We start from the raw sequence: 54,837 nt of genomic DNA, 5'->3' as shown, positions 1-54,837 counted from the left end.
GGTGGCGCGGTTGACGGGGCTCGAACCCGCGACCCCCGGCGTGACAGGCCGGTACTCTAACCAACTGAGCTACAACCGCGCAGGGCCTCTAAAAGGCGACACCCGAAAGGGTGCTATATGGGACAGCGTGGCGCGGTTGACGGGGCTCGAACCCGCGACCCCCGGCGTGACAGGCCGGTACTCTAACCAACTGAGCTACAACCGCTCGCTGCCCGTTCAAGGACCGTGCCCTGAACGTGAGGGGCGTTCTATGGCGAGTGCGCGACCTCGTCAAGCGTGGAATCGTCGAAAAATGAACGCGGGCGGAAAAAACTTTTCCGACCGGTTCGCAACAGATGAAAGCTGCTTTCGCAGAGCCGCGCACAGCAGCGAACAGGCGGCACAACATTCCCCATCAAAACTGCCGGATATGGCGAAGTTGGAGGCGAAAATGCAAAAATAGATTGCATTACAAACTATTTTTATTCACATGCATTTCATGACCACTGATGACACCTCTCCCAAAACGAAATTCGGCTTCCAACTCGTCATGCTGACGCGTCGTTGGCGCAAAGCGATTCACACCGAACTGGCAGCCTCCGGCCTCACAGACGCAACGTGGGCCCCACTCGTGCACCTCGACGCGGAACGGGACGGTCTGAGCCAAACGGCCTTGGCGGATCGACTGGCTCTCGACAGCTCGACCGTGGTGCGTCTCATCGACCTGCTGGCAGAGCGCGAATTGATCGAGCGGCAAGTGGACCCCGACGACCGACGCGCGCGACGCTTGGTGCTCACCGATAAAGGCGACGTCGAAGTGGCACGGATCAAACACCACCTCGCGGAATTCGAGGCGGAATTGCTCAAGGACCTGACCGACGACGAAGTCAGAGACGTGATCAGAGTGCTCGAAAAGATCAGCACCGCATTGGATATATCGCAGGAGACGCGCGGATGACCTTGGACTGGTTCACAGCACGCGGGTTCTCTCCCGCTCGTCTCGCCTTCGCCGCAAGAACGGCCATCGCAGTGTGGATTGCCATCGCAATCGCCTGGACCATCGGGCTGGAGCACCCGCAATGGTCGGGGATGTCGGTCTGGGCGGCCACTCTTCCGACCCGCGGGCAGCTCCTCGAAAAAGGGTTATTTCGTGTCCTCGGATCGATCAGTGGCACTATCGCCGGTGTCCTCCTCGTCCACGCGATGCAAATCCACCCTGCGCTCCTCGTCGTCGGTCTCGCGGTGTGGGTCAGCGCCTGCACCTATGCCGGCAACCTTCTCAGAGGATTTGCAGCCTACGGCACCGTCCTCGCCGGCTATACCGCCGCGATGGTCGCCTTGCTCGACACAGGTCATCCGGAAAATGTCCTGAACCTCGGCGCAGACCGCCTCGCGACCGTTTTGGTCGGGGTCGCCGTCGCGACACTCGCCGGGTTTCTCTTTAGCAAATCAGAGGACGCGCCCCTCATCAAAGAGCGCGTCCTCGCCGTGCTCTCGGAAATTCTCACACTCGCCGCCGCGCACGCGCCGTCGGATGACGAGCGCAGTGCCCTCCTGTCTCACCTCGCCATGGTAGAAGACAGCCTCGATCCGCACAGCGCCGGCTCCATGCGCAATCATCAATCCATTCGCAGCACACGTGCCCTCCTGATTTCTGCGACACCGCTCCTCCTCTGGGATCACGGCACGCGCCCTCCGGAGGGGTTTGAAGAGCACCTCACCGATGCCGCTCAGAAGCTGACCGCCGGCGACATCGCTTCCGCGCGTCTGGCACTCACAGCGGCGGCCGAACTCGGCACCGTGTCCCCGCAGTTGCGCGAGACGCTCACCACCTTCGAACGCAGCCTCGCAAGCTGGCGCCTCCAACCCGAGCCGCCGATCAAATCTACCGTTGACCCGATTTTGCACCGCGATTGGGTCGGCGCGCGCGAGGCGGGTTTGCGCGCATTCGCAGCGCTGATTTTCTTTGGCGCAATTTGGCTTGCGAGTGGCTGGCACGTTGGCGGCTTCATGCTCCTGGGCCTCTCGATCATGCTGTCGATCTTCTCGACCTTCGAGAACCCGGAGAAAATGATGCGCATGGTTTTCAGTGGCCAGTTCCTCGGCGCACTGGGCGCGATTGCACTCAGATGGCTTCTCTGGCCCCACGCGGGCGACGAATGGCACTTGATTATACTTATGCTCCCAATGATTTTCATTGGCCCCTTCATTACTGCGCACAACAAGACGCAGATGATGAGCTTCGACTACAACATGGTCCTCTTGCTGATGTCGCAACCACACCTGCCCCTTACCGGCACGCTTGGTGCATCAGTCGAAATGGGCATTGCCGTGATCGTGGCCCCATTGCTCGCCATGATCATATATCGGGTCGTCTACCCGCCGAGTCTTAAACGCAAAGCGGATACGCTCGTCACGACCATGATCCACGATCTGCGAGATATGGCAAAAGATCCCAAACTGCTCGACACCCAAACTCATTGGCAAGCGCGTCTCTACCACCGGACCCTGCGCCTCATCCGCTTGTCCGGAAGCTCCCACCCGGCACAAAAAGAGGCCAGAGCGACAGCTCTCGCGGTGCTAAATCTCGGCCAATCTGCGACATGGTGCCACCGTATCACCCGCGACCCGGACAGCAGCGACTCGGCCCGCCGCATCGTACGCGCAATTCTGGCACGTCTGTCACAAATCTCGGACAACCCGTCCGCGCTCAACGCGACCCTTGCACAACAATCCAACCGCCTTACCGGCGCAGACGCCGCTCTCCTCCAAGACGCACGCCATGGCCTAGAAGCTCTCATGCCACGCCTTCAAAGAGCCCCGTAGGGGACCGCGACTTCAAGCGAGCGATGCATGAGACGCAAAATGCAACGTGAATGTGGGGGGATGGTGGGTCGTGAGAGGCTCGAACTCCCGACATCTTCGGTGTAAACGAAGCGCTCTACCAACTGAGCTAACGACCCGATGCGCAGCCATTTAGGCGATCTAATTCCGGGGCGCAAGTGGGTTCTGAAAATTCTGTCGTCGCTTTTGACATTTTTCTGTCATTTGGGAACACGAGGCCTCAGAGTCCCTGCCACGAAAAGAGGGCACGCCCCTCAACAGGAAACGTGCCCTCATCATCCCGGGGGGGGGAATTTCAGTGACTTTATGCTGGCGTGGTCAGCATCTTGTAGATTTCATCTTTCAGATGCATGCGTTTTTTGCGGAGCTCTGCGGCCGCCAAATCTTCCATCGGGTGAACATCGGTTTCGACGAGATGGACCTCTTCGTTCAGGGCATCATAATCAGAGACCAGTCGGGCGAAATGCGGATCGTTTGCTTTGAGAGCTGCGATCTGTTCGCTCAGTTCCGGGAAATCGACAACCAATCTGTGCGGTGTGTCTGACATGTGCGCCTCCTGTAATTCATGTCCTGTTTTCAGGAACAGTTTGGACGCGCCTCGCGGTGCTTCGCTTTGACAGGGATCAAGAAAACCGAGCAATCACGAAACTGCTTCGGCCATTCTCTTCCTGCGTGTTTCACGCCATGTGATGTAGGAGATCGAGAGAATAATCATGGCACCGCCGAGCATCACAAACGGGTCGAATGCCTCTCCGAAAAGCACCATGCCGAGGAGCATTGCCCAGACGAGTTGAACGAAGGTCACGGGCTGAACGACCGACTGCGGCGCGCAGGCAAAGGCCCGCATCATGGAGTAGTGTGCGAATGTTGCGAAAGCCGCCGTCAAAAAGAGCAGCGCGACCTCCAGAAGTGTGGGCGTCTGCCAGTGCATGATCGCGATAGGCGCAATCACAATGGGAACCATCGCCGACATCAGAAAAACAACGACTGTCGCCGGGAGGCGTTTGGTCAACGCATTGGCGAGAAGGTAGCTTCCCGCGAAGGCCATCGCGGAAAAGATCATCGCGACATGGCCAGGATCGAGGCTCCGAAAGCCGGGGCGCAGAATGATCAGGCCGCCGAGGAACGCCACAGCCATCGCGGCGATACGCGGCGGGGAGATACGTTCACCGAAAATGAGCACAGCCCCGATCGAAATGTAGAGGGGGTTCATGAAGTTCATCGCGGTCACTTCTGCCATCGGGATGCGGGTCATGGCATAGAACCACAAAGACATCGCAACCGCGTGGAACAAGGCACGGGCGACTGAAAGCTTCCAAACTTCCGCCGTGAGATTCGCATTGCGCACCGTTTTGATCATCGGGAGGAGGAAAACGAGACCGAGAGCGAAACGGAGAAATGCCGTCTCGATCACGGGTAGGCCACTACCCACGTATTTCACTAAGACGTTCACCATCACAAAATTGATCGTGACGACGAGCATCCAGAGGATGCCTTGGACTGTGGCGGGCATTGCTTTCATTCCGAGATATCTATCGCACTGACGCAGAGTTGCAATTCACGCGCCACGCACAAGGCCTAGCGCGATGCTCCACATCACCACGGCGATACCGCCATCGAGAACCCGCCACGCCGTCGGGCGCGCGAACACGGGCGCGAGGTAGCGTGCGCCGTATCCCAGCGAAAAGAAGAAAGAAAAGGATGCCAGAACTGCGCCGACCGCGAAGGCGGGGCGTGCCGTCGGGAAATCGGCAGAGATGGCGCCGAGCAGGACCACCGTATCGAGATAGACATGAGGATTGAGCCAGGTGAGCGCAAGACAGGTGAAGAGAGCCGCCCTGAGGCTCTGCGCGCCCGCCTGAGCAGCCTCTAGATGCCCCTGCCCTCTCCACGCGGCCACAGCGGCTCTGAGTCCATAGACTGTGAGGAAAGCCGCACCACCCCAGCGCATAACGGGGAGAAGGGACGGGAAAACCTCCGTGATCCGTGCGGACCCGAAGACACCTAGACCGATCAGGATCGCATCTGAGAGGGCACAGGTGAGCGCCACGGCAAAAACATGCGACCGCCGGAGCCCTTGACGCAGGACAAAGGCGTTTTGCGCTCCGATTGCGACAATCAAAGACAGGCCGGACATGAAACCGATTAGTGTGGCATGGATCATAGAAACGCTCCTGTGGCACATGTCTCAGGGAAAGAGACGTCCTTCGCAAGACACCCATGAACGAAAAACCCCGCCTCGATGGGCGGGGTTCTCAATTTTGGGTCTGAAGCAGCCTCAGAGTTGCGCTGCGACATCTTCCGGCACATCGAAGTTGGCCGTAACGGATTGAACGTCGTCATCATCTTCAAGAGCTTCAACGAGACGCATCAGCTTCTGAGCCGTCTCGAGGTCCACCTCGGTCCGATTCTGCGGCTTCCAGATCAGTTTGGATTCCTTGGATTCACCCAGTTCAGCCTCAAGCGCGTCAGACACGGCTGCGAGGTCGGTGTCAGCGGTGTAGATCCAGTGACCGCCCTCTTCTCCCTCTTCGCTCTCAACGTCCTCTGCGCCAGCCTCGATGGCGGCCATCATGACGGTGTCGGCGTCGCCCACTTCGGGACCATAGGAGATCTCACCCACACGGTCGAACATGAACGCCACAGAACCGGAGGTGCCGAGGTTGCCGCCCGCTTTGGTGAAGATGGAGCGCACATTGGACGCGGTGCGGTTCACGTTGTCGGTCATGGTTTCGACGATGAACGCGATGCCTTCCGGACCATAGCCCTCATAGCGGATTTCGTCGTAGTTCTCGGCGTCGCCGCCCATCGCCTTTTTGATTGCGCGATCAATCACGTCCTTCGGAACAGATTGGGTCTTCGCGGTTTTCACCGCCAAACGCAGACGCGGGTTCTTCTCAGGATCGGGGTCGCCCATTTTCGCCGCCACGGTAATCTCCTTGGCGAGTTTCGAAAACAGCTTCGAGCGAACGGCGTCCTGACGCCCTTTGCGGTGCTGAATGTTTGCCCATTTAGAATGGCCTGCCATGTGGCGCCTCCACAACGTAGAATAGCTTAGTCAATCGACTGGTTCGCGCTTCTATAGGCCATGCCCGCCCTGCCCTGCAAGGCCACCCGCGCCGGGATTGTTGCGAAACAGGGGAATTAGAGGGGCCAAATCAGGGGGATGACCGCCGCAGAGAGCAATCCGATCGTGAGATTGAGCGGAATCCCGACTTTCATGTAGTCCGTGAACTTATAACCGCCGGGGCCGTAGACCATGGTGTTGGTCTGGTACCCGATGGGCGTCGCAAAGGATGCCGAAGCCGCGATCATGACCGCCACCACGAGACCGCGCGGATCGATCCCCATGCTTTCAGCCAAACCGATGGCAATCGGCGTCACAACAACAGCCACAGCGTTGTTGGACACGAGCTCTGTCAAAACCGATGTCAGCAGGAAAATGGCCCAAACGACAAAGAACAGCGGAAGCCCGTCCAGAAGCGGCGCGATTGCCTTGACGATCAACTCCACGGCGCCCGAGGCTTGCAAAGCCGCACCAATGGCGAGCATGGCAAAAATAAGCGCGAGAAGCCGCCCTTCGACAAAGTCGAACGCTTCGTCCGCATCGATACAGCGTGTCACGAGGACAATCGCGACCGCCAAGACCGATAGCATCAGGATCGGCGCGACGCCGAAAGCGGCCAGAACAACAATCGATAGCATCGCAATGATCGCAATCGGAGCATGTGACCGGTGATAAGCACGTTCGGTCGGTTTGGACACGTCGCCCATATCCATGTCATTCGCCAGACGCTGAATGTCGGAGGGTGCCCCTTCGAGCAGGAGCGTGTCGCCCACCCGCACAACGAGGTCCTGAATTTTGTTCCCAACGTTCTGGTTCCGGCGGTGCACCGCGAGCACGTAGATACCGTATCGACGACGCAAACGCATGGAGCCGAGCGAGCGTCCGACCATCTTACAGCCGGGTGTGATCAGCACTTCCATGGTGGTGGTTTCAACCGCGGACACCTGGTCGACGCGCTTGAGAGATTTGTCGCGCTGAAGGCTCAAAAGCTCGGTAATCTTGGAGCGCATCACCACGCGATCCCCGACCTCGAGAACGAAGCCCTGAAGCTCATGCCGGTAGGATTTGTCGCCGCGAATAACGTCGATCAGACGCACACCGTCACGTTTGAACAGCTGAACGCCCGTGACTTCGCGACCGATAAGGTTGGAGTCCGGTGGGATCACAGCCTCCGTGAAGAACTTCATCTTTGAGCGGTTGGTCGAGAGCATCGCGGCAAGCGAATCCCGCTCTGGCAACAGGCGGCGACCGAACAAGAGGAGATAAAGCATCCCCCACGCAGTGACGACCAAACCAAGTGGCGCCACCTCGAAAATGGTGAACGGCTCAAGTCCCTGATCACGTGCCACACCATCGACGAGCAGGTTCGTAGAGGTCCCAAGGAGCGTGATCGTGCCCCCGAGAATAGCCGAGTAAGACAGGGGAATGAGGAGCTTGGACGGAACGGTCCCGAGTTTGCCTGCGAGTTGGACAAAGACAGGGATCATCACAACGACGACGGGCGTATTGGCCACAAAGGCAGAGAGAACCACAACGACGAGCAGTAGCATCGCAATCGCCACCGACGGATGCGTTTCCGCATAATTGCCGGCCTGACGGGTAAACCACTCGAGCGCCCCCGTCCGAACGAGCGCCCCCATCACGATGAACATCGCGCCAATTGTCCAAGGCGCAGGGTTTGAGAGAACCGCAAGCCCCGCCTCATACGGCAAAATGCCGAGCACAATCATCAACGCGACGCCTGCAATTGCGACAACTTCCGTCGGGAACATCTCTCGCACGAAGAGCACGAACATGATCCCCACGACGACGAGCGCGGTCATCGCTTCCGCCATCGGACTTAGGTCTATGAGATCCATGCAACCTCGCGCTCAAACACTACTTCGGCGGAACTATGGCCTGCGCGCGATACCTTAGACAAGCCGCAAAAGAATTTGGAATTTCGACTTTTTTGGCAAGTGCGGATGTTAAGGCGTGCTTTGTTCAAGTCGCCCGCCCACCCGAATTTGTTTGACACGCGACGCGCGCCCGGTCCGGTCATCGGTTTCCACATAGACGCCGGAGAGGGTGACATCCCCCTTCGCAGGTTCAAAGCGGCCTTTTGCCATCCCCGTCACAAAACGGCGCAGTGGTTCCGCTTTGTCCATCCCGATGACGGAGTTGTAATCGCCGCACATCCCTGCGTCCGTGAGATAGGCCGTGCCGCCTGGCAGAACTTGCGCATCGCCCGTGCAGACGTGCGTGTGCGTCCCGACAACGACCGAGGCCTTGCCATCACAGAAGTGCCCGATCGCCATTTTCTCGGACGTCGCCTCGCAGTGCACATCAATGAGCGCCGCCTGAATCGCACCGCCGAGCTTGTGAGTCATGAACACCTGATCGAGTGCCGAGAACGGATCATCAAACGCCCGTTTCATAAACACCTGACCGAGAATTTGCGCGACGAGAATGCGACGTCCCCGCGCATCTTCAAAGATGCGAACACCGCGGCCGGGTGCGACCTTTGAGAAATTGATCGGACGCACAATTCGCGTCTCTTTCTCGCAGAACTGCATCATGTCTTTCTGATCGAAAGCGTGATCCCCAAGCGTGAGACAATCCACCCCCGCGTCCAGTAGCGACTTTGCATGATCGCCGGAAAGGCCCATCCCGTTGGTCGCGTTCTCGCCATTCACGACGACGAAATCGAGACCCCACTCGCTGCGGAGCGACGGAATCCGCTCGATCACAGCTTTGCGTCCGGCCGAGCCGACGATATCTCCGAGAAACAGTATTTTCATGCGCCAAGCCTTAGTTGCCCGTCGCACTGATGGCAAGAAGTCCCGACGCATTGCGCGCGACAACCACTGTTTGCGACGTCAAAATGTGACGATTCCGCGCTCTGTCACAATGGCATCGAGAGGTGCGTCGGTGGGTTCGACAACGAGGTCCTCCACCTCTTGCGCACTGTAGGCAAAGCCAACGGCATAGACCTCACCCGACTTGCGGAGCTTCTCCAAGGTGCGGTCATAGAACCCGCCGCCATACCCCAAACGCTGCCCCTCACGGCTAAAGCCCAAAAGCGGAACGATGATCACATCGGGGCGAACAGGTTCTGAATGCGCTGGGATCATCGCGCCGAACGCGCCCTCGACCAAATCAGATTGCGGCGTCCAGAGATCGAAGCGCAGCGGCTGCGCCCGCGCTTCGACGATGGGCACACAAACAGGACCGAGCTTGGCCATTTTGTGCATCAGCGGGCGCGGATCGATCTCGCTCCCGAGTGGCATATAGCCCGCAATCACTTTGCCCCGAAAAGGCTTCAGAAACCCATAGAGGAGATCGGTCGCCACGGCATTGGCAGTGCCACCCTCAGCATGCGCCGCATCCCTCTTGAGACGAGCCTCGCGCCGGAGCGCTGCCTTCTGTTCAGCCTGATTTGTCAATGGAGTAACCTCATAAGAGGATGATGCCAGCGAGGCCGAGGAAGGCGAAGAAGCCCACGACATCCGTCACCGTTGTCACGAAGGCACCAGATGCGAGTGCGGGATCGACGCCTATGCGTTCGAGCACGACTGGGATACCGATCCCGGCGAGACCAGCGACCACCAAGTTGATCACCATCGCCGCCGCGATCACCCCGCCCAAGGCAGGAGAGCCGAACCAGACCATACCGACGATGGCCATGAGAATGGCAAAGACGATCCCGTTGGCCAGCCCCACGAGCACCTCACGACGGATCACCCGCCAGACGTTCGCGCCGGTAAGATCGCGCGTTGCAATGGCTCGCACAGCCACGGTGAGCGCCTGTGTCCCTGCGTTGCCGCCCATGGAGGCCACAATCGGCATGAGCACAGCGAGGGCGACGAATTGCGAAATCGTATCTTCGAACTGAGCGATCACGAGCGAGGCGAGAATGGCCGTCACAAGGTTTACACCGAGCCACGGAATACGCTGTTTCACCGTCTCGTAAACTCGGTCGGCGAGAGAGCCCTCACCGACACCAGCAAGACGCATGATGTCTTCTTCATGTTCTTCATCGAGGACGTTCATCGCGTCATCGATCGTGATCACGCCAACCACGCGCTCGTCCTCGTCCACCACAGGCGCGGAAATCATATGATACTGGTTGAACGCGTACGCCACATCGGATTCGCTCTCTTCCACGTGGAAGGTGCGGAAACCGGGTTCGAGCAATTCCTTGAGCGGCTGGCTCCGCGGGGCGCCGAGAATCTTGCCCAATGTCACATGACCGATCGGATGCATTTTAGGATCGATCAGCACCATGTGATAAAAATCTTCCGGAAGCTCCTCTGCCCCGCGCATGAAGTCGATTGCCTGACCGACAGTCCAGTGCTCCGGCCCCATCACGACCTCGCGCTGCATCAAACGACCGGCGGAGAACTCAGGGTAGCTCAGCGACTGTTCGACCGCGACACGATCCGCGTCTTCGAGCGTGGAGAGAATCGCCTCCTGCGCATCGTCTTCGAGGTCTTCAACGAGATCCACCACGTCATCCGAGTCGAGCTCGCGAACAGCCTCCGCAAGAACCTCCGGACGTAGAACGTGAATGACCTCTTCGCGGATGCCTTCGTCAAGTTCCGAGAGAATTTCACCGTCGAATTCAGCGCCATAGAGCAGGATCAAACGACGGCGATCAAAGGCATTCACCTGTTCGAGCAAGTCGGCGATGTCGGCCGCGTGGAGCGGCTCCATCAGCTCGACGAGCTTGTCCCGGTCGCCCGTATCGACAGCATAAAGGATCGCAGTGAGCTGCTTGCTGCTCAGCGAATAACCGTCTTCCTCATCTTCTTCGATGTCGGCTTCGTGTTCGACTTGGGTGTCTTCTTCGACCATGCTCTGCCTATTCGATTTGCTGCGCCGACCTTATGATAGGATCTCTCTGAGAAACAGGGGGAAGATTGATTTACCTCGCTGTTTGAACGTCATAGTCTGCCAGACGAAAGTGCAAACCAGAAGGGCAGCAGATGGAAAAGCTGATCGCCGGCCAAGTCGTCACCTACACAGGCGATCCGTTTGAAATTCCGCCAGAAGAGGCCGTTCAGGTGCTCTCGGATGCTGCCATTCTGATCCGAGACGGGCGGGTGGTGTCCATCGGCGGGCGCGAACATATGCGCGTCAAACACCCGGAGGCAGAGTTTCACGACCATGGCCCGGCGCTCATTGTCCCCGGCTTCATTGATGCGCACGCCCACTACCCCCAGACCGCGATGATCGCGAGTTGGGGAAAACGACTGATCGATTGGCTCAACAGCTACACCTTCCCCGAGGAGGCCAAATTCGCGGATCGGGCCTACGCCGACGACATCGCGGCGCGCTATCTCGACCTGCTTCTGGCCAATGGCACAACGACTGTCACGTCCTTCTGCACCATCCACCCCGGCTCTGTCGACGCGCTCTTTGAAGCCGCCGAACAGCGGAACATGCGTGTCATTGCGGGCAAGACCTGTATGGACCGTGACACAGCGCCGGAGATGCTCCGCGACACTGCGAAAGCCGCCTATGACGAGAGCAAAGCGCTCATTGAGCGCTGGCACGGCAAAGGGCGTGCGGTCTATGCCATCACCCCCCGCTTCTCCCCCACATCGACGCCGGCACAGCTTGATGCACTCGGGAAGCTTTGGGCGGAACACCCGAGCTGCCTCATGCAAACGCACCTCTCCGAGCAAACGGATGAGATCGACTGGGTGAAGGGGCTTTACCCGACGGCGCGGGACTACCTCGACACCTATGAGCAGTTTGGCCTTGTCCGTGAAGGGGCTCTTTTCGGCCATGCGATCCACCTTGAGCCGCGGGAAATTGCGCACCTGAAGGCGATGGATTGCTCGCTGATCCACTGCCCGACCTCGAACACGTTCATCGGCTCCGGCCTTTTTGACATGGGTGCGCGGAAGTCCGAGGGACACCGCGTTGGCCTCGCCACCGATACGGGCGGCGGGTCGTCGTTCTCGATGCTGCGCACCATGGCGGCGGCCTATGAAATCGGGCAACTGACCCATACGGCGCTGCACCCTGCGCAACTGCTGTGGCTCGCCACTTACGGCTCGGCGCAGGCGCTCCGCATGGAGGATCGGCTCGGGTCCATTGCGCCGGGCATGGAAGCGGATTTGACAGTCATTGACCTTGCCTCGACCTCCGCCATCGCGCAGCGGGCGATCCGCGCTGAGACCATCTGGGAAGAGATTTTCCCAACGGTCATGATGGGCGACGACCGCGCAATTTCCGCGACCTATGTGATGGGCGAACGTGCCGTCGTTTAACAGCGACGCCCAAACACCGCCACACGCAGCCCTTCGGGCGCGAGACCGATCCCGATGTCCCGAAATTCCGGGGTGAGGATATTGGCACTGTGCCCCTCCGAGTTCATCCAGCCCTGAACCGCCAGTTCCGGTGTTGGATAACCCTTGGACAGGTTTTCTGCGACGAGACAGTAGGTGTAGCCCTCTGCCTTCACACGATCCCCGACGGAAGAGCCACCTTTCCCCCTATGCGCGAAGTACCCCTTTGCCGCCATATCGTTCGCATGGTCCTGCGCGGCACGGGAGAGTGGGCCATTGTCGCTCAGCATGGGAAGGCCGCGCCGCTGGCGTTCGGAGTTGATCAGCGCGATGACCTGTGTCGCTTCCTTGAGGGAAGCAGAGGGAGGAACGGGCGCGCGCTCCCCCACGCCAAGCGCGGGGTTACAGGCCGTAAGTAGAGCAAGTCCCATAATTCCTGCCAAAACAGAGAAGGATCTGCGATGTTTCGATGCAGATTTGGACATCCACGCCCCCTCCCGCCGCGATCAACCCTGCATCAACTCCGTCGCGAGACGGCGCTGGGTGTTGAGAATAGTGGTCATATCAACGGTCGTCATGCGACCATCGGCAACGACCTGACGCCCTTCTACGAACAGGTCCTGCACGGCCATCGGCCCCGCGAGCAGGAGCGCGGCTGGGTCCCAGCTCCCGGCGGCCTCAATCCCCGACATGTCCCAAATCGCGATATCCGCGCGCATACCGGGAGCGAGGTAGCCGATATCAGTGCGCCCCAGAACCTGCGCGCCGCCCCGCGTTGCTATCTCGAGCATCTCGCGCGGGCTCATCTTATCCGCTCCGTTCACGACCCGCTGAAGCAACATGCCGGTGCGAGCCTCTGCGATCAGGTTGCCGGAATCATTCGACGCCGATCCATCGACACCCAAGCCAACCGGCACACCCGCATCCCGCATCTGACGCACGGGGGCGATGCCGGAGCCAAGGCGGCAGTTGGAACATGGACAATGCGCGACGCCCGTTTTGGTGCGGGCAAAGAGCGAGATTTCCTGATCGTCAAGCTTCACACAATGGGCGTGCCACACATCGTCGCCGGTCCAGCCGAGCTCTTCGGCATATTGGCCCGGACGGCAGCCGAACTTTTCGAGCGAATAGCTGATATCCTCGTCATTCTCGGCGAGGTGGGTGTGCATCATCACGCCCTTGTCACGGGCGAGGATGGCGGCGTCGCGCATGAGTTCGCGCGACACGGAAAACGGCGAACAGGGTGCCACCGCAACGCGGATCATCGCGCCGGGGTTCGGATCGTGGAACGTATCGATAACGCGGATACAGTCGTTCAGGATGTCCTCTTCGCGCTCGACGAGGCTATCCGGCGGCAAGCCACCGGAGGATTCGCCAATGGACATGGAGCCGCGCGTGGCGTGCAGACGCACGCCGATAGACTGCGCGGCCTCAATCGTGTCATCAAGCCGCGCACCGTTCGGGAAGAGATAGAGGTGATCGGACGTGGTCGAGCATCCCGACAAAGCGAGTTCTGCGAGACCCGTCAACGCGGAAATGCGCATGTGATCCGGCCCAAAGCGCGCCCAGATCGGATAGAGGGTTTTGAGCCAGCCAAACAGGAGCGCGTCCTGACCACCGGGAACGGCACGGGTTAGCGTTTGAAACAGATGGTGGTGCGTATTAACGAGACCAGGCGTCACGAGACGTCCGCGCGCGTCGATGATGTGGGCGTCGTCGTCATAGAGCCCGTGTCCGACCGCTTCGATGACCCCATCGCGCACGAGGATATCCCCGCCCCGTATCTCCTGCCGCGTGTCGTCCATCGTGAGGATTACGTCCGCATTGCGAATGAGGAAACAGCGCTGCATCTGGGGGCCTCCGGAGCTATCTCGAGGTGAATAAGGTCAGTAGGTTGAGAGTATCGACACCGCCTGTGCGTGCAACTCTTTGCTGGCGGCGGCAAGCACGCGCCCGCCTTCGAGGACTGGACCGCCGTGCCAGTCAGTCACGATACCCCCTGCAGCCTCAATGACCGCAATCGGCGCGAGAATGTCGTAGGCCTGCAAACCGGCTTCAACAACGAGATCAATCTGTCCCGCCGCCAAAAGCGCATAGGCGTAACAGTCCATTCCATAGCGGGTGAGTTTGCAGCGGTGTGCGAGATCGTGGAAGGCCTCGCCCTCTTCTTCGCTCCCAACCTCGGGGAAAGTCGAGAAGATGATCGCGTTCTCAAGTGTCACATCCGTGCGGACCGCAAGGGCACGCTCGCCGTGCGGACCTGTGACCTTCGCCTGACCGAAGCCGCCAACGAACCGTTCGCCAATGTAGGGCTGGTCAATCACACCGTAAAGGCATTCATCCGCCGAGCGCACAGCGATAAGGACACCCCATGTCGGCGTGCCAGAAATAAAACCGCGCGTGCCGTCAATCGGGTCGAGCACCCAAGTGAGCCCCGATGTGCCGGGTTTTGGCGGAAACTCTTCGCCGAGGATCGCGTCATCCGGACGGCGGGCGGCGATCACGGCGCGCATCGCTTCCTCGGAGCCGCGATCCGCAACGGTGACGGGATCGAAGCCTTCGGTCAGTTTGGATTCTGTGTTGAGCGCCTGCCCGCGGAAATATTTGAGCGTGATCTCGCGCGCCGCTTCTGCGGCAGCCTCTGCGGTCGCGATGATGTCCGCGCGGTCCTGCTCACTCAATTGCATCCCACTCATAGCTTCCGCCTCGCTCTCAAATTCGTCTTGCCCCTTCGCGCCTAGACCCTCGGGCAGGCGGGGTCAAGAAATCCCCTGCTCTGCGCGGTAACGCGAAGTGGGCAATCGACTGACTGCACAAAAAAGCCCCCGCCATTCCTAGACTAGGGGCATTTTCATTCTGCTACACAGCGCGGGCCGTGACGCCGCCGGATCACGCAACGTCGGACAGCACGCGGGCAAGTTCGAACAGGCGGCGGCGCTGGTTTTCCGGAATTGCGTAGTAGGAACGCACCAGTTCGAGTGCTTCTTTGTCGGCGAGAATGTCGGAAGGCACTTTCGCGTCGGTTGGCTGTTGTTCAGCCGAGGCCGAGGCATCCATTCCCTCGAAGAAGAAAGCGACGGGTACATCGACAGCTTCGGCAATGTCCCAGAGACGAGAGGCCGACACTCGGTTCATGCCAGTTTCGTATTTCTGGATCTGCTGAAACTTGATCCCGACCTTTTCGGCGAGCTGCTGCTGAGTCATACCGATCATCCAACGACGATGACGGATCCGTTTGCCGACGTGAACATCCACGGGATGCTTCATTCTAACCGCTCCTTGTGCTCAGTCGCACTTTCTAACCTTTAACGTGTATCCCACAATCTGCGACCAAAGGCTTCTGACTCAACCTGTCTTTTTGGATAGGACTTGATTGATTTAGATCAAGACATTGAAATAAATGCAAATTATTGAATTAAAAAGATCATGAAAATTGATTCGTGGCTTAATATTGGCATTTTTTCGACTAAACCTGTGCGTGTTAATTGACCAATTGATGTTTTTTTATAATTGCACCGCAGCATGCCGGAGCTCGCCTCTCGAGGGGAATCACGAAAACCGCATTCATCCACTGCGCGATGATATCGCAAACATGTTCGGCCTTTTTCGTGGACAGACGATCGACAAAAAGAGAGAACGAATGCCATGACACAGACCAAGACCATTCGCGCCTGTCGCGTGACCTCTTTCGAGACGCCGCCCGCCCTTGAAACGATTGCACTAGAGCCGCCCCATGCCGGGGAGGTTCAGGTGGCCATCCGGGCCAGCGCGCTGAATTTCGCGGACACGTTGCTCTGCGTCGGGAAATATCAGGAGACCCCTGAGCTGCCCTTCACGCTCGGTCTCGAACTCGCGGGGGAGATTACAGCCGTCGGCGACGGAGTGTCCGGTCTCGAAATCGGGCAACGCGTCGCGGTCTATTCTGGTCAGGGCGGCCTCGCAGATGCCGGGAATTTCCCTGCAGAGCGTTGCATCCCCATTCCGGACGCGCTTGGATATGCAGAGGCCGCGAGCTTGCAGATCGCCTATTGCACCTCTCACATGGCACTGGATTACAAAGCCCGTCTTCAGCCCGGTGAGCGCCTCGTCGTTACTGGCGCGGCGGGTGGCGTTGGTCTCACCGCAGTCGAAATCGGCAAGATCATGGGCGCAGAGGTGATCGCGATTGCGCGCGGGGCAGACAAACTCGCCATTGCGAAAGCTGCCGGGGCTGATCACGTCATCGACGCGCAGGACGAGGATATTCGCGAGCAGATCAAGGCGCTTGGGGGGGCCGATGTGGTCTACGAAGCCGTTGGTGAGCCGCTCTATGAGGCCTGTTTCCGCGCCACCAATCCGGACGGGCGCATTCTGCTCATCGGTTTCGCGGGTGGAAATCTGCCGAAGATGAAGCCGAACCATATGCTTGTGAAAAACATCACAGCGATCGGCTTCTACTGGGCAGGATATCTCGCGTTCAATCCGGCGCCTCTGCAGCACTCGCTCAAAACGCTTTTCGAGTGGGCCGCCGAAGGCAAGATCAAGCCTCACATCTCGAACACGCTCCCCCTCGAGGAGTGGGAGAGCGCGCTGGATTTGATCCGGACGCGGAAAGCGACGGGAAAGGTTGTCGTAACGCCCTGATTACTGGGCCGCGAGACGGGCTGCTCGTCCCTGCGCAAATGCCCGGCGGATCAAATCAACCAAGTGGTCCGTTGCCTCAGTGCGACCTAACTCTGACCGATAAAAGGTGATCTGCTTCGTCGGAAGTTCCGGCAAGGCACCCCCATGCTGGATCGGTTCGCACAGGGGCGGCGTCGCTCCTTCGAGCATGGCGTGGACCCCGAGATCTGCGGAGACCGACGCCTCAATTGTGCGCGACTGGGTGCTCTCGATGGCCATTTCCCAGGGGATACCGGCTTTATCGAGTGCTTCCTGCACGCTTTTGCGGAAGAGGCACTGATTTTCGAACGCGAGCCGCAGAGGACGTTGTCGCCACGCCGCGCCGCCAATGGCCCCGACCCAGACGAGCGCCAGTTCCGCGAGCACTTCACCGCCCGCGTCAACTGTATCCTCGGTTCCAAGAATGATGTCAGCGTCACCGCGCGCGAAGTCTTCTTTAAGTTTGCGCGTGAACGATGAATGCAGAGTGACTTTCATCCGCGGATAGGCAGCATGGAATTGCTGTAGCACCTGCGGGATGGCCGGATAGACGATGTCATGGGGCACGCCGAGGATGATCTCCCCCTCATATTCCGTAGCTGTAAGGCGCGCATAGACCTCGTCGTTGAGTTCAAGCATCCGGCGCGCATAGGACAGAAGCTGTTCCCCCGCCGCCGTGAGCGCGATCTGCCGCGAGGAGCGGTCGAGAAGTTTGACGTCCATGCCTTCCTCGAGGCGCTTGAGCTGCATCGACACAGCCGACTGCGTGAGGTTAAGGGCCCCAGCGGCACGGGTCACACCACCGCAGTCGGCCACAGCCACAAAAGAACGCAAAGCGGTCAGATCAAGATTTCTCGGCATATCACACTCCGTGATGAAACTCTAAACAATCATTCATTTTACTTATGTGATCATTCCGCCAATATCTATCACAGGAAATGATGCATTTCCACACCAACTTCACAATTCGTTAAACCAACTCAAAAAGGAAGACCCGATGCAAACTCTGTCCCTCTCTCTTCGCTCCGGCGCGCGTCGTGCGCCCTCCCTGTTTTCCCGTTTCCTGAATTCTCTGGAACTCCGCCGTCAGCGCAAAGCGCTTGCCGCGCTTGATGATGCCTTGCTTGAAGACATCGGTCTGACCCGCGAAGACGCCATCCGCGAAGCACAGCGCCCATCCTGGGACGCCCCCTGCCACTGGATGAAATGAGCTGCGCCCACGCATGATGCAGTTTCGATCCCCACTCACGCAATGTGAGACCTAACCGCGCCCTTTTCCCGAAGGACGCGGTTTTTTTTATGCGTTTGCTTTTCTGATAAAATACGCGTGGGAAACGTCATTATCGACCCCGCATCATCTTGAAATCCTGCCTATCTCTGCCAATATCCCACATAACTCCCCGCATTCCGCGAGGGGGACGCCTATTTGACGCACAGGAGAAAGTTTTCAATGGCTGACTACAGAACGATCAACGCTGGTGTCGGCGCACGCTCGGCCGAGATCGACGCCGGCCTTCGCGCCCACATGAACAAGGTTTACGGCACCATGTCCGCAGGCCTCCTCATCACGGGGCTCGCCGCTTGGGCGATTTCCAACCTTGCTGTCACACCGGAAGGTATGCTGACCGGTCTCGGTCAGGCGATTTACATGTCCCCTCTGAAATGGGTGATCATGTTTGCACCGCTGGTTATGGTGTTCATGTTTAGCGCCGCAATCACGCGCCTGTCCGCCGCCGCTGCGCAGCTTTTCTTCTATGTCTACGCTGCGATGATGGGCCTGTCTCTGAGCTCCATCTTCCTCGTGTTCACCGGCATGTCCATCGCGCAGACGTTCTTCGTGACCGCTGGCGCGTTCGCTGGTCTGTCCCTCTGGGGCTACACCACGAAGAAAGATCTTTCCGGCTTCGGCTCTTTCCTCATCATGGGCCTGATCGGCATCGTGATCGCCTCCATCGTGAATATCTTCCTCGCCTCCTCGATGATGGCGTTCGTGATTTCCGTGCTCGGCGTTCTGATCTTTGCTGGCCTCACCGCCTACGACACGCAGCGCATCAAAACCGACTACATCGCCCACGCCCACGCGATGGATAGCGAGTGGCTCGCGAAATCGGCGATCATGGGTGCGCTGAACCTTTACCTCGACTTCATCAACCTGTTCATGTTCCTCCTGCAGTTCCTCGGCAACCGCGAGTGATCAGAATAGGTTTCTAAAATGACTAAGGCCGCCCCTCGGGGCGGCCTTTTTCGTTGTCTGGATCGTCGCGCCTCAGAGCGCTCTGGCCATCTGCACGGCGGGCAGGTGGACACCGGGCTTCAACGCAAGATCGACATCACCCGATGCTTTGAACCCGTGTGCCTCGTAGAACGCCAGCGCGGTGAGCGTGGAGAGGCAGCACATCGTCGTCACGCCCGTGAGCCGTGCGTTGTCGAGGATGTGGCCGAGGAGCACAGAGCCCACGCCGCGCCGCGTGTGGTCGGGATGAACCGCAACGCGCCGCATGTGACCGATCTCGCGCGGACCGACGCCACCGAAAGGTGTCGCCTGCGTCCAACCACCAGCGGCGATGATCTCTCCGCCACCGGTCTCCGCGACGAAGAAGGTACCGGAGTTCAGCAGACGGGGGGACGTATGCAAGAGCGCCGGAAGCGCTGCATTCAGGACGTTGGTGGAGTAGTGCTGTTTGAGAAGCTGACCATAGGAGGCGCGAAAGAGCGCGTCGATCTCCGCCGTGTCAGCCGGCATGGCGGCTCGTACGGTGAAGGGCACGCTCTTACGGGTCTCCTGCGCGCCCATCACTGCCAGAGCCTCACTTAGGCTCGAAGGCATCGACGAACAGGGCACCCCATCGGGCCGCTCCCGTTCTCTGAAATAGCTATCGTCGAATTCCAACATCTCTCTGTCTCCTTGTTGGGTTAAAAAACTCGAGGGAGAGAGAGGGAGGCGTCAGGTCAAAGAAAAACCGCGCTCCCCACTCTCGGGTCGCGCGGCTTTTGCATTTCGTAGTCTCGGAAGGTCTTACTTGATTTTGCCTTCTTTGTACTCAACGTGCTTTCGCGCAACCGGGTCGTATTTCTTTACGACCATCTTTTCGGTCATGGTGCGGGCGTTCTTTTTGGTCACGTAAAAGTGGCCCGTGTCCGCGGTCGAGTTGAGACGGATTTTAATCGTCGTCGGCTTCGCCATTGTCTTTACTCCAGTTATCTCGTGCGACGGGGGCTTCGGGCCATCCCGTGGAATCCTTGAAGCCCGCCTTTTACCCCTTTACTGGCCCGAGTCAATGGGGACAGAGGAAAAAACGGACCTAGCGGGACGGAAATCCGAAGAAACCGTAAAGACCGCAGGTTAAGCCTTGCCTCGGAGGATCAAAGGACGGGTTTTCCCATCGAAATATGAATCTCTGCCTGCTTCGCCTCATCAATCATCAGCGACTGCGCTAGGCCCTTCAGAAAGGTCTTCTCCGCATCCGTATCGACCGAGATTGCCATGAGTGCGGCGGAGTAGACATGCGTCGCCGCAGAGGATCCAGCGTCCTTCGCGAGCGCCATAGGATCCACAGGTGCGTCGATCTGATCCGCGACAAAGGCAATTTCCTCGTCTGACGCGTCAGTCAGCTGATCGAGAATTTTCGTCCGCTCCTCGGCGTCAATCTCGCCGTCCGCCTTAGCCGCCATAATCATGGAGCGGATCATGAGCTTCGCGTTCTCTTCCGCAGCATCGCCCACAGCAGTGCCTGCAGCCAAAGACTCAAACATTTCGGTGACGGTTTGCGTGCCCATCTGCGCCGCCCCACTCATGGAGGTGAAGAGAGACTGGAGCGCAGCTTCTGCGGCTTCTGACATATCCGCTGCCTGATTGCCGAGACCGCCCATCATGGTGCGCATGACTTCTGCGCTGCCGGGCACTCCCATCTTCTCGGCCATCTGCCCCATCTGATCAGCGACGCCACCTGGGTTGCCTGACTGCCGCATGGCTTCTCGCATACCGTCGAGGCCGCCCATCTTTTTCATCTTATCGACGCCTTTGGCTGCGGCAAAACCGACGGCCAATGTGCTCAGGGTGCGAACAAAACTCATGGGGGCATCTCCTATAAAACAAACATCTCAAAAGCATAGTGCATAGGAGATGCCGTTGCGACAATGGGGAAAAATCCGCGTGAGCAGGAGAGAGAGGCGTGGAGTGGTATGACGCGGACGGCCTGTAAGCCGGATTCTGTTCAGAGGCTTGCGCCCCCTCGATAACCATTCCTCTAGGCCTGCTGTTGCCAACAGGCTCAAGCTGCCAACCCGGGTTTCTCGGGCTTGAGCGACCCTGCGAGTGATCCGCGTTACCGCCGATCCCGCGCGAAACCCCTATTTGGCATTGCTCCCGGTGGGGCTTGCCGTGCCGGTTCTGTTGCCAGTCCCGCGGTGGGCTCTTACCCCACCGTTTCACCATAACCCCCGTGTGAGAGGGCAGTCTGTTCTCTGTGGCGCTATCCCTGGGGTTACCCCCGCCGGGCGTTACCCGGCACCGTTGCTCAAGGGAGTCCGGACTTTCCTCCCCCAAGGGTTTACCCCAAGGCGGCGATTATCCGGCCATCCGCGTCGCGTTGCGCTTAGGCGCTCGGCGCGCTCCGGTCAACGGGAAAGCGCTCTGCGAGGTCCTGCGCCATCGCCATATCGACACCGTCGAGGGGTCCTGTGTGATGCGGACGAAAGCGACTGCGAAAGGCGTGCAGAAGCGCCTCGAACGGAGCATCAGGGTAGCCGAAGGTATGGAGCGCTTGCACAAATCGAACATAATGGGGTTTCTGATCGCTCTCCGGAACCGAAAAGACAGACAAACCCCGCAATGCGAGCCTACGCCAGTCAAAACGCGGCCCAGGGTCAATCTTGCGCTCCGGCGCCATATCCGAATGGCCGATGATGCGTTCGGGCGGAATGGACCAGCGGGTCATGATGTCCGACAAAAGCGTCTCAAGCGCCCCGATCTGATCGGCGGCGAAGGGCGTCGTGCCGGTGTTAGCCAGCTCGATACCGATGGAGCGGGAGTTGACATCCGTCACATCGCCCCACTGCCCTTCCCCCGCGTGCCACGCGCGCATTTCCTCATCGACGAGGCGATGCACCTGCCCTTGCTCACAGATTAGGTAATGGGCTGAGACCTCAAATTCCGGCGCACAGAGGCGTGCAAGCGCGTCCTCGGCGGTCGGCATCGCCGTGTAGTGGATCACCACCATATCAGGCGACGCACCGTCCCTCCGTTCTCCGAAGTTCGGAGACGGGCGGTCGAGAAACGTCAGATCAGAAGTCAACTGAAGCGCGCCGGATCACTGCCGCGCGCTTGCAGCGAGGCGGAAGGGTGCGGGGTCCCAGCTACAGGCAAACCCGTCGCCATCAGGGTCAAGCCCTTTGCCATTTCGCTCTGGTCCGCCGCTCTTGAGGAAATCTTCCTGCGCCTTGTCGGGCGACGGATATTTCGCGCAATTGCGGGCCGCACGCGATTCTGCACCGGGAATCAGGCGCGAATAAAGCGGCTGGCCGACGTTGTTCGTGGTCGAGAGCGCAAATTCGACGATGGTCGCCGCGTCAGACGTCGGGCGCGACGGGAGGGCCGTCGGCTGGATCGTGACATAGGCTTCTTTGTTCGCGGCCACGAACGCCGCGTCTTCTTCGATGGAGCGTTCAGAGGCCACGGCGGAGAAATCATTCTCCGCCGAAATGCCGATCGAGTTGCTCACCGCAGACAGGTCGGCCATCTGGGTCTCGGCGGCGGCGATGCCTTCGACGGCTTCGTCGGAGATCGCTTGAGTATCGAGACCAGCGGTCGCCGTGGATTGGCCCTCACCATTCGCGATCAGTTCGGCCTCACGCTGCGCCTGATAGTCCATGTAGGAGCTAAACCCGACACCCGTCCCCGTATCGGGGGCGGTCGTCTGGCAGGCCGCCAAAGCAGCGAGAGAGATCAGGGCAAAAGAGGCACGACGCATCGCGAGGCTCCGGCAAAGGACAGGGTTACTGTCCATTACCACCATTTTTCAGGCTTGGAAACAAAGCCCGCAGAGCTCTCGAGAGAATGCGCGATATTCAGCAGATCGCCCTCTTCCCATGGTTTACCAATGAGTTGCAGCCCGAGCGGCAGCCCCGTGGCCGACAGACCGGCCGGAACGGAGATACCCGGAAGGCCCGCGAGGTTCACGGTCACGGTGAAGACGTCGTTGAGATACATCTGGATCGGATCGCTATCGGACACTTCTCCGAGGCCAAAGGCCGGGGACGGAGTGGCAGGCGTCAGAATCGCATCGACGCCTGCGGCGAATGCATCTTCAAAGTCTTTCTTAATGAGCGTGCGGACTTTGCGCGCCTTGTTGTAGTAGGCGTCGTAATACCCGGCGGAGAGCACATAGGTGCCGACCATCACGCGGCGCTGGACCTCGTGGCCAAAGCCTTCGGCGCGGGTTTTCTCATACATCTCGTTGATGCCTTCGCCCTCTGCGAGCGTCGCACGGTGGCCGTAGCGGACGCCGTCATAGCGCGCGAGGTTCGAGGAGGCTTCCGCCGGTGCGATCACGTAGTAGGTCGGGAGCGCGTATTTGGTGTGCGGCAGAGAGATGTCGACGATCTCGGCACCCGCGTCTTTGAGCATCGCTGCGCCGTCGTCCCAAAGCTTCGAAATCTCGTCAGGAATGCCGTCAATGCGGTATTCTTTCGGGATACCGATTTTCTTGCCTTTGATGTCGCCGGTGAGCAGGGCTTCGAAATTCGGGACCGGCAGGTCAGCGGAAGTCGAATCCTTCATGTCGTGACCACACATAGTCTCGAGCATGATCGCCGCGTCGCGCACGGATTTGGTCATCGGACCGGCCTGATCGAGCGAGGAGGCAAACGCCACAACGCCCCAGCGCGAACAACGGCCATAGGTCGGCTTGATACCGACGATGCCAGTGAACGCAGCAGGCTGACGGATGGAACCGCCGGTGTCGGTGCCGGTCGCGGCAAGGCAAAGATCAGCTGCGACAGCCGCAGCAGAGCCGCCAGAGGAACCACCCGGGGTGAGTTCGGAGTCTTCATTGCCCCGGCGCCACGGGTTGATCGCGTTGCCGTAGGTCGAGGTTTCGTTGGAGGAGCCCATCGCGAACTCGTCCATGTTGAGCTTGCCGAGCATCACGGAACCTGCGTCGAACAGTTTCGACGTGATGGTGCTCTCGTATTCCGGTTTGAACCCTTCGAGGATCGCAGACGCCGCCTGTGTCGGCACGCCTTTGGTCGCAAAGAGGTCTTTGATCCCGATCGGCAGACCGCACATCGCGGGCGCATCGCCAGCAGCGAGTTTCGCGTCAGCAGCTTTCGCCTGTTCGCGGGCGATCTCCGGCGTGTTGTGAACGAAGGCGTTCAAGACACCAGCGCCCTCGATCGCGGAGAGGCAGGACTCAGTCAGCTCGACAGAGGTGAACTCTTTTGCACGCAGACCGTCACGGGCCGCGGACAGGGTCAGTTTGTTCAGATCAGACATTATTCCACCACCTTCGGCACTGCGAAAAAGCCCTCGCGCGCGTCGGGCGCGTTCGACAGGATTTTCTCCTGCATGTTGCCATCGGTCACACCGTCCTTGCGGCGTTTGAGACGCTGCGGCGTCACGGACGTCATCGGCTCGACGCCGTCTACGTCCACTTCGGACAGTTGCTCGATAAAGCCGAGAACAGCGTTGAACTCATCTGCGAGGGCGGGAAGCGCGTCTTCCTCGACCCGGATGCGGGCGAGCTTGGCAACCCGGCGCGCGGTATCGATGTCGATGGACATGGGGCAATGCTCCGTAATCTTGGTCAAGTGAGGCTTTAGCGCTTGGGCGCGCGGCCTTCAAGCATGTGGTTGAGATAAACCGCGATCATATGGACGAGCATCACAGAATTCAGAATGTGCCAAAGGAAATGCGTGCCAAGCGGCAGTTGCGCGCATATCGGTTCATCGAGCCAGCGCATCGCGATAGAAACACAGAGGATCGTTGCACCAATCGCGAGGCCCCGCGCCGTTTGCGGCACGCTTTTGCGCAGCAAGATGGCGTAGATGAAAATCAGCAGCGGCACGGGCGCATAGGCCGACGACGATCCGAGGCCAAGCTTGGCGAAGAGCGGCATGGTCACAGCGGCATACGGGAAAAAGGCGGCTGTGACGAGCGCAGACTTCCATGTCGGCAGCCCAAAGAAATCGCGTGTCGCGGCAAAGATATAGACGAGGATGAAGCCCACGATGGGGATCGTGTCCGCAAGAGAGCCCCACTGCGTCGCGGTCGTGTGGAACGCAAACGACCCGAGGCCGATCAGGAACAGGATGATGGCAAGCGCGCGCGCCAGCGGCACACCTTTGGTGCGCGGGAAAATCCAAATCGCGGCGATGAGAAAGGCGGCATTCGTCACCGCATTCACCGGTTCGGACCAGAAAGTGAAATCCGTCCGCTCGCAATATGCGTCAAACTGGGTGCTTAACATAGACGTGTCCCATTCCCGTGCTACTCTGTGAGAGAACATAGGATTTATAGTAGAGGAAGTCTTCTCATGAAAATCACATGGTTGGGCCACGCTGGCTTTCGTATCGAGATTTCAGATCAGGTTTTGTTGATTGACCCATGGCTTGCAGGCAATCCCTCTTTTCCAGAGGGCCGTGAGGATGAGGCTATAGACGGCACGACAGCGATCTTCCTCACGCACGGGCACGGCGACCACGCGTCGAGCACACTCCCCATTTCGGCGAAAACCGGCGCCTCGATCCACTGTATTCATGAGCTGTCAATCATCCTCGGACAGGAAGGCGGCAACGTCACCGGCTTTGGCAAAGGCGGTACGATCACCATGGGCGAAGGGGACGCGGAGGTCACGGTCACAATGGTGAACGCGGTGCATTCCTCCTCCATCGACTACAAAGAGGGCGCGCCGGTCTATGCGGGGCAGCCGGCAGGCTTCATGATTTCGGGCGAAGGGCACACGATCTACGTGTCCGGCGACACCGACATTATGGCGGATATGGAATGGTTTGCGGATCTGCATGAGCCGGACATCGGCATCCTGAGCGCGGGCGGGCATTTCACTATGGATATGAAACGCGCGGCCTATGTATGTCAGAAGTTCTTTGATTTCAAAACGGTGATCCCGTGCCACTGGGGCACATTCCCCCTCCTCGCGCAAAGCTGTGATGAGTTGGAATTTGCGCTCAAAGAGGGCGTCGTGAAGGTGCCAGAGGTTCTGGTCCCGATCGAAATCTGAGCTTGGCTAGCGCTTGGCGGCGAAGAACTCTTTGAGAAGCGTCTCCGCCTCGCGCGCCGCAATCCCGTCGTAAATCTCCGGCACGTGATGGCATTGGGGATGGCTGTAGACCTTTGCCCCGTGCGACACCCCGCCGGATTTCGGGTCCTGCGCGCCGAAATACAGTCGCGCTATGCGGGCATTCGAAATCGCAGCCGCACACATCGGACAGGGTTCGAGCGTCACGTAGAGATCAAAACCGGGCAGACGGTCGCGCCCGAGCGCGGCACAGGCGGCGCGAAGCGCGACGATCTCTGCATGGGCGGTCGGATCGTTGTCCTCACGGGTGCGATTGCCGCCGCGCCCGACGATCTCGCCATCGGGCGACACAACGACGGCACCCACGGGCACCTCTCCGCGCGCTTCCGCCAAACGCGCCTCTTCGAGCGCGGTTTCCATGTAAGATCGAAACACCATGGCCTTTCCTGCCCCGTCGCTTCGGTGTTGGCAAGCATGACATTTGCTCTACGCGGCACCGCGTGAGAAGATAGAAGCAAGGCGTCGAAACACTTATATCTCTTTCAATGCATCTCCGAGCGGAGTATGAGCGCGCCAACGAAAGGCTCTTTCCCATGACTGACAGCGCAGACACCCCGAACAAGAAAACCCCTCCCGGTGACCGCATCGCGAAAGTGATGGCGCGCAGTGGCGTGGCCTCCCGTCGGGATGCAGAACAGATGATCGAAGAGGGCCGCGTGATGGTGAACGGGCGCAAGGTGACCTCGCCTGCCCTGAACGTCATGCCGAAAGACAAGATTTTCGTCGATGGCAAAGAGATCAAGGAAGCCGAGCCGCCGCGTCTTTGGCTCTATCACAAGCCCACGGGCCTCGTGACCAGCGCGAAGGACGAAAAAGGCCGCGAGACGGTTTTTGACAAACTGCCGCCGGAACTTCCGCGCGTGATGTCTGTCGGGCGTCTCGATTTGAACTCCGAGGGCCTGCTCCTCCTGACCAACGACGGGGAAATCAAGCGTCGTCTGGAACTGCCGGACACCGGCTGGCTCCGCAAATACCGCGTGCGCGTCAAGGGCACGGCATCTGAAGCGACGCTCGATACGCTCCGCAAGGGCGTCGAGATCGACGGCGAGAAATTCCAGCCCATGGAAGTCGTGTTTGATCGCCAACAGGGCGCGAACGCATGGCTCACCGTGGGTCTGCGCGAGGGTAAGAACCGTGAAATCCGCCGTGCCATGGAGCACATCGGCCTGACCGTGAACCGCCTGATCCGCATTTCCTATGGCCCCTTCCGTCTCGGCACCCTACAGCCGGGCGGCGTTGAAGAAGTGCGTGGCCGCGTGCTGCGTGACCAGCTTGGGCTTGAGGCCGATGACGACAAAGGGTTCGGCAAACCGAAGCGTGACGTCTCGCGTGGAGGCAAGCCTGGTGGTCCGCGCAAGGAAACACTCGGCCGCGATTCCCGCGACAAGAAACCTTTCGCCCGTGACGGTGGCAAACCGCAGTCTTCCGGCTTTAAGCGCCGCGATGACGATGGCTCCGAAGGGTTCAAGCCGAGAGGCCCGAAACCGGGTGGCAAACCCCGCTCCCAAGGGTTCAAGCGCCGCGATGACGACAGCTCCGAAGGGTTCAAACCGCGCGGTCCGCGTCCAGAGGGAGGAAAGCCACGTGGTGAAGGCTTCAAGGGCAAACCGCGCGGAGACAAACCGTTCGGCGACAAGTCCCGTGGCCCGCGCAAGGACGGCGACGCGCCACGCGGTGGCAAACCGTATGGCGACAAGCAGCGCGGTCCGCGCAAAGACGGTGACAAACCAGGCTTCAAATCGCACGGGTTCAAATCGCATGGTGGCGGCAAGGATGGCAAGCCGCGCTCTGCCGGTTTCAAATCTCACGGCGGCAAGCCGACGGGTGGTAAAACTGGCGGCAAACCGCGCAGCCGCGACTCCTGAGGGGGAAAGCGCGTGAAGCGCTCCCCTTAACCCTTTCACATGGCGAGATTCCTTCCTATGTTCGAGGAAAGGGTTTTCGACGTGTGGGGGTGGCGATGAGCGACAGCAAGTTTTCCAAACTGGCCTATTACCTTCTGGTCGCCCTGACGTTTTATGTGACGATCAAGGCGCAGGGGATGTAATGGCGAAACGCTACGGCTCCACCTACTCTCCTGACGGCACGGGCAAAGACGCGGAGAAATCCGCCCTCTCCGACGCCCGCCCGTTCGACGGCAAGAAACCGACACATGTCGGCGCCCGCTCCAACCTCCTGTTTTTCGCGGCCATTCCGCTCGCGTGGAAGGCATTTAGCGCCGAGCCCGTCGTCATGGCCGGATACCTCGTGGCGCTCGGTTGTCTGATGGGCGCGGCGCTCCTGACGCGTGAGGGGCTTAAGGCGCAAGAAGCCTATGAAGCCCGCAAGGTCGCGCGCCGTCCGGCAATCCCGCGCAAGATTTTCGGCTCTGCACTCACAGGGATCGGCCTCGGGCTCGTCGGCTGGTTTGGCTGGGGGCCGCTGGAAACCGTGCTTTTCGCCGTTCTCGGCGTAGTGCTCCACAGCCTCGCCTTCGGCCTCGACCCGTTGAAAAACAAAGGCTTTGACGAGGTCGATCTGTTCCAACAGGACCGTGTGGCCCGCGCCGTGGATGAGGCCGAGGCTCATCTCAAATCCATGCGGGACGCGCTCGAACAGGCAAACGACCGGCAGGCGCTCTCGCGGCTCGACAAATTCATCTCGACGGCCCGCGCCATGTTCCGGACGGTGGAGGACGATCCGCGTGATCTCACGGCGGCGCGAAAATACCTCGGGGTCTATTTGCTCGGCGCGAAGGATGCGACAGTCAAATATGCCGAACTGTGGACAAAGACCCGCAACACTCAAGCACGCGACGATTGGTTCGCGCTGCTTGATGATTTGGAGGCCAATTTCGACGCCCGTCACAAAGCGTTGCTTTTGGATGATAAGACCGATCTCGACATCGAGATTGAGGTCCTGCGCGACCGGTTGGCGCGCGAGGGGCTCTTGGAAAAGAAGACGTAAGAGTTAGCTCTTCAGGGATTAAGGGAATTTGAAATGTCAGAGACCACACGCCAAAAGGCCGAAGCCGCCCTCAAAGACATCGAAGAGGTGACGGCCGTCATTCTCCCCGAACCGAAGGGTGAGCTCATTGATCCCGCCGCATTGTCGGATACACCCGAGGCAGAAGAGGTCGCGCGGGCGAAAGCCGAGATCGACATGGCCGATACGAACTCGATCGTCCGCTTCGGCTCTGCGGCGCAGGCCGAGCTTCAGGTGATCTCTCAAGCCATGTTGCAGGACGTCAAAAACAAGGACGTCGGCCCCGCAGGGGATGCGCTTCGGTCGATCGTGACGACGATCCGCGGATTTTCCACTTCCGAACTCGATGTACGCCGCGAACGCAGTTGGTGGGAAAAGCTGATGGGCCGCGCTGCGCCGATGGCGAAATTCATTGCGCGCTATGAAGACGTACAAAACCAGATCGACAAGATCACCGACAACCTGCTCGGCCATGAGCACAAGTTGTTGAAAGACATAAAAGCGCTCGACATGCTCTACGAGAAAACCCTGAGCTTTTATGACCAACTCGCGATCTACATCGCGGCAGGGGAGCTCAAGATCAAAGAGCTTGATGAAGACGAAATTCCGGCGCTCGCGGCGGCTGTGGATGCGGCGCCGGAAGAAGATCAGGTGATCAAGGCGCAGGAACTTCGAGATCTGCGGGCCGCGCGGGACGATCTCGAACGCCGTGTGCATGATCTCAAACTGACGCGTCAGGTGACGATGCAGTCGCTGCCGTCGATCCGCCTCGTGCAGGAGAACGACAAATCTCTGGTGACGAAGATCAACTCGACCCTCGTCAACACTGTGCCGCTCTGGGAAACCCAGCTTGCGCAGGCCGTCACGATCCAGCGCTCTTCCGAGGCCGCACAGGACATCAAGGCGGCGTCTGACCTCACGAACGAGTTGTTGACCGCGAACGCCAAGAACCTGCGTCAGGCCAACAAGGCCGTGCGCGAGGAAATGGAGCGTGGCGTGTTCGACATCGAGGCCGTCAAAACCGCGAACTCGGAACTAATCTCTACCATCGAAGAGAGCCTCGCCATTGCCGACGAAGGCAAGCGCAAACGCGCGGCAGCCGAAGAGGAACTCAAAACCATGGAAGCCAACCTGCGCGACACACTAGCGGCGGCCAAGGCCACTGGCAACGCATCTGGGCCGTCTGTTCCGCGCTGATGGGCTGGTCGCGGCGACATATCTTTGGCTTGAGCGCAGGGATCATCTCTCTTGCGCTCTCTGCCTGTACGCCGCTGCCCTCCCCCGTTCCGCAGGCACGTCCCTCTGCGCCTGGAGTCTCTCCGACGCTGTCTGAGGAAGCTGCACGAAGCACGCGGAGTTTTGATCTCGAACGCTATTACGCGCGATTGCAAGCGGACCTTCTGACCCGTGACTTGCTCAGAACGGATGGGGGAGGGCCTGACGCGCCGTTCTCAAGCCGCCAGTTGGCGCAAAACTTTAATCAGATCGCCCTTCGCACGGAATATACCGCCGTCGGTGGGCGCTATATCGAACAGTCGGAGCCGCAGACGCTTCGCCGCTGGACCACGCCCGTTCGGCTCAGTCTGGAGTTCGGGGATGCCGTTCCTGACGCGATAAAGTCCGAGGACCGTGCGACGCTCACGTCGCTCACCCGACGTCTCAACCGCGCAACCAACCACCCAATTTCTGCAACGCATAGCGGCGCTGCGAACTTCCATATTTTCGTGCTTTACGAAAACGAGCTGTTCGATTTTGCTCCGCGGCTGACGGAATATATGCCGGGCATTGGCACCGACCTGATCTCGACAATCCAGACAATGGACCGCTCCACCTTCTGTGCCGTACTCGCGTCCGACAAGGACGACGACGGCAAGACCACCAACGCCGTCGCCGTGATCCGTGCCGAATTACCACCGCTTCAACGGAAATCCTGCTTCCACGAAGAGATCGCGCAGGGTCTTGGCCTCACGAACGACAGCCCCTATGCGCGCCCGTCGATTTTTAATGATGACGACGAATTTGCGACCCTCACCCAACACGACGAACTTTTGCTCCGCATCCTTTACGACCCGCGACTTTCCCCCGGCATGCCGCCCGAAGAGGCCGGCCCAATTGCAGCCGAGATTGCCCGCGAGTTGATGGGCGAAGATATCTGACGAAGGAGACCCACATGGGCATTTTCGATTTCCTGTCCGGCGAATTTATTGACGTCATCCATTGGACCGACGACACCCGCGACACGATGGTCTGGCGGTTCGAACGCGAAGGCCACGAGATCAAATACGGCGCGAAACTCACCGTGCGGGAGGGGCAGGCCGCTGTTTTCGTGCATGAGGGGCAGTTGGCCGATGTGTTCACGCCGGGTCTCTATATGCTCGAAACCAACAACATGCCGGTCCTGACAACGCTCCAGCACTGGGATCACGGCTTCAAATCGCCGTTCAAATCCGAAGTGTATTTCGTCAATACGACGCGCTTCTCGAACCTGAAATGGGGCACGAAAAACCCGATCATGTGCCGCGATCCGGAATTCGGTCCGGTGCGCATCCGCGCCTACGGGACCTACACTGTCAAGGTGTCCGATCCCGCGCTCTTCCTAACAGAGATCGTCGGGACAGATGGCGAATTCACCATGGACGAGATTTCGTTCCAGATCCGCAACATCATCGTGCAGTCCTTCAGCCGCATCGTCGCGGGGTCCGGCATTCCTGTTCTGGATATGGCAGCGAATACGGCGGATCTTGGCAAGCTCGTGGCGACTGAAATTTCCAAGGTCGTGGCAGAATACGGGCTGACGATCCCTGAATTCTATATCGAAAACATCAGCCTGCCCGAGGCCGTCGAAGCCGCGCTCGACAAGCGCACGTCGATGGGCATCGTCGGCAATCTCGACAACTACATAAAGTTCAACGCTGCCGAAGCCATGGGCGCGGAGAACTCCGCGATGGCGGCCTCGATGGGGGCTGGCATGGGCGCAGGTATCGGCATGTCCATGGCGCAACAGACACAGGCAGGACCGTGGGGCGCGCGCCCTGCCCCTACAGCCGCCGTTCAGACGCCGCCGCCCCCGCCGCCGGTCGAGCACGTCTGGCACGTGGCCGAAAACGGCCAGACCAAAGGCCCCTATTCGAAAGCTGAAATGGGTCAGATGGCGGCGAAGGGGGCACTCAAACGTGAAAGCTATGTCTGGACGCCCGGACAAGATGGCTGGCTGAAGGCCGAGGATGTGCAGGAACTCGCACAGCTCTTCACCATCGCCCCTCCGCCCCCGCCGCCGGGGGTATAAGCCCCGTGTGCACGCAAACCCGCGTTCAGGCCCCGAGTGATCCGGACCTGAGCCAATGCGATTACGGCGACGATTTTGAGCGCGCGTCAGAAATGGCGCGGCTCGCTATGGCGTTTTCGGGCTACCCTGTGCCGGAGCAACTTTTCCTCTCTGAGACCGCGAGTTGGGATCAGACGGGCGCGCCGAGCGTGATCGGCCAAGACACCATCCTCACGGCCCTGTCCGAGGTGTCTGCACCGGACGCCATCACCCTTACCCAGATCGTGATCGAAGGACGCGCGGCGACGGTCTCCGGCCACGCCCTGCGCGCGGGGCAGAGCCACCTGTTCTGCCATGTGCTCCGGTTTACCGACCCATCGCGCACTTGCCTCGCCCAGATCGTCAGTTTCGAACACCGCGGCTAGAGAGAGATTCCCATATGACCGGTGAACATCGTTTTCCCTGCGAAACCTGTGGCGCTGACATGCGATTCGACCCTGCGCGCGGGGAGCTAACCTGTGACCATTGCGGGGCCCATGAGTCGATTGAGACCGGTGGAGCGGCGCAACCGCGCGAGTTGAACTATGCCCAGGCCGTCAGGGACGGGCTTGGACAGGACCTTGCAGGCGCGGCTTCCGAGACCGAAGAATTGCGCGTGTCGGAATGCCCGAACTGCGGCGCGAAAATCCAGTTTGACGAGACAAACCACGCGACTGAATGCCCCTATTGCGCGACGCCTGTCGTGACGGGGACCGGCACGGTCCGTCAAATCAAACCCCAAGGCGTATTGCCGTTCTCACTCACGGAACAGACCGCGCAGGAGGCCATGAGCGCATGGCTCGGTCGTCTCTGGTTCGCACCCAATGCGCTCAAGCAATACGCGCGGAAAGGTCGCCGCCTCAACGGCGTTTACATGCCCTATTGGACCTATGATGCGCACACCGAGAGTGACTATTCCGGTGAACGTGGGACGGACTACTATGTAACAGTCAAGGTGAACGGCAAAACGCGGCGGCGGAGGCAGACGCGATGGCGTCGTGTGTCGGGCCACGTGCGCCGCGCATTTGATGATGTGCTTGTGCTTGCCTCGAACGCACTGCCGGTGAAATACACCCGCGCGCTGGAGCCGTGGGATCTTGCCGGGTTGGAGCCATATGTTCCCGACTACCTCGCGGGATATGCGGCAGAGGCTTACACCGTTGCGCTCGAAGACGGGTTCGAGCACGCTCAGGAGCGTATGAATGCGGTGATCACCCGCGACGTCAAGTTCGACATCGGCGGCGACCGCCAACGCATCCATGACCTGCGGACGCAGTATTCGCAAGTCACCTACAAACACATTCTCCTGCCAGTATGGTTCGCCGCCTATAAGTTCCGCGGCAAGACCTATCGCTTTGTCGTCAACGGGCGCACAGGTCAGGTGCAGGGCGAACGCCCCTACTCTGCTTGGAAAATCGCCTTTGCCGTAATCGCGGGTCTCATCGTGGCGGGTGCTATCGGATACGGGATCGCGCTTACGGAACAGGGCAGCTACTGACCGGTTTCCTCTTGCCTTGATAGCGCTAACGCGCATAAAAAGAGCATCAAAGTGAGACAAGGGAGAGCCTCATGATCCTCTGCGCCGGTGAAGCCCTGATCGATATGCTGCCACGCACATCCACGCTCGGGGAGGATTCTTATGCTCCCTACGCAGGTGGAGCCGTCTTTAATACGGCCATCGCTTTGGGCAGGCTCGGTGCAAAACCATCCTTCTATTCCGGCTTTTCTCAGGACTTTTTCGGAGACCTTCTCAAGTCAAAACTCGCGGAGAGTGATGTTGACGGCTCTCTGGCCGTCACGGCAGATCGCCCCTGCACCGTCGCCTTCGTCAAGCTGGTCGACGGTCACGCGACCTATGCGTTCTATGATGAGAACACTGCGGGACGCATGCTCACGGCAGAGGTCCTTCCGGACCTGCCCGAAAATCTAGACGCGCTGTTCTGTGGCGGCATTTCCCTTCCGGTCGAACCCTGTGGCGCGGCCTATGAGGAGCTGTTCACGCGCGCAGCCCCGACGCGTGTGACGATGCTCGACCCGAACATCCGCCCTGATTTTATCCGTGACGAAACCCGTTACCGCGCGCGGATCGAACATATGATCTCCATCGCCGACATCGTGAAAGTGTCGGACGAAGACCTGTTCTGGCTCTTGGGCGAAGCGCCTGTCGAAGACCTCGTGGCCAAACTCCTGACCCAAGGCCCGAAACTCATCTGTCTCACCGAAGGCGGCGACGGCGTGCGCGGGTTCATGGCGGACAAGGTTGTGCATGTTGCTGCTGAGAAGGTCGAAGTGGTTGACACCGTTGGTGCAGGCGACACGTTCAACGCAGGCCTCCTCGCCGCGCTCCAAAAGGCCGGCAAACTCACGAAAGAGGCGATTGCCAATCTCGATGCAGACACTCTAAAAGACGCGCTGTCGATGGGCGCGAGAGCGGCCGCAATCACGGTGAGCCGCGCGGGGGCAAACCCGCCGTGGGCCTCTGAACTGGAGTAATCATGCGCGCACTTATTCAACGGATTTCCGAAGCGTCGGTCAAAGTGGACGGTGAGATTGTCGGGCAAAGCGGCCCCGGTCTGCTCGTACTTGTTTGCGCCATGCGCGGCGATGAAACCGCACATGCAGACAAACTCGCCGCGAAGATTTCCAAGCTGCGCATTTTCAAAGACGACGCGGAGAAGATGAACCTTTCTGTCCGTGACGTCGGTGGATCTGCGCTCGTGATCAGCCAGTTCACACTCGCAGGCGACACCAAGGGCAACCGCCCCGGCTTTTCCACCGCCGCCGCACCGGATCAGGGCAAAGCTCTCTACGAGCACTTCACGCAGGCCCTCATCGCGCAGGGCGTCCCCTGTGAAAACGGAATTTTCGGCGCGGATATGAAGGTGTCCTTGACGAATGACGGTCCTGTGACCATCTGGCTCGACACGGACGCATAGACGCGCTGTCCCATGGACCTTTGACGCGTGATGTCCTAAAGCGACGTTGAACGATGAAAGGTCAGCCCCGTGGCGCAAGAAGTCATTCTATCGCTGGAAAACGAAGAGCAGACGGCGCAATGCGCCACCGCCCTCTCCGCGCATCTGCGGGCGGGCGATGTTGTGTTGCTCGACGGGCAACTCGCGGCGGGAAAGACCTTTTTCTCCCGCGCGCTCGTGCGGGCACTCGGCTCCGATGAGACTGTGACGAGCCCGACCTATACGATCGCAAACATCTACGAGACGCCCAAGGGTCAGGTGCTCCATGTAGACGCCTATCGCCTCAAGGGCGCGACCGAATTCTATCACCTCGGTCTTGAGGACGAGTTGGAGCATGGCATTGCCCTCATCGAATGGGGAAGCCGTCTGGGTGACTATTTCGATGCACCCTTGTCCATTCAGATTGGCTTCGGCGAGACGGAAACGGCCCGCACCCTGACGATTACGGCGGGTGCCCCCCGCTGGGCACCTGTTCTGGAGGCCCTCGCATGACATTGACCCTGATGCTCCAAGCCTCTAACGGCGTCCCCGCGCTCGCGCTCGGTCGCGGCGGCGAGATCGTGTTCGACAGCTCGAAAATCGAGACGCTCGTCGGATCGCGGGATTACCGGATGCTGTTGGAGACGGGGCTCTCGGAAATCGGCGCGGCTCTGCACGACATCACACGGATCGCCTGCGACATTGGCCCCGGCGGGTTGGGCGTGACACGCACGGCTGCAGCCTTTGCCAACGGGCTGGGCTTTGCGCTCGGCCTGCCGGTGCAAGCTGTGCCTGCGTTTGTGCTGCTCGGGGCTGAGGTCGTAAAAAACAAACCCGTTGTCATCCTGCGCAAAGCCGCCCGCCCACACGTTCACTTTGGCATCTATGAAGACGGTCGTTTGGTCGATTACGAACACTGTTTGCAGAAAGAGGCGCTTGCTCGGATCGCGACCATTCCCGACTATGACCTTGCAGGAAACGTCGAGATTGTCGGTCATGAGCCACCCGTGACGAACATGGCCTCAATGGAGACTTTTCTGTCATACCTGCTCGCCCAGCCGGAGGCAGAGCCAGACGCCCGCGCGTGGCCTATTGTGGAGGTGCTGTCATGACCCCGACCGTCGCAGAAATCGCAAAGGTTCTTGAAGAAGGCGGCGTTGTCCTCATTCCGACGGACACCGTGCTCGGCCTCGCTGCCTCCCCGACCTTTCCAGAGGCTGTGGATCGCATCTACGCACTCAAACAGCGCCCGCGGGACAAGAACCTACCCATCATGGTCGCCAATGAAGATCAGATTTTCGAACTGGGTGCGGACCTGTCCCTGAGCGCGGCCCAACTGATCGCGAGCAAATTTGTCCCGGGTGCCCTCACCCTCATTCTGCCGATTGATCAGACCCGCGCGCCCCACTGGCTCAAAGATCGCGTCGAGATCGCTGTGCGCATCCCGAATAACGATCGGCTGCTGGAAACGATGCGCATCGTCGGGCCGTTGATGGTGACGTCTGCCAATCTCTCTGGCGAAGCGACGCCCGAAACGACCGATGACGCCTGCGCCCAACTCGACGGGACACCCGATCTCGTGGTGCCGGGCGAGAGCGCTGCGCCCGCGCCGTCCACAATTGTGAACTGCATCGACGAACCTGTGCATATCGAACGCTTGGGCGTCGTGAGCGAAGAAGAGATTGCGAAGGTCTTGGAATGCGTGATCTGATCCTCGGCATTGAAACCTCGTGTGACGACACTTCTGTCGCCCTCGTGGACCGAAGCGGCCATGTCGCGGCAATCCGAACTGTGTCTCAGTTTGAAATCCATGAAGCATTCGGCGGCGTGTATCCGGAACTCGCCTCACGCGCGCACCTCGAAGCCATCCTGCCGACCATCGAAGGGGTGATGGCTGATGCCTCTGTCACGCCCAAAGACCTCACGGCGATTGGCGTGACCCGTGGCCCCGGCCTGATCGGGTCGCTGCTGGTCGGTTTGTCGACTGCTGAGGCCCTGTCTATGGGGTGGAATGTCCCCGCTTACGGCGTGAACCACCTGCGCGGGCATATTCGGTCCGTGGAGTTGGAAAGCGGCAGCACGGTCTTTCCGGCGGTAATCATGCTTGTGTCCGGCGGTCATACTCTCGTGGCCGAGCTCAAAGACCCATGGTCCTATCGCCTCCTCGGCACGACCCGCGATGACTCCGTGGGCGAAAGTTATGACAAGGTCGCGCGGATGCTCGATCTCGGGATGCCGGGTGGTCCGGCGATTGATAAGGCCGCGAAACTTGGCACGCCAGTTCTCCGCCTGCCCCGCCCGATGAAGAATGAGGGCTATGAATTCTCATTCTCCGGTCTCAAATCGTCTGTGGCGCGTCACATTGAACAGCATCCAGACGTCTCGACCGAAGACATGTCCGCTTCTTTCGTGGCCGCCTGTATGGACGTTCTCGCGGCCAAGGCTGACCGGGCACTGACCGAGTGCAAACCGAAGTCGCTCGTCATCGTGGGCGGAGTCGCGGCCTCCCCGCAGTTGCGTGAGGCGATGGCGGAAGTGGCTGGGAAACACGGCGTTGAGCTGTGCCTGCCGCCGACGAAATGGGCGACGGACAACGCGGCCATGATCGCGATGGCGACATGGGACTATATCGAGCGAGGGCTTCAGCCGGGATTGCAGCCGAAGCCGAACTTGAGCCTAGAGACGCCCTAAAGCACGCCCGACATTTTGAGATGTTCCCGCGCCTCGACGATGGCCGCGACTGCTGCGACGAGATCTTCGTCCCGCGTGCGGTGATTGACGAAGGCCGCGCGCAAACAGGTCACGCCATCCACTTTGGTCGTCGAGAACACCGCCTCGCCTGACAGTTGCAGCTCATGGGAAATGCGGGTGTTGAGCGCCGATTGCTCCTCTGTAGAGAGGCTAGCCGCAGCCGTGAACACGCAGATATTCGAGATGACGGGCGCCATGAGGTCCATGTCCGCCCGCTCCGCGACCTCTGAGGCGAACCGCGCAGCCTGTTGGCAATTCATCGTGATGGAGCCACCGAGCCGCGCCTCTCCGAGACTTTCGACGGCCATCCAAACTTTCAACGCGCGATCGCCACGGGACAGGTCCACGCCATAGTCACAGAACCACGGCTCCGCCCCGGCAAGACCTGCGGCTTGCCCTTCTAGATAGGCGGGGCGCGATGCGAAAGCCGCGCGTTGATCTGCGCCGTCGCGGATGAGGGCCAGCCCGCAATCGTAGGGAATAGAGAGCCATTTGTGGAAATCGCATGCGAGACTGTCAGCGCGTTCGATCCCGTCCGTGAGGTGCCGCCACGGCGCGTCTGCAAGACGTGTCCACGCGCCGAAAGCGCCATCGACATGAAACCAAAGCCCCTCATCCCGTGCGATATCTGCGAGCGCGTCGAGATTGTCGAACCGCCCCAAGTCCACCGACCCTGCGGTCCCGATCACGGCAAATGGACGAAGACCCGCCGCTTTGTCCGCTGCGATCCGCGCGCGCAACGCGTTCAAATCCATACCTTGATCTGTCTCGGGAATGCTGCGGAGCGCGTCTGAGCCCAAACCCAAAAGCTCCATTGCCTTGGCCGAAGAACTGTGGACCCCCGCTCCCGCGTAGGCCACGAGCGGTGCACCCTGTATCCCCTCTTTGCGTGAGGCCGCTCCGAGTGCGCGGGTGCGGGCAGACATGAGAGCGACGACGGTGGCTTGCGATGTGCCGGTCACAAGCACGCCAGAGGCCGTTTCCGGAAAGCCCATCACCCGCCGCGCCCAATCGATGACTGAACGCTCCACGTAACTCGCCACATGGTCGCGCCCGCCGCAGTTGGAATTCATCGTGGTCGCGACCAGTTCCGACAACAACCCGTGCGCGAGGCCCGTGCCATGCACCCATCCCCAGAACCGCGGGTGAGTGTTGCCAGTGTGATAAGGAAGGATTTCGGAGATCATCCGCCGGGTGGCTGCGACCTCACCTGTGCCGGTACCTGACAGCGCAAGCCGAGGGATGTCTTCGCGCGGCATGAGTTGCCATGGATAGTCTCGCGCGCCCTGAAGACGATCCACACAAAGGTCGAGGAGCGCATGAGCCTCAGCCCGAAAGCGGTCCCAATCCTCCGGATCAAGACCCTCGGTCGTGTGTTCGGTATCCATCCCTTGCTCCTCCCAAAGCTCGGGAGTGCATACTGGCCTCACGCCGATCGCTCAAGACCGAAGAGGCCGCGCAGGGCTCAGAATTCGAAACCGGGCAAGCTATCCATCGCCGATTTGAGCAATTCACCCCAACTCGTCGAAATCTCGAGATAGTAAGGATCGTCGCCCTCAATCCGGCGCTGTTGAGCCACTTTGTAGGTGTCTCTCTCAACGACCTGAAGATCAAACGGAAGGCCCACAGAAAGGTTCGCTTTCACTGTGCTGTCAAAAGAGACGAGCAGCAGTTTCACCGCATCCTCAAAGGACATCTGCGGGTCGAACGCGCGGACGAGGATCGGCTTGCCGTATTTCGTTTCGCCGATCTGGAAGAACGGTGTCTCTTTGCCAGCTTCGATGAAGTTGCCTTCGGGATAGATCAGGAACAAACGCGGCGGCGATCCTTTGATCTGACCGCCAAGTATCACGGTCGCGTTGAAGGCACTATCGGCGCGCTGGCCCTCGTCTGCATTGCTTGCGATGACCTCTTTAAGTGTGCGCGCAACAAGACGCGCAACTTGAAACATCGAGGGCGCTGACATGATCGACGGCTCACGGTCCTCGGGCGCTTTGGTGCGTTCATCGAGGATCGACACAAGCGCCTGCGTGGTCGCGAGGTTGCCCGCAGTCATTACCGTGAGAAGACGTTCGCCGGGTTCTTCCCAAGTAAACATCTTCTTGAAAGTCGAAATATTGTCGACGCCCGCGTTGGTGCGCGTGTCGGACATCATGACGAGGCCCGCATCGAGCATCATGCCAACGCAATAGGTCATTTCCCGTCAGCCTTTACTGCTGTTGTTGAATCACTTCGATTTCGACAGTGAGCGTTTCACCCTCTCCGCCGAATCTTGTGCCAATTACAGGTGCTGCCCCCTGATAGTCCAGACCTGTTGCAACGCGCACATAGCGCTGATCGGGACAAATTTCGTTCGACACATCGAATCCGACCCATCCGAGGCCATCGATATGGGCTTCGGCCCATGCGTGCGTGGCATCCTGAAGGGTGCGGTCGTCCATCATCAGGTAGCCGGACACATAGCGCGCCGGAAAGCCCATTTCGCGCGCGGCCGAGATAAACACATGCGCGTGGTCCTGACAGACGCCTTTTCCTTCTGCGAGCGCCTCTTCAGCAGTCGACTCTGTATCGCTCGCCCCGACTTCGTAGGTGACGGCCTCACCCACCGCACGCGACAGAGAATGCAGGCGCTCAAGATCATTCTCGCCCTCAAGCTTGCGCACCAGAGCGCGCACACCGCTGCCGGGTTTGGTGAGCGGTGTCACCTGCTCGAAGAACCAGAGCGGAGCGGGGCCAATATGACGCCCGACAACACCGTGCGTCTCGGAAATCTCCACGGTCCCCTGACAGGTGATCGTGAGTTCATGGGTGTCTTTCTCGAACGAGATCAGATCAACCACGTTGTTGAGGTGGTCGATGTAGTTGAGCTCTTTCGTGCCCCCGGTGACGGAAATCTCCCAATCGAGGACTTCCTGACCATGCGTGCTCTTTGGTGTTTTGCGAAGTTGCTGAAGCCCGTAGGTGACGGGATTTTCAAACGTGTAGCGGGTCGTGTGACGGATCGAGAGGCGCATGATGGTTACTCGTAGAAGCGGTAGTCTTTTTCAATCTGCGCACCGAGCTCTCCCAGAGCGTTCAGGACAGATTGAATATATTCGTGCAGACCGGCCTCGAAGACAACTTCGATGTCATTGTGCATGAAGCTCTCAACAAGCCGCTGCGCGAGGACAGACGACTCCGGTTCCGTTTTGTAGTCGGACGCCAGATAGCGCAGGTTTGCGTAGATTTTCGTCGCACAGAAGTTCAACGAGCGCGGCATGCGTTTGTCGAGGATCAGGAATTGCGCGATATCGCGGGCGTTGACCTGTGAGCCATAGGCCATCCGGAAGCCACCGCGCGCTGACAGGCTGCGCAAAATGGTCTCCCAATGCACGTTATCGAGCGAGGAACCCACGGAGAAGGCAGACGGCAAAAGCACGTAGTACTTCACGTCGAGAATACGCGCCGTGTTATCCGCACGTTCAAGGAAAGTACCGAGGCGCGCGAAATCATAGATGTCGTTCCGCAACATCGTGCCATGCGTCATCCCGCGCACCAGAGCCGTGCGTTGACGGATCACTTCGAGGACCGCTGGCAAATCCCGCTCGGTCACTTTGCGTTTGAGAATTTCCTGCGCCTTCATGTAGCAGCCATTCAAGGCTTCCCACACTTCGTTGGTGAGCGCGGTGCGCACAAGGCGCGCGTTTTGGCGGGCGGCGCTGATGCTCGACAAGACGGACGACGGATTGTCCTTGGAGCGGAGCATCCAATCGATAGCTCCGTCTTTCGTGACTTCGTCATGGGTCTCTTTATAGCCATGAAACATCGACGCGCTCTGCATCACAGAGGCCCATTCGTCATCATCCTGATCAAGGCGCGTGAGACCGATCCGTTGGCCGGTTTCAATCAGACGGGCGGTGTTTTCAGCACGCTCCAGATAGCGGTACATCCAGTAGAGGCCGTTTGCGGTTTTTCCCAGCATTGTTCTTTCCTCCTGCCCTTAGTCTTCCAGCACCCAAGTGTCCTTGGTGCCGCCGCCCTGACTGGAGTTCACCACGAGCGACCCCTTCTGCAGCGCCACGCGAGTCAGACCACCCGGCGTGATGTTGATGCCTTCAGGACTACACAGAACGAAAGGACGCAAATCGACGTGACGCGGTGCAAGGCCGGCCTTGGTAAAGATTGGCACGGTCGAGAGCGAAAGTGTCGGCTGGGCGATGTAGTTGCCCGGCTTCGCTTCGAGTTTCTTGCGGAACTCGGCGATCTCTTTCTTGCTCGCGGTCGGACCGATCAGCATGCCGTAACCGCCGGACCCGTGGACTTCTTTGACCACCAGTTCCGCGAGGTTGTCGAGCACATATGCGAGGCTGTCCGCTTCGGAACAGCGCCATGTCGGCACGTTTTCGAGGATGGCTTTTTCGCCGGTATAGAATTCGACGATATCGGGCATGTAGCTGTAGATCGCCTTGTCGTCGGCGATCCCCGTACCCGGCGCGTTCGCGATGGTGATGCCGCCGGAGCGGTAGACATCCATGATCCCCGGCACACCGAGAGCACTCTCCGGATTGAACGACAGAGGATCGAGGAAATCGTCATCGACGCGGCGGTAGAGCACGTCAATCGGCTTGTAACCTTCGGTCGTCCGCATGGCGACGCGACCGTCTACGACGCGGAGATCGTGGCCCTCGACAAGCTCGACGCCCATCTGGTCCGCGAGGAACGAGTGTTCGTAGTAGGCAGAGTTGTAGATACCCGGCGTGAGCACTGCGACGGTCGGCGTGCCTTCACACTTGTTCGGTGCACAGGCCGCGAGCGAGCGACGCAGGTTCGTCGGGTAGTTCTGGACCGGCTGCACGCGGTTCGTCGAGAACAACTCAGGGAACATCTTGAGCATCGTCTCGCGGTTCTCGAGCATGTAAGACACACCCGACGGCGTGCGCGCATTATCTTCGAGCACGTAAAACTGATCATCGCCCGTCCGGACGAGATCGATCCCGACGATGTGGGTGTAGACGCCACCCGGAGGGGTCATGCCCATCATCTGAGGGAGGAAGGCTTCGTTCCGCGAAATCATTTCGCGCGGGAGACGGCCGGCTTTGATGATTTCCTGGCGGTTGTAGATGTCGTGCAGGAACGCATTGATGGCACGCACACGTTGCTCGATCCCTTTGGAGAGCTTTTGCCACTCACGCCCTGCGATAACGCGCGGAATGATGTCGAACGGGATCAACCGTTCCTCTGCTTCTGAGCGTCCGTAAACGTTGAAGGTGATGCCGGTCAGCCGGAAAACCTCTTCCGCCTCACGCTGTTTTGCACGAAGCCGCTTCAGGTCTTCGCCTTGAAACCAGCTTTGGAATTCCTTGTAAGGATCGCGCAACTCGTCATTGCGGCCCCACATCTCGTCAAAGATCTTTTGTTCTTCATTCATGGAATAAAATTAATTCCTCCGCCCTACGCTTCACAATCGGATTCTCGGTTTCTGGAAACCGATTTCTCGACACGCCCGCATGCCGCTCATTTTTTCACCATGACACGAGAATGGAAACCCTGTTTATCCGTTCCAGTGTCACAGCCAAATGATCAGCTAACGCTACCATCCAGACTGCGCAGAAGATTTGTTCAAAAGCAATCGGTATACCACGGCACACATTGACTTGAGTGCCCTATTTCGGTTACCCGCATGGGCAAGCCCCGTAAGGCCACGTAAGGCATCGGGAAGAATCGTCAAACTGGAGGACCCTCATGGCCGACAAGACCCCCGACATCATTTACACCATCGTAGACGAAGCGCCCGAGCTTGCACGTGGTTCGCTCCTGCCGATCATTCAGTCTTTCTCCGATGCTGCGGGTGTCTCCGTTGCCACGCGCGACATCTCTCTTGCCGGTCGTATCCTCGCCCTCTTCCCTGATCTTCTCACCGAAGAGCAGCGCGTCTCCGACGACCTCGCGGAACTCGGCCAACTCGTAAAAACGCCGGATGCCAACGTCATCAAGCTCCCGAACATCTCCGCATCCGTTCCGCAGCTCGAAGCCGCCATCAAAGAGCTACAGTCCCAAGGCTACCCGATCCCGAACTACCCGGCCGATCCGCAGACTGACGAAGAAAAAGCTGTCCGCGCGAAATACGACACCGTTAAAGGCTCCGCTGTGAATCCGGTTCTGCGTGAAGGCAACTCCGACCGTCGTTCCGCCAAGGCTGTTAAAGAATACGCAAAAGCCAACCCGCACCGCATGGGTGAGTGGAAATCTACGTCCAAAACTACTGTGGCCGCGATGCCCGGAGATGACTTCTTCGCGAACGAAAAATCCGCAACCATCACGGCTGCACAGGCCGGTGGCGCGAAGATCGTCTTCACCGCGAAAGACGGCTCCGAGACCGTTCTCAAAGACGGCCTGAAGTACATCGAAGGCGAAGTCGTCGACGCGACCTTCATGTCCGCTGCTGCTCTGCGTGATTACATCAAAAAAGAAGTCGCGAGCATGGAACCCGGTGTTCTGTTCTCCGTGCACCTCAAAGCCACGATGATGAAGGTCTCCGACCCGATCCTCTTCGGCCACTTCGTGTCTGTCTACCTCGAAGACTTCCTCGCCAAGCACGGTGATAAGCTCGACTTCAACCCGAACTCCGGCATCGGCGCTCTGGAAAAACTCATCGCCGGCAACGCAGAGATGGAAGCTGACCTGAAAGCCGCGCTCGAAGCCAAGCCGCCGCTCTACATGGTCGACAGCGACAAAGGCATCACCAACCTGCACGTCCCGTCCGACGTGATCATCGACGCCTCCATGCCGGCTGTGATCAAAGCTGGCGGCATCGGCTGGGGTCCTGATGGCAAAGCGGCTGACACCAAGTGCTGTATCCCGGACAACTCCTACGCCTGCGTCTACGACGAGACCGTTGAGTACTTCAAAGAAACCGGCACGCTCGATGTCACCACCTGTGGCGCCGTGTCCAACGTTGGCCTGATGGCTCAAAAGGCCGAAGAGTACGGTTCCCACCCGACCACCTTCGAGATGTCTGCTGACGGCAAAGTCGAAATCGTTCTCGACAATGGCGACGTGCTGCATTCCCATGAGGTCGCAGCTGGCGATATCTGGCGCTCTTGCACCGCGAAAAAGGCTCCGATCCTCGACTGGATCAAAACCGGCATCGAACGCTTCGACGCAGAAGGCGCTGGCGCATTCTGGCTCGACGCCAACCGTGCACACGACGCGGAGCTGATCAAATACGTCGAACCGGCTCTGAAAGAAGCTGGCAAAGACATCCCGATCCTCGCACCGCGCGAAGCCACCCGCTTCACCTGGGAAGAAATGCGCAAAGGTAAGAACGTCGTCACCATCACCGGCAACGTGCTGCGTGACTACCTCACCGACCTCTTCCCGATCCTCGAACTTGGCACCTCCGCGAAAATGCTTTCCATCGTGAAGCTGATGAACGGTGGCGGCCTGTTTGAGACCGGTGCCGGTGGCTCTGCTCCGAAGCACGTCCAGCAGCTTCAGGAAGAAAACCACCTGCGTTGGGACTCCCTCGGTGAGTTCTGTGCGCTCGGCGAAAGCTACAACTTCCTCGCCACCAAATCTCGCCCGAAAGCCGCCGTTCTCGGCGCTGCGGTCGAAGATGCGACGCAAAAGCTTCTCCTCGAAGGCAAATCGCCGGAGCGCAAAGTCGGTCAGAACGACAACCGCTCCTCGCACTACTGGTTCGCACGCTACTGGGCAGAGGCTCTGGCCGCTCAGGGTGACGACGCAGACCTCGCCGCACACTTCGCACCGATCGCGGCCGCCCTCGCAGAGAAAGAAGCAACCATTCTCGCAGAACTCGCGGCAGGCGAAGGCAGCCCGGCAGATATGGGCGGCTACTACCATGCAGATCCGGCCAAAGTGGCAGGCATCATGCGCCCATCCGCAACGCTGAACGCCATCATCGGCTGATCAGCTTCTGACATCAGACCATGAGAAGAGCGCCCTCGGGCGCTCTTTTTTCATTTCGTCTCCGAACAAAGTGAAGATCGCCGACTTCGCTTAAGCAATCAGTAAGTAGAGCGCTCTAGTGTGACCCCATTGCAGTCAATGGAAAGCCACTATGTTCGCATTTCGGAAACCCCAGCCTGAGACGCCGCCCCACGTCCGTCACGTCAACGCCCTCGGGACGGCTTTGGACAGCACCCATATACTGATTTCGTGCTTCCCCGATGGCACCATCGAGGCAGTCAACGACGCATTCTGTGACATCTACGGCTATCAGGCAGAGGAAGTCGTCGGAAAGCGCTATAAGACGCTCGTCCGTAAAAAGGACTTCGTGGAGACTGACACACTCTGGAAAAAGATCCTTTCCGGAGAAGTGCAAAAACTCATCGTCCCGCGCCTTACCAGTGACGGAAAGGAAATCTGGCTCGACACCACCTACGCACCTGGACGCGATGACAAGGGGGAGATCAACGCCATCTTCGTGATCGCACGCGAGATTTCCCGCATGCACCTCAAGCGGCGGGAAAACCGGTCCAAAGAGGACGCGATCAAACGCACGATGGTCTACGTGGAATTCGACCTCTCCGGCCACATCCTCTATGCGAACGCACCGTTCCTGAAAGCGACCGGATATTCGCTGGACGAAATCCGCGGCAAACATCACCGGATGTTCGTGCCACCGAGCGAGGCGAACTCCCCCGCCTATGCAGAGTTTTGGTCAAAACTCGCGAAAGGCAGTTCCGAGACCGGACAGGTGAGACGCCTTGCCAAGAACGGCGATACCCTCTGGCTACAATCGACCTATGAGACTCTCATCGACCCAGAGGGCCAACCCTTCAAAGTGGTAAAATACGCCTTCGACATTACGGCGGCGAAGAACCTAGAGGCGGACGCGCGCGGGCAGCTTGACGCCATCCAGAAAATTCAGGCCGTCATCGAATTCAAACCGGACGGAACCGTGGTCCGCGCGAACGATATTTTCTGCGAGGCGCTTGGCTACACAGAGAAAGAGATCGTCGGCAAGCACCATAGCATGTTCGTCGATCCGGAGTTCACGCGGACCGAGGCCTATACAGAATTCTGGAAAGGCCTGCGCGCTGGCGAAACCATGAGCGGTGACTTCGAGCGCATCGGCAAAGCGGGCAAACGTGTCACCATCCGCGCGAGCTACAACCCGATCCGAAATGCCGCAGGCGATGTGGTCAAGATCGTCAAATTTGCTGTGGATACAACGATCTATCGTGTCACGGTGGATACGCTGAAAATGGGGCTGGAGGCCTTAACGCGCGGCGACCTCTCGCAAGACATCACCACACATCTCGACGAATTCGACACGCTGCGACTCGACTTCAACAGTGCGCAACAAAAGCTCAAGGAAACGCTTGGTGGGATCACCGATGGCGCTGGTATCCTGCGCGGCGAATCCGAGGCGATTGAGCAGGCCACAAACGATCTGGCGCGTCGGACGGAGCAACAGGCCGCGACGCTCGAAGAAAGTGCTGCGGCGCTTGATGAGTTGGTCGCCTCGGTGAAGGGCGTCGCGAATACCGCAGGCGAAGTTCAGCGCCGCTCGAACGAAGCGAAGGACCACACGGTGCAGGCCGGAGACGTCGTGGAGCGCGCAGTGAACGCCATGGACGAGATCGAAACATCCTCGAAACAGGTTGCCTCCATCACAAGCGTCATCGACGACATCGCGTTCCAGACCAACCTTCTCGCCCTCAATGCGGGTGTCGAAGCCGCGCGGGCGGGGGAAGCCGGGCGCGGGTTTGCCGTCGTCGCCTCCGAGGTGCGGGCCCTCGCGCAACGGTCCTCCGAGGCCGCCCGCGAGATCGCCACGCTAATCAGCACCTCCAACCAGCAAGTGTCCGGCGGCGTGGCTCTGGTGCGGGAGGCTGGCACAGCGCTTGCACGAATCCAGACGGTGATGGAGCGGATTCATGAGGGCGTCGCGCAGGTCGCAACCTCTACGACAGAGCAGGCAACGGGCCTCGGTGAGTTGAGCACGGCGGTCAACCAACTCGACCAAACGACCCAACAGAATGCGGCCATGTCCGAGGAAACCAACGCCGCAACGGTCAACCTGAGGAGCAACATCCTCGCCATGGAGCAGGAGTTGGCCTTCTTTGCGCTGACAGAGCCGACCGCGCGAACGGCCGCGACACCGCAACGCACGCTCCGCAGTGCGTAAGCTCAATAAAAAGGGGGCGTCACCGCCCCCTTCTCTGCTTTTATGTCCCCCAAAACTCACATCTTGAAGATGCGGTAGATGGCGGGGATCACCAGCACGGTCAGAGCCGTCGAAGACAGCAGACCGAACAGGAGCGAGATCGCCAGACCCTGGAAGATCGGGTCAGCCAGGATCACAGCCGCCCCAATCATCGCCGCGATCGCAGTGAGCAGGATCGGTTTGAAACGTGTTGCACCGGCCTCCAACAATATCTCGGTCGTCACCTTGCCCTCGTCATCCGCATTACGAATGAAGTCTACGAGCAGGATCGAGTTCCGCACGATGATACCTGCGAGCGCGATAAACCCGATCATCGACGTGGCCGAGAACGGCGCGCCAAACAGCCAGTGACCAATCATGATCCCGAGGAAGGTGAGCGGAACCGGCGTCAGGATCACGAGCGGCAGACGGAAGGACCCGAACTGCGCCACCACGAGGATGTAGATCCCGAGCAGGGCAACACCGAAGGCGGCCCCCATATCACGGAACGTCACCCACGTGACCTCCCACTCGCCATCCCACAAGAGAACAGGCGTGTCTGTCTCAAGCGGTTGACCATGGAGCGAAATCTCCGGCTTCATGCCTTCCGGCCAATCCATGGCGTCGAGTTCGTCGGCGACGGCCAGCATCCCATAGAGCGGCGCTTCGAACCGACCGGCGAGTTCCGCCTGCACCATCACGACGTCATAGCCGTTGTGACGGAAGATCGGGAAAGAGGTCTGCTCTTCAGTCAGCTCAACCACATCGCCGAGCTCAACCACACCCCGACCACCAGGCAAGGCGTTGGCCGGCACAGGCGTCGACATAGCCGTCGCGTCCAGAACGCGGTCGGATTTGTCGCGACCGATCACAATCGGGATCGGACGACGGCCTTCGCCGCGGTGCGAATACCCAACCGTGCTATAGCTGTTCAGCAGTTGCAGGGTTTGGGCGGCGTCAGATTCAGAGACCTGATAGAAGTTCAGATCTGACGGCTTCATCTCAGCGCGCACTCGACGTGCCTGCACCCCGAAGTTGTCGTCCGTATCGACGATGTAGTCGACGTTCTCGAAGGCTTCGCGGACTTTACCGGCCACGGCGCGACGGGTTTCTCCGTCAGGACCGTAAATCTCGGCGAGCAGTGTCGCAATCACCGGCGGACCGGGCGGCGGTTCGACCACTTTCATCGAGGTCCCTGGCGGCACATCAATGCCTTCGCTCAGCATCTCGCGCAGTTCGAGGGCGATGTCATGCGACGTGCGCTCACGGCTGTGTTTCGGCAGCAGCTTGAGTTGAACCTCGCCCATCTCCGGATTCTGGCGCAGGTAGTAGTGGCGCACCAGACCGTTGAAGTTGAAGGCTGCAGGGGTGCCCGCATGGGTCTGTGCGGATACGACCTCCGGCATGGTCATAGCAATGCGCGCAGCTGCTTGGGCTATCGCGTCTGTCGCCTCGACCGAAGAGCCCTCCGGCAGGTCAAGCATGACGGCCAGTTCAGATTTGTTGTCGAACGGCAGCAGCTTGACGGTCACGTCCTTCGTGTAAAGCGCACCGAGGGACCCAAAAGAGAGCACGATCACTGCGATCAGGAACATCCACGCAATGCGTTTCGATTTCAGGATCGGAGCCGCAACCTTGGCGTAGAATTTACCAAGCTTGCCACCGGGCATACCGTCATGATCATCGTCGTGATGAAGCTCCGCACGGCCCGCGATCTTGAGCATCAGCCACGGGGTTATCATCACAGCCACGAAGAAGGAGAAGATCATCGCAGCAGACGCGTTCGCCGGAATGGGCGACATGTAGGGCCCCATCAAGCCGGACACGAAGAGCATTGGCAGAAGGGCCACCACAACCGTGAGCGTTGCGACAATCGTCGGATTCCCGACCTCTGCCACAGCCGCCACAGCCGCACCAAACCGGTTCTGACCGGGCTTCTTCATACCCCAATGGCGCGCGATATTCTCGATCACCACGATGGCGTCATCGACGAGAATACCGATGGAGAAGATCAACGCGAAGAGCGACACACGGTTGAGCGTGTAGCCCATGATATAAGACGCGAAGAGGGTCAGCAGGATCGTTACCGGAATGACGATAGCCACAACGACCGCCTCACGCCAACCAATGGCCAGCAGAACGAGGATCACGATGGACACCGTTGCAAGGCCAAGGTGGAAGAGTAGCTCGTTCGCTTTCTCGTTCGCAGTCTCACCGTAGTCACGGGTGATTTCGATGTCGACGCTCTCGGGAATGATCGAGCCTTCCATGCCTTCGACACGGCTGAGAATTTCCTCGGCCACGATCACCGCGTTCGCGCCTGCGCGCTTGGCGATGGCGAGGGTCACGGCGGGGCGACGGATAACTTCGGCGTCGAGATCAACCTCACCATGTTCCCCCTCAGCGGCATCATGCGCACCTGCGCGGGTCAAGGTCGCAACGTGGTGCTCATCAAGGTCTTGCACAAAGTCGACATCAGCTACGTCGCGCACATAGACAGTACGACCATCGCGCGCGATGAGTTCGAGATTGCCGATTTCTTCCGGCGTCGTGAGGGTTTCACCCACGATCAGGCCGATCTGTTCACCCCCGTCACGCAGAAGGCCAGCGGGGCTCGCGGAGTTTGCACCCTGCACTTTCCCAGCGAGCTGCTGCAGCGTGATGCCATAGAGCGCGAGTTTTTCCGGATCGGGCGCCACGCGGAGCGCCTCTTCGGTGCCACCGATGACGTAGGTCAAACCGACGTTTTCGATCTGCGCGAGACGCACCTCCACTTCTTTGACGATCCGCGTCAGGTCGGCGGCGGTCATTTCGGGGTGATCCTCGGACGGGCTAAATGTCAGCGCGACAATCGCCACGTCGTTGATCCCGCGCCCGACCACGAGCGGTTCGGCAATGCCGACCGGCAGACGGTCGAGGTTGGCCATGATCCGGTCGCGAACGCGGACGATGGCGGTTTCTGACGGAACGCCGACTTCGAAACGCGCGGTGACCATGACGTGATCATCGCGGCTGTCGGAATAGACGTGCTCAACCTCGTCGATGCCCTTCACAATGGTTTCAAGGGGTTCTGTAACGAGCTTCAATCCGTCCTGAGCCTTCAGACCCGGTGTCTCCACGTGGATATCCACGAGAGGAACTGAGATTTGCGGCTCTTCCTCGCGCGGCAGAGCGCCGAGCGCGATGAGGCCCACGGCAAGCGAGGCCATCAGGAACAGCGGGGTGAGAGGGGAGAGGATGAATGCGCGGGTCAGACGTCCGGCAATGCCGAGCGCGCCCGTTGGTCCATGTGGATTATTCATGAGATGTCACCACCACATCGCCGGCGGACAGGCCGCTCAGGATTTCAACATAGGCTTCGCCGTCCATAATCACCGTATTGCCGGGCACGACCACATGTTCTGCTTCGTGTCCGTGGCTCACGATGGTGACGAAATCGAGCCCGCCGGATTTGCTCAACGCAGTTTCCGGCACGAGGAGCGCGTCACGTGTCCCGACCGGCAGGCGGACCTGCACACGGCGACCGACAAAGCTCGCGTCGATGCCTTCGACTTCGACGTCTGCTTCGACGCGGCCGCTCTGGATCAGCGGATAGATTTTCGCGAGGGTGCCTTCACGGGTCTCGCCATCCTCGGAAATCTCGATCTTGTCGCCTTCCGCGAGATCGCGGGCATAGCGTTCGGATACGCCGAGACGCAGATAGGCGCCACCGGAGGCGACCGTCGCGACATTTTCACCGGCCATGATGACCGCACCCTTAGCGACCGGCACATCAATCACAACACCGGCTTCGGGTGCGAGAACTTGCCCCTCTTCGATCTGGCGTGCGACGACCTGACGGTTGGATTGAAGCGCAGTGATCTGCCCTTCGAGAACAGTCACGTTGGTTTGGAGCGCCTGCAGGCTTGAGGTGGAGATCACGCCGCGGTCAGCGAGAGACTCGCCGCGCGTCAGATCATCCCGTGCTTTTTCAAGCTGCGAGTTGTAGGCGTCGAGTTGCGCGTCGATGCCCTCGATCTGGAAGAGAAGTTTGGTATCTTCAATCAGCGCGACACGTTGGCCCGCTTCAACAATGTCCCCTTCACTCACGTCGAGCGTCGTGATCGTCCCGCCGATCCGCGCGCGCGCGGGCACCTGATCACGGGTTTCGACCTCCGCGTAGACCGGCTTCCATTCGGTCACGGTCTGTGTGGTGATGGTCAATTCTTCGGAAACTGCGGGCAAAGCCGCCATCACAGTTCCGGGCAAAAGCAGGCATGAGAGCAGATGGGCGCGGCGCATAAGGACCTCGTATGTCTAGCGATTAGGCGGCTGCCTAATATTCATTTTTTTGCATATGTAGCAACTTTCGCTATAAACACAAGTATAAGCTCATTATAAATTCACAGGAATTCCCTATTCTGTCGCGGTTATGTGATTTTTGTTGTAACTGGGCCGCCCTTGACAGCGTTCGGGCCGGAAAATCCCATGTTGTCGTGCGCGATGGCGACGGTTTTGATCACCGCGTAACAAGTCGCGCCAAGCGTGAGTCCCAGGCCCGCCACAGACCTCCGCGTGATCTGCGCCAATAGCGCGCCTGCGCCCGTGTCGAGAGACACCATCACCGCCGCGTCGTTCACGTCGTGCATCGCCTTGATGCGCCCTTCCACCACGTTAAGTGCGGAGAACCCTTCCGGACGCTTTGTCGCAAGCATGACTTCGTGCGGTGGCACCCTCAGGCGAAGCTTGCGTCCCTCTGCACAGTTCGATCCGGGCACAAACAACCGCTCGCTCCCTGCGCGGAGCTCCACGAGACCGTCGGCGTGGCATTCGACAACTTCGGCTTCGATCAAGGCCCCACCTGCTGCGGCAGGAAGGACCGAAGGATCACTCAAAATGTCGACCGCAGCCCCCTCGCCTGACACGCGACCGTTCTCAAGCACGATGACACGATCTGCCAACCGCGCCATTTCGAGCGGGTTATGCGTCACGTAGAGAATTGGGATATCCGCCTCGTCCCGCAGTCGTTCGAAATAGGGAAGGATTTCTGCTTTCCGCGCTGCGTCGAGCGCAGAAAGGGGTTCGTCCGCCAAGATAATCTCTGGCTGCGCGATCAAGGTGCGGCCAATTGCAACCCGCTGTGCCTCTCCCCCCGAGAGGCCGGAGGGCCGTCGCGACAGCAAGTGTTCAATCCCGAGCATCTCAATGACGCGCTTCTCTTCGGCTAAGGACACAGTCGTCGGCGCATACCGCTTTCCGAAATCGAGGTTCTGTTGCACCGAGAGATGCGGGAACAGACGCGCGTCTTGAAAGATCGTGCCGATCCGTCGTTTGTGCGGGGCGATAAACCTGCGCGACGCGGTGTCATTGAGTATGCGATCACCGAGCACGACCTGCGCCTCGGTCGGCCGCATGAGACCAGCAATCGCGCGGATGGCTGTGGATTTCCCGGACCCCGACGGCCCGAACATCACGGAAATGCCACTCGGCACCTGAAAGGCGAGATCGACCTCGAAGTCGGCAAAGTGGTGGCGCAGTTGAACGGACAGACTCATCGGATGCCCTCCCGCCCGCTTCGTCGCGCACCGACACGACGCGCGAGAACCTCAGACACCGCGAGCGCAGACATCGCGAGAATGATCGACACGATCACAAGGCGGATCGCAGCCCCCTCCCCGTCCGGCACTTGCAGGAAAGCATAGATCGCAGACGGAAGCGTTTGCGTTTCACCGGGGATGTTCGACACGAAAGTGATGGTCGCACCGAATTCTCCCAACGCTTTGGCAAATGCGAGGACCGCACCAGCCAAGATGCCAGGCAAAGCTAAAGGCAACGTGACGCGCCAGAAAACGCCAATCGGTGACGCCCCTAACGCGGCGCCCGCTTCTTCGAAACGTTGATCCACGCCTTCGATCGAGAGACGGATCGCGCGCACCATCAACGGAAACCCCATGATTGCCGCTGCCAATGCCGCACCCGTCCAGCGGAATGCGAATGTGATGCCGATAGAATTCATTAAGGCCCCGACCGGCGCCTGCGGGCCCAAGAGGAGCAGTAGAAGATAGCCGGTTACAACAGGCGGCAGGATAAGAGGCAGGTGGACCAAACCGTTGAGCAATCCGCGTCCCGGAAACGTCCAACGCGCCAACGCATAAGCGGTCAGGATCGCAGCAGGCAAGCTACAGAGCGCTGCCCAGAACGCCACCTTGAGCGACAGGCTTACTGCCAAGGCCTCTTGCGGACCGAGGCCAATCACCTGCGAAATCCAGTCCGTGACGCTCATTCCTCCCCCAGAACGGTGAAACCGTTTGCTTCAAAGACGTTAAGCGCCTCCGGCTCTGATAGGAAGCTTAGAAAATCGTCGGCTGCGTCGCCCTTGCCCGCGCTCAGGACTGCCGCTGGATATTCAATTGGCGTGTGGGTCTCCTCGGGAAAGGTCGCAAGGACGGACACGCGCGGATCAGCGACGGCATCGCTCGCGTAAGTGACGCCGAGCGGGGCAGCCCCCAATGCCACCAGTGCCAGCGCCGCCCGTACATTGTCCGTCTGCACCACGCGCTGGGATGCTGTTTCCCATAGACCTAAAGACGTGAGCGCTTCTTTTCCATA

Annotated in this window: 54 protein-coding genes, 3 tRNA genes and 1 other RNA gene (1 of these 58 cut by a window edge); 22 read left to right on the top strand and 36 right to left on the bottom strand. The window is 59.5% G+C overall.

Going from position 1 to position 54,837, the window contains the following annotated elements:
- Positions 1 to 2: 2 nt before the first annotated feature.
- Positions 3 to 79: transfer RNA gene (locus LA304_RS05600), tRNA-Asp, on the bottom strand.
- 49 nt (positions 80 to 128) lie between these two features.
- Positions 129 to 205, bottom strand: a tRNA-Asp gene (locus LA304_RS05595).
- A 273-nt stretch (positions 206 to 478) separates the two neighbouring features.
- Between LA304_RS05595 and LA304_RS05590 the strand changes: the two genes are divergently transcribed.
- Together LA304_RS05590 and LA304_RS05585 are read left to right on the top strand one after the other, a co-directional pair.
- Positions 479 to 937: a MarR family winged helix-turn-helix transcriptional regulator gene (locus tag LA304_RS05590; RefSeq protein ID WP_224502129.1), complete on the top strand. Its 459-nt coding sequence runs from the start codon at positions 479 to 481 to the stop codon at positions 935 to 937.
- Complete coding sequence (locus LA304_RS05585; RefSeq protein WP_224502128.1) at positions 934 to 2,805, top strand: FUSC family protein; 1,872 nt, start codon at positions 934 to 936, stop codon at positions 2,803 to 2,805. Before LA304_RS05590 ends, LA304_RS05585 begins: the two co-directional genes overlap by 4 nt.
- 61 nt (positions 2,806 to 2,866) lie before the next feature.
- On the opposite strand, the gene LA304_RS05580 is transcribed toward LA304_RS05585, so the two are convergent.
- The 9 genes from LA304_RS05580 to mgtE form a co-directional block, all read right to left on the bottom strand.
- Positions 2,867 to 2,942, bottom strand: a tRNA-Val gene (locus LA304_RS05580).
- A 185-nt stretch (positions 2,943 to 3,127) separates the two neighbouring features.
- Positions 3,128 to 3,370: a YdcH family protein gene (locus LA304_RS05575; RefSeq protein ID WP_224502127.1), complete on the bottom strand. Its 243-nt coding sequence runs from the start codon at positions 3,368 to 3,370 to the stop codon at positions 3,128 to 3,130.
- Positions 3,371 to 3,463: 93 nt separating this feature from the next.
- Positions 3,464 to 4,336, bottom strand: a complete 873-nt coding sequence (locus LA304_RS05570) for a DMT family transporter (protein ID WP_224502126.1) — start codon at positions 4,334 to 4,336, stop codon at positions 3,464 to 3,466.
- A gap of 45 nt (positions 4,337 to 4,381) precedes the next feature.
- Positions 4,382 to 4,984, bottom strand: a complete 603-nt coding sequence (locus LA304_RS05565) for a LysE/ArgO family amino acid transporter (RefSeq protein WP_396022178.1) — start codon at positions 4,982 to 4,984, stop codon at positions 4,382 to 4,384.
- Between the two features lie 117 nt (positions 4,985 to 5,101).
- On the bottom strand, positions 5,102 to 5,851 hold the full coding sequence (locus LA304_RS05560; protein WP_224502124.1) for a YebC/PmpR family DNA-binding transcriptional regulator: 750 nt from the start codon (positions 5,849 to 5,851) through the stop codon (positions 5,102 to 5,104).
- Between the two features lie 116 nt (positions 5,852 to 5,967).
- Positions 5,968 to 7,749, bottom strand: coding sequence for an SLC13 family permease (locus LA304_RS05555; protein WP_224502123.1), 1,782 nt, complete (start codon positions 7,747 to 7,749; stop codon positions 5,968 to 5,970).
- A 108-nt stretch (positions 7,750 to 7,857) separates the two neighbouring features.
- Positions 7,858 to 8,670: a TIGR00282 family metallophosphoesterase gene (locus LA304_RS05550; RefSeq protein ID WP_224502122.1), complete on the bottom strand. Its 813-nt coding sequence runs from the start codon at positions 8,668 to 8,670 to the stop codon at positions 7,858 to 7,860.
- A 78-nt stretch (positions 8,671 to 8,748) separates the two neighbouring features.
- Positions 8,749 to 9,315 carry a 5-formyltetrahydrofolate cyclo-ligase gene (locus LA304_RS05545; protein WP_224502121.1) on the bottom strand — a complete coding sequence of 189 codons (567 nt, stop codon included), beginning with the start codon at positions 9,313 to 9,315 and terminating at the stop codon, positions 8,749 to 8,751.
- A 10-nt stretch (positions 9,316 to 9,325) separates the two neighbouring features.
- Positions 9,326 to 10,726, bottom strand: coding sequence for a magnesium transporter (mgtE, locus tag LA304_RS05540; protein WP_224502120.1), 1,401 nt, complete (start codon positions 10,724 to 10,726; stop codon positions 9,326 to 9,328).
- 131 nt (positions 10,727 to 10,857) lie between these two features.
- Between mgtE and guaD the strand changes: the two genes are divergently transcribed.
- Positions 10,858 to 12,150, top strand: a complete 1,293-nt coding sequence (gene guaD / locus LA304_RS05535) for a guanine deaminase (protein ID WP_224502119.1) — start codon at positions 10,858 to 10,860, stop codon at positions 12,148 to 12,150.
- On the opposite strand, the gene LA304_RS05530 is transcribed toward guaD, so the two are convergent.
- The 4 genes from LA304_RS05530 to LA304_RS05515 all read right to left on the bottom strand — a co-directional run bounded on the left by LA304_RS05530 (position 12,147) and on the right by LA304_RS05515 (position 15,435).
- On the bottom strand, positions 12,147 to 12,653 hold the full coding sequence (locus tag LA304_RS05530; RefSeq protein ID WP_224502118.1) for a CAP domain-containing protein: 507 nt from the start codon (positions 12,651 to 12,653) through the stop codon (positions 12,147 to 12,149). The genes guaD and LA304_RS05530 overlap by 4 nt on opposite strands.
- A gap of 21 nt (positions 12,654 to 12,674) precedes the next feature.
- The gene (locus tag LA304_RS05525) at positions 12,675 to 14,018 is read right to left on the bottom strand and encodes an 8-oxoguanine deaminase (RefSeq protein ID WP_224502117.1); all 1,344 of its coding nucleotides are present in this window, start codon (positions 14,016 to 14,018) and stop codon (positions 12,675 to 12,677) included.
- 36 nt (positions 14,019 to 14,054) lie between these two features.
- A complete protein-coding gene (locus tag LA304_RS05520; RefSeq protein WP_396022172.1) occupies positions 14,055 to 14,864 on the bottom strand; it encodes an inositol monophosphatase family protein in 810 nt (269 codons plus the stop codon).
- A gap of 193 nt (positions 14,865 to 15,057) precedes the next feature.
- A complete protein-coding gene (locus LA304_RS05515) occupies positions 15,058 to 15,435 on the bottom strand; it encodes a helix-turn-helix domain-containing protein (protein ID WP_224502116.1) in 378 nt (125 codons plus the stop codon).
- 396 nt (positions 15,436 to 15,831) lie between these two features.
- Here LA304_RS05515 and LA304_RS05510 point away from each other — a divergent pair, with 396 nt between their 5' ends.
- Positions 15,832 to 16,791 carry an NADPH:quinone oxidoreductase family protein gene (locus LA304_RS05510; protein ID WP_396022177.1) on the top strand — a complete coding sequence of 320 codons (960 nt, stop codon included), beginning with the start codon at positions 15,832 to 15,834 and terminating at the stop codon, positions 16,789 to 16,791.
- On the opposite strand, the gene LA304_RS05505 is transcribed toward LA304_RS05510, so the two are convergent.
- Positions 16,792 to 17,670 carry a LysR family transcriptional regulator gene (locus tag LA304_RS05505; protein WP_224502114.1) on the bottom strand — a complete coding sequence of 293 codons (879 nt, stop codon included), beginning with the start codon at positions 17,668 to 17,670 and terminating at the stop codon, positions 16,792 to 16,794.
- A gap of 136 nt (positions 17,671 to 17,806) precedes the next feature.
- Between LA304_RS05505 and LA304_RS05500 the strand changes: the two genes are divergently transcribed.
- Both LA304_RS05500 and LA304_RS05495 read left to right on the top strand, forming a co-directional pair.
- Entirely contained in the window at positions 17,807 to 18,019 is a 213-nt protein-coding gene (locus LA304_RS05500) for a DUF1127 domain-containing protein (RefSeq protein ID WP_224502113.1), read from the top strand.
- A gap of 240 nt (positions 18,020 to 18,259) precedes the next feature.
- Positions 18,260 to 19,003, top strand: coding sequence for a Bax inhibitor-1/YccA family protein (locus tag LA304_RS05495; RefSeq protein ID WP_224502112.1), 744 nt, complete (start codon positions 18,260 to 18,262; stop codon positions 19,001 to 19,003).
- A 72-nt stretch (positions 19,004 to 19,075) separates the two neighbouring features.
- Here LA304_RS05495 and LA304_RS05490 read toward each other — a convergent pair whose 3' ends face one another.
- From LA304_RS05490 to LA304_RS05450, 9 genes are all read right to left on the bottom strand, one after another.
- A complete protein-coding gene (locus LA304_RS05490) occupies positions 19,076 to 19,702 on the bottom strand; it encodes a GNAT family N-acetyltransferase (RefSeq protein ID WP_224502111.1) in 627 nt (208 codons plus the stop codon).
- A 123-nt stretch (positions 19,703 to 19,825) separates the two neighbouring features.
- Complete coding sequence (rpmG, locus tag LA304_RS05485) at positions 19,826 to 19,993, bottom strand: 50S ribosomal protein L33 (protein WP_009572866.1); 168 nt, start codon at positions 19,991 to 19,993, stop codon at positions 19,826 to 19,828.
- A 179-nt stretch (positions 19,994 to 20,172) separates the two neighbouring features.
- The gene (locus LA304_RS05480) at positions 20,173 to 20,883 is read right to left on the bottom strand and encodes a DUF533 domain-containing protein (protein WP_224502110.1); all 711 of its coding nucleotides are present in this window, start codon (positions 20,881 to 20,883) and stop codon (positions 20,173 to 20,175) included.
- Positions 20,884 to 20,992: 109 nt separating this feature from the next.
- An RNA gene (rnpB, locus tag LA304_RS05475) (RNase P RNA component class A) lies at positions 20,993 to 21,392 on the bottom strand.
- Between the two features lie 12 nt (positions 21,393 to 21,404).
- Positions 21,405 to 22,028 carry an N-acetylmuramoyl-L-alanine amidase gene (locus LA304_RS05470; RefSeq protein ID WP_224502483.1) on the bottom strand — a complete coding sequence of 208 codons (624 nt, stop codon included), beginning with the start codon at positions 22,026 to 22,028 and terminating at the stop codon, positions 21,405 to 21,407.
- A gap of 90 nt (positions 22,029 to 22,118) precedes the next feature.
- A complete protein-coding gene (locus LA304_RS05465; protein WP_224502109.1) occupies positions 22,119 to 22,814 on the bottom strand; it encodes a hypothetical protein in 696 nt (231 codons plus the stop codon).
- On the bottom strand, positions 22,814 to 24,301 hold the full coding sequence (gatA, locus tag LA304_RS05460) for an Asp-tRNA(Asn)/Glu-tRNA(Gln) amidotransferase subunit GatA (RefSeq protein ID WP_224502108.1): 1,488 nt from the start codon (positions 24,299 to 24,301) through the stop codon (positions 22,814 to 22,816). The genes LA304_RS05465 and gatA overlap by 1 nt, the downstream gene beginning before the upstream one ends.
- On the bottom strand, positions 24,301 to 24,588 hold the full coding sequence (gatC, locus tag LA304_RS05455; protein ID WP_066604916.1) for an Asp-tRNA(Asn)/Glu-tRNA(Gln) amidotransferase subunit GatC: 288 nt from the start codon (positions 24,586 to 24,588) through the stop codon (positions 24,301 to 24,303). Before gatC ends, gatA begins: the two co-directional genes overlap by 1 nt.
- A 35-nt stretch (positions 24,589 to 24,623) precedes the next feature.
- Entirely contained in the window at positions 24,624 to 25,274 is a 651-nt protein-coding gene (locus LA304_RS05450; RefSeq protein ID WP_224502107.1) for a ceramidase domain-containing protein, read from the bottom strand.
- A gap of 66 nt (positions 25,275 to 25,340) precedes the next feature.
- Between LA304_RS05450 and LA304_RS05445 the strand changes: the two genes are divergently transcribed.
- The gene (locus tag LA304_RS05445; RefSeq protein ID WP_224502106.1) at positions 25,341 to 26,045 is read left to right on the top strand and encodes a metal-dependent hydrolase; all 705 of its coding nucleotides are present in this window, start codon (positions 25,341 to 25,343) and stop codon (positions 26,043 to 26,045) included.
- A 6-nt stretch (positions 26,046 to 26,051) separates the two neighbouring features.
- On the opposite strand, the gene LA304_RS05440 is transcribed toward LA304_RS05445, so the two are convergent.
- Positions 26,052 to 26,501 carry a nucleoside deaminase gene (locus tag LA304_RS05440; protein ID WP_224502105.1) on the bottom strand — a complete coding sequence of 150 codons (450 nt, stop codon included), beginning with the start codon at positions 26,499 to 26,501 and terminating at the stop codon, positions 26,052 to 26,054.
- A gap of 155 nt (positions 26,502 to 26,656) precedes the next feature.
- Here LA304_RS05440 and LA304_RS05435 point away from each other — a divergent pair, with 155 nt between their 5' ends.
- From LA304_RS05435 to tsaD, 13 genes are all read left to right on the top strand, one after another.
- Positions 26,657 to 27,988, top strand: coding sequence for a pseudouridine synthase (locus tag LA304_RS05435; protein WP_224502104.1), 1,332 nt, complete (start codon positions 26,657 to 26,659; stop codon positions 27,986 to 27,988).
- Positions 27,989 to 28,169: 181 nt separating this feature from the next.
- Positions 28,170 to 29,069 (top strand): 5-bromo-4-chloroindolyl phosphate hydrolysis family protein, encoded by a 900-nt coding sequence (locus LA304_RS05430; protein WP_224502103.1) that lies wholly within the window; start codon positions 28,170 to 28,172, stop codon positions 29,067 to 29,069.
- A 33-nt stretch (positions 29,070 to 29,102) separates the two neighbouring features.
- Complete coding sequence (locus LA304_RS05425; protein ID WP_224502102.1) at positions 29,103 to 30,284, top strand: toxic anion resistance protein; 1,182 nt, start codon at positions 29,103 to 29,105, stop codon at positions 30,282 to 30,284.
- Positions 30,284 to 31,243, top strand: coding sequence for a DUF2927 domain-containing protein (locus tag LA304_RS05420; protein WP_224502101.1), 960 nt, complete (start codon positions 30,284 to 30,286; stop codon positions 31,241 to 31,243). Before LA304_RS05425 ends, LA304_RS05420 begins: the two co-directional genes overlap by 1 nt.
- A gap of 14 nt (positions 31,244 to 31,257) precedes the next feature.
- Positions 31,258 to 32,373 carry an SPFH domain-containing protein gene (locus tag LA304_RS05415; RefSeq protein WP_224502100.1) on the top strand — a complete coding sequence of 372 codons (1,116 nt, stop codon included), beginning with the start codon at positions 31,258 to 31,260 and terminating at the stop codon, positions 32,371 to 32,373.
- A 5-nt stretch (positions 32,374 to 32,378) separates the two neighbouring features.
- Entirely contained in the window at positions 32,379 to 32,777 is a 399-nt protein-coding gene (locus LA304_RS05410) for a hypothetical protein (protein ID WP_224502099.1), read from the top strand.
- 14 nt (positions 32,778 to 32,791) lie between these two features.
- Positions 32,792 to 33,889, top strand: coding sequence for a primosomal protein N' (replication factor Y) - superfamily II helicase (locus LA304_RS05405; RefSeq protein ID WP_224502098.1), 1,098 nt, complete (start codon positions 32,792 to 32,794; stop codon positions 33,887 to 33,889).
- 71 nt (positions 33,890 to 33,960) lie between these two features.
- On the top strand, positions 33,961 to 34,884 hold the full coding sequence (locus LA304_RS05400; RefSeq protein ID WP_224502097.1) for a carbohydrate kinase family protein: 924 nt from the start codon (positions 33,961 to 33,963) through the stop codon (positions 34,882 to 34,884).
- Positions 34,885 to 34,886: 2 nt separating this feature from the next.
- Positions 34,887 to 35,327, top strand: a complete 441-nt coding sequence (gene dtd, locus LA304_RS05395; RefSeq protein ID WP_224502096.1) for a D-aminoacyl-tRNA deacylase — start codon at positions 34,887 to 34,889, stop codon at positions 35,325 to 35,327.
- A 69-nt stretch (positions 35,328 to 35,396) separates the two neighbouring features.
- Positions 35,397 to 35,858 (top strand): tRNA (adenosine(37)-N6)-threonylcarbamoyltransferase complex ATPase subunit type 1 TsaE, encoded by a 462-nt coding sequence (gene tsaE / locus LA304_RS05390; RefSeq protein ID WP_224502095.1) that lies wholly within the window; start codon positions 35,397 to 35,399, stop codon positions 35,856 to 35,858.
- Entirely contained in the window at positions 35,855 to 36,457 is a 603-nt protein-coding gene (locus tag LA304_RS05385; RefSeq protein ID WP_224502094.1) for a hypothetical protein, read from the top strand. The genes tsaE and LA304_RS05385 overlap by 4 nt, the downstream gene beginning before the upstream one ends.
- Entirely contained in the window at positions 36,454 to 37,056 is a 603-nt protein-coding gene (locus LA304_RS05380) for an L-threonylcarbamoyladenylate synthase (protein WP_224502093.1), read from the top strand. Before LA304_RS05385 ends, LA304_RS05380 begins: the two co-directional genes overlap by 4 nt.
- Positions 37,044 to 38,036 carry a tRNA (adenosine(37)-N6)-threonylcarbamoyltransferase complex transferase subunit TsaD gene (tsaD, locus tag LA304_RS05375; RefSeq protein ID WP_224502092.1) on the top strand — a complete coding sequence of 331 codons (993 nt, stop codon included), beginning with the start codon at positions 37,044 to 37,046 and terminating at the stop codon, positions 38,034 to 38,036. Before LA304_RS05380 ends, tsaD begins: the two co-directional genes overlap by 13 nt.
- On the opposite strand, the gene LA304_RS05370 is transcribed toward tsaD, so the two are convergent.
- The 5 genes from LA304_RS05370 to LA304_RS05350 form a co-directional block, all read right to left on the bottom strand.
- Positions 38,033 to 39,484: a pyridoxal phosphate-dependent decarboxylase family protein gene (locus LA304_RS05370; RefSeq protein WP_224502091.1), complete on the bottom strand. Its 1,452-nt coding sequence runs from the start codon at positions 39,482 to 39,484 to the stop codon at positions 38,033 to 38,035. The genes tsaD and LA304_RS05370 overlap by 4 nt on opposite strands.
- Positions 39,485 to 39,561: 77 nt before the next feature.
- Positions 39,562 to 40,293: a proteasome-type protease gene (locus LA304_RS05365; protein WP_224502090.1), complete on the bottom strand. Its 732-nt coding sequence runs from the start codon at positions 40,291 to 40,293 to the stop codon at positions 39,562 to 39,564.
- 13 nt (positions 40,294 to 40,306) lie between these two features.
- The gene (locus LA304_RS05360; RefSeq protein WP_224502089.1) at positions 40,307 to 41,110 is read right to left on the bottom strand and encodes a transglutaminase family protein; all 804 of its coding nucleotides are present in this window, start codon (positions 41,108 to 41,110) and stop codon (positions 40,307 to 40,309) included.
- A gap of 5 nt (positions 41,111 to 41,115) precedes the next feature.
- Positions 41,116 to 42,057 carry an alpha-E domain-containing protein gene (locus tag LA304_RS05355; protein WP_224502088.1) on the bottom strand — a complete coding sequence of 314 codons (942 nt, stop codon included), beginning with the start codon at positions 42,055 to 42,057 and terminating at the stop codon, positions 41,116 to 41,118.
- Between the two features lie 18 nt (positions 42,058 to 42,075).
- A complete protein-coding gene (locus tag LA304_RS05350; protein WP_224502087.1) occupies positions 42,076 to 43,503 on the bottom strand; it encodes a circularly permuted type 2 ATP-grasp protein in 1,428 nt (475 codons plus the stop codon).
- Positions 43,504 to 43,817: 314 nt separating this feature from the next.
- Here LA304_RS05350 and LA304_RS05345 point away from each other — a divergent pair, with 314 nt between their 5' ends.
- Both LA304_RS05345 and LA304_RS05340 read left to right on the top strand, forming a co-directional pair.
- A complete protein-coding gene (locus LA304_RS05345; protein ID WP_224502086.1) occupies positions 43,818 to 46,004 on the top strand; it encodes an NADP-dependent isocitrate dehydrogenase in 2,187 nt (728 codons plus the stop codon).
- A 151-nt stretch (positions 46,005 to 46,155) separates the two neighbouring features.
- A complete protein-coding gene (locus LA304_RS05340) occupies positions 46,156 to 48,231 on the top strand; it encodes a methyl-accepting chemotaxis protein (protein ID WP_224502085.1) in 2,076 nt (691 codons plus the stop codon).
- Between the two features lie 56 nt (positions 48,232 to 48,287).
- Here the strand turns inward: LA304_RS05340 and LA304_RS05335 are convergent, their stop codons facing one another.
- The 5 genes from LA304_RS05335 to modA all read right to left on the bottom strand — a co-directional run.
- Positions 48,288 to 51,551 carry an efflux RND transporter permease subunit gene (locus LA304_RS05335; RefSeq protein WP_224502084.1) on the bottom strand — a complete coding sequence of 1,088 codons (3,264 nt, stop codon included), beginning with the start codon at positions 51,549 to 51,551 and terminating at the stop codon, positions 48,288 to 48,290.
- Complete coding sequence (locus LA304_RS05330; RefSeq protein ID WP_224502083.1) at positions 51,544 to 52,530, bottom strand: efflux RND transporter periplasmic adaptor subunit; 987 nt, start codon at positions 52,528 to 52,530, stop codon at positions 51,544 to 51,546. Before LA304_RS05330 ends, LA304_RS05335 begins: the two co-directional genes overlap by 8 nt.
- A gap of 128 nt (positions 52,531 to 52,658) precedes the next feature.
- Positions 52,659 to 53,783 (bottom strand): molybdenum ABC transporter ATP-binding protein, encoded by a 1,125-nt coding sequence (modC, locus tag LA304_RS05325; RefSeq protein WP_224502082.1) that lies wholly within the window; start codon positions 53,781 to 53,783, stop codon positions 52,659 to 52,661.
- Positions 53,780 to 54,511 (bottom strand): molybdate ABC transporter permease subunit, encoded by a 732-nt coding sequence (gene modB, locus LA304_RS05320; protein ID WP_224502081.1) that lies wholly within the window; start codon positions 54,509 to 54,511, stop codon positions 53,780 to 53,782. The genes modC and modB overlap by 4 nt, the downstream gene beginning before the upstream one ends.
- A protein-coding gene (modA, locus tag LA304_RS05315; protein WP_224502080.1) for a molybdate ABC transporter substrate-binding protein crosses the window boundary here: on the bottom strand, positions 54,508 to 54,837 show its 3' end. It continues 504 nt past the right edge of the window; the window shows 330 of its 834 coding nt (coding positions 505–834); its start codon lies beyond the right edge, outside the window — the gene reads right to left on this strand; the stop codon is at positions 54,508 to 54,510. Before modA ends, modB begins: the two co-directional genes overlap by 4 nt.

This window comes from Celeribacter litoreus (genome assembly GCF_020165855.1).
Classification (GTDB): domain Bacteria; phylum Pseudomonadota; class Alphaproteobacteria; order Rhodobacterales; family Rhodobacteraceae; genus Celeribacter; species Celeribacter litoreus.
The sequence above is the reverse complement of the archived record's forward strand: the minus strand, read 5'-3'. Positions and strand labels throughout refer to the sequence as shown.

Excerpts from the sequence above, each read along its gene's own strand:
- LA304_RS05590 (WP_224502129.1), top strand. The coding sequence starts at position 479 with ATGACCACTGATGACACCTCTCCCAAAACGAAATTCGGCTTCCAACTC.
- LA304_RS05585 (WP_224502128.1), top strand. The coding sequence starts at position 934 with ATGACCTTGGACTGGTTCACAGCACGCGGGTTCTCTCCCGCTCGTCTC.
- LA304_RS05575 (WP_224502127.1), bottom strand. The coding sequence starts at position 3,370 with ATGTCAGACACACCGCACAGATTGGTTGTCGATTTCCCGGAACTGAGC.
- LA304_RS05570 (WP_224502126.1), bottom strand. The coding sequence starts at position 4,336 with ATGCCCGCCACAGTCCAAGGCATCCTCTGGATGCTCGTCGTCACGATC.
- LA304_RS05560 (WP_224502124.1), bottom strand. The coding sequence starts at position 5,851 with ATGGCAGGCCATTCTAAATGGGCAAACATTCAGCACCGCAAAGGGCGT.
- LA304_RS05555 (WP_224502123.1), bottom strand. The coding sequence starts at position 7,749 with ATGGATCTCATAGACCTAAGTCCGATGGCGGAAGCGATGACCGCGCTC.
- LA304_RS05550 (WP_224502122.1), bottom strand. The coding sequence starts at position 8,670 with ATGAAAATACTGTTTCTCGGAGATATCGTCGGCTCGGCCGGACGCAAA.
- mgtE (WP_224502120.1), bottom strand. The coding sequence starts at position 10,726 with ATGGTCGAAGAAGACACCCAAGTCGAACACGAAGCCGACATCGAAGAA.
- guaD (WP_224502119.1), top strand. The coding sequence starts at position 10,858 with ATGGAAAAGCTGATCGCCGGCCAAGTCGTCACCTACACAGGCGATCCG.
- LA304_RS05530 (WP_224502118.1), bottom strand. The coding sequence starts at position 12,653 with ATGTCCAAATCTGCATCGAAACATCGCAGATCCTTCTCTGTTTTGGCA.
- LA304_RS05525 (WP_224502117.1), bottom strand. The coding sequence starts at position 14,018 with ATGCAGCGCTGTTTCCTCATTCGCAATGCGGACGTAATCCTCACGATG.
- LA304_RS05520 (WP_396022172.1), bottom strand. The coding sequence starts at position 14,864 with ATGAGTGGGATGCAATTGAGTGAGCAGGACCGCGCGGACATCATCGCG.
- LA304_RS05515 (WP_224502116.1), bottom strand. The coding sequence starts at position 15,435 with ATGAAGCATCCCGTGGATGTTCACGTCGGCAAACGGATCCGTCATCGT.
- LA304_RS05505 (WP_224502114.1), bottom strand. The coding sequence starts at position 17,670 with ATGCCGAGAAATCTTGATCTGACCGCTTTGCGTTCTTTTGTGGCTGTG.
- LA304_RS05500 (WP_224502113.1), top strand. The coding sequence starts at position 17,807 with ATGCAAACTCTGTCCCTCTCTCTTCGCTCCGGCGCGCGTCGTGCGCCC.
- LA304_RS05495 (WP_224502112.1), top strand. The coding sequence starts at position 18,260 with ATGGCTGACTACAGAACGATCAACGCTGGTGTCGGCGCACGCTCGGCC.
- LA304_RS05490 (WP_224502111.1), bottom strand. The coding sequence starts at position 19,702 with ATGTTGGAATTCGACGATAGCTATTTCAGAGAACGGGAGCGGCCCGAT.
- rpmG (WP_009572866.1), bottom strand. The coding sequence starts at position 19,993 with ATGGCGAAGCCGACGACGATTAAAATCCGTCTCAACTCGACCGCGGAC.
- LA304_RS05480 (WP_224502110.1), bottom strand. The coding sequence starts at position 20,883 with ATGAGTTTTGTTCGCACCCTGAGCACATTGGCCGTCGGTTTTGCCGCA.
- LA304_RS05470 (WP_224502483.1), bottom strand. The coding sequence starts at position 22,028 with ATGGTGGTGATCCACTACACGGCGATGCCGACCGCCGAGGACGCGCTT.
- LA304_RS05465 (WP_224502109.1), bottom strand. The coding sequence starts at position 22,814 with ATGGACAGTAACCCTGTCCTTTGCCGGAGCCTCGCGATGCGTCGTGCC.
- gatA (WP_224502108.1), bottom strand. The coding sequence starts at position 24,301 with ATGTCTGATCTGAACAAACTGACCCTGTCCGCGGCCCGTGACGGTCTG.
- gatC (WP_066604916.1), bottom strand. The coding sequence starts at position 24,588 with ATGTCCATCGACATCGATACCGCGCGCCGGGTTGCCAAGCTCGCCCGC.
- LA304_RS05450 (WP_224502107.1), bottom strand. The coding sequence starts at position 25,274 with ATGTTAAGCACCCAGTTTGACGCATATTGCGAGCGGACGGATTTCACT.
- LA304_RS05445 (WP_224502106.1), top strand. The coding sequence starts at position 25,341 with ATGAAAATCACATGGTTGGGCCACGCTGGCTTTCGTATCGAGATTTCA.
- LA304_RS05440 (WP_224502105.1), bottom strand. The coding sequence starts at position 26,501 with ATGGTGTTTCGATCTTACATGGAAACCGCGCTCGAAGAGGCGCGTTTG.
- LA304_RS05435 (WP_224502104.1), top strand. The coding sequence starts at position 26,657 with ATGACTGACAGCGCAGACACCCCGAACAAGAAAACCCCTCCCGGTGAC.
- LA304_RS05430 (WP_224502103.1), top strand. The coding sequence starts at position 28,170 with ATGGCGAAACGCTACGGCTCCACCTACTCTCCTGACGGCACGGGCAAA.
- LA304_RS05425 (WP_224502102.1), top strand. The coding sequence starts at position 29,103 with ATGTCAGAGACCACACGCCAAAAGGCCGAAGCCGCCCTCAAAGACATC.
- LA304_RS05420 (WP_224502101.1), top strand. The coding sequence starts at position 30,284 with ATGGGCTGGTCGCGGCGACATATCTTTGGCTTGAGCGCAGGGATCATC.
- LA304_RS05415 (WP_224502100.1), top strand. The coding sequence starts at position 31,258 with ATGGGCATTTTCGATTTCCTGTCCGGCGAATTTATTGACGTCATCCAT.
- LA304_RS05405 (WP_224502098.1), top strand. The coding sequence starts at position 32,792 with ATGACCGGTGAACATCGTTTTCCCTGCGAAACCTGTGGCGCTGACATG.
- LA304_RS05400 (WP_224502097.1), top strand. The coding sequence starts at position 33,961 with ATGATCCTCTGCGCCGGTGAAGCCCTGATCGATATGCTGCCACGCACA.
- dtd (WP_224502096.1), top strand. The coding sequence starts at position 34,887 with ATGCGCGCACTTATTCAACGGATTTCCGAAGCGTCGGTCAAAGTGGAC.
- LA304_RS05385 (WP_224502094.1), top strand. The coding sequence starts at position 35,855 with ATGACATTGACCCTGATGCTCCAAGCCTCTAACGGCGTCCCCGCGCTC.
- LA304_RS05380 (WP_224502093.1), top strand. The coding sequence starts at position 36,454 with ATGACCCCGACCGTCGCAGAAATCGCAAAGGTTCTTGAAGAAGGCGGC.
- tsaD (WP_224502092.1), top strand. The coding sequence starts at position 37,044 with ATGCGTGATCTGATCCTCGGCATTGAAACCTCGTGTGACGACACTTCT.
- LA304_RS05370 (WP_224502091.1), bottom strand. The coding sequence starts at position 39,484 with ATGGATACCGAACACACGACCGAGGGTCTTGATCCGGAGGATTGGGAC.
- LA304_RS05365 (WP_224502090.1), bottom strand. The coding sequence starts at position 40,293 with ATGACCTATTGCGTTGGCATGATGCTCGATGCGGGCCTCGTCATGATG.
- LA304_RS05360 (WP_224502089.1), bottom strand. The coding sequence starts at position 41,110 with ATGCGCCTCTCGATCCGTCACACGACCCGCTACACGTTTGAAAATCCC.
- LA304_RS05355 (WP_224502088.1), bottom strand. The coding sequence starts at position 42,057 with ATGCTGGGAAAAACCGCAAACGGCCTCTACTGGATGTACCGCTATCTG.
- LA304_RS05350 (WP_224502087.1), bottom strand. The coding sequence starts at position 43,503 with ATGAATGAAGAACAAAAGATCTTTGACGAGATGTGGGGCCGCAATGAC.
- LA304_RS05345 (WP_224502086.1), top strand. The coding sequence starts at position 43,818 with ATGGCCGACAAGACCCCCGACATCATTTACACCATCGTAGACGAAGCG.
- LA304_RS05340 (WP_224502085.1), top strand. The coding sequence starts at position 46,156 with ATGTTCGCATTTCGGAAACCCCAGCCTGAGACGCCGCCCCACGTCCGT.
- LA304_RS05335 (WP_224502084.1), bottom strand. The coding sequence starts at position 51,551 with ATGAATAATCCACATGGACCAACGGGCGCGCTCGGCATTGCCGGACGT.
- LA304_RS05330 (WP_224502083.1), bottom strand. The coding sequence starts at position 52,530 with ATGCGCCGCGCCCATCTGCTCTCATGCCTGCTTTTGCCCGGAACTGTG.
- modC (WP_224502082.1), bottom strand. The coding sequence starts at position 53,783 with ATGAGTCTGTCCGTTCAACTGCGCCACCACTTTGCCGACTTCGAGGTC.
- modB (WP_224502081.1), bottom strand. The coding sequence starts at position 54,511 with ATGAGCGTCACGGACTGGATTTCGCAGGTGATTGGCCTCGGTCCGCAA.